This is a genomic window from Ramlibacter sp. (assembly GCF_029866045.1).
Lineage (GTDB): Bacteria > Pseudomonadota > Gammaproteobacteria > Burkholderiales > Burkholderiaceae_C > Ramlibacter.
In genome coordinates, this window is the sequence record NZ_JARXAB010000080.1 from 1 (window position 1) to 57671 (window position 57671).

The 57671-nt window shown below is 65.2% G+C and carries 48 protein-coding genes and 2 pseudogenes; 11 read left to right on the top strand and 39 right to left on the bottom strand.

Annotated elements, in window-relative coordinates:
* A pseudogene (ispH, locus tag QE494_RS18455) lies at positions 1-249 on the bottom strand (4-hydroxy-3-methylbut-2-enyl diphosphate reductase); the annotation flags it as partial.
* On the opposite strand from ispH, the pseudogene QE494_RS18460 reads away from it, so the two are divergent.
* Together QE494_RS18460 and QE494_RS09040 are read left to right on the top strand one after the other, a co-directional pair.
* A pseudogene (locus QE494_RS18460) lies at positions 226-330 on the top strand (hypothetical protein); the annotation flags it as partial. The pseudogenes ispH and QE494_RS18460 overlap by 24 nt on opposite strands.
* Positions 331-762: 432 nt before the next feature.
* Complete coding sequence (locus QE494_RS09040; protein ID WP_300042604.1) at positions 763-903, top strand: hypothetical protein; 141 nt, start codon at positions 763-765, stop codon at positions 901-903.
* A 360-nt stretch (positions 904-1263) separates the two neighbouring features.
* Here QE494_RS09040 and QE494_RS09045 read toward each other — a convergent pair whose 3' ends face one another.
* Positions 1264-1473 (bottom strand): hypothetical protein, encoded by a 210-nt coding sequence (locus QE494_RS09045; RefSeq protein WP_300042605.1) that lies wholly within the window; start codon positions 1471-1473, stop codon positions 1264-1266.
* 672 nt (positions 1474-2145) lie between these two features.
* Between QE494_RS09045 and QE494_RS09050 the strand changes: the two genes are divergently transcribed.
* A complete protein-coding gene (locus QE494_RS09050; protein WP_300042606.1) occupies positions 2146-3489 on the top strand; it encodes a hypothetical protein in 1344 nt (447 codons plus the stop codon).
* Here the strand turns inward: QE494_RS09050 and QE494_RS09055 are convergent.
* On the bottom strand, positions 3481-4158 hold the full coding sequence (locus tag QE494_RS09055; RefSeq protein ID WP_300042607.1) for an ABC transporter ATP-binding protein: 678 nt from the start codon (positions 4156-4158) through the stop codon (positions 3481-3483). The two genes, QE494_RS09050 and QE494_RS09055, sit on opposite strands and share 9 nt — an antisense overlap.
* Between QE494_RS09055 and QE494_RS09060 the strand changes: the two genes are divergently transcribed.
* Together QE494_RS09060 and mnmH are read left to right on the top strand one after the other, a co-directional pair.
* On the top strand, positions 4157-4873 hold the full coding sequence (locus tag QE494_RS09060) for an arylesterase (protein WP_300042608.1): 717 nt from the start codon (positions 4157-4159) through the stop codon (positions 4871-4873). The genes QE494_RS09055 and QE494_RS09060 overlap by 2 nt on opposite strands.
* A complete protein-coding gene (gene mnmH, locus QE494_RS09065) occupies positions 4870-5925 on the top strand; it encodes a tRNA 2-selenouridine(34) synthase MnmH (protein WP_300042609.1) in 1056 nt (351 codons plus the stop codon). The genes QE494_RS09060 and mnmH overlap by 4 nt, the downstream gene beginning before the upstream one ends.
* Here mnmH and QE494_RS09070 read toward each other — a convergent pair.
* From QE494_RS09070 to QE494_RS09175, 22 genes are all read right to left on the bottom strand, one after another.
* Positions 5912-6571, bottom strand: coding sequence for a hypothetical protein (locus tag QE494_RS09070; protein ID WP_300042610.1), 660 nt, complete (start codon positions 6569-6571; stop codon positions 5912-5914). The two genes, mnmH and QE494_RS09070, sit on opposite strands and share 14 nt — an antisense overlap.
* 100 nt (positions 6572-6671) lie before the next feature.
* Positions 6672-7874, bottom strand: a complete 1203-nt coding sequence (locus QE494_RS09075) for a PLP-dependent transferase (protein ID WP_300042611.1) — start codon at positions 7872-7874, stop codon at positions 6672-6674.
* Between the two features lies 1 nt (position 7875).
* The gene (locus tag QE494_RS09080; RefSeq protein WP_300042613.1) at positions 7876-8400 is read right to left on the bottom strand and encodes a phosphoribosyltransferase; all 525 of its coding nucleotides are present in this window, start codon (positions 8398-8400) and stop codon (positions 7876-7878) included.
* 112 nt (positions 8401-8512) lie between these two features.
* Positions 8513-9844: an adenylosuccinate synthase gene (locus QE494_RS09085; RefSeq protein ID WP_300042615.1), complete on the bottom strand. Its 1332-nt coding sequence runs from the start codon at positions 9842-9844 to the stop codon at positions 8513-8515.
* A 69-nt stretch (positions 9845-9913) separates the two neighbouring features.
* Positions 9914-11071 (bottom strand): ATP phosphoribosyltransferase regulatory subunit, encoded by a 1158-nt coding sequence (locus tag QE494_RS09090; RefSeq protein ID WP_300042617.1) that lies wholly within the window; start codon positions 11069-11071, stop codon positions 9914-9916.
* A 67-nt stretch (positions 11072-11138) separates the two neighbouring features.
* Positions 11139-11330: a DUF2065 domain-containing protein gene (locus QE494_RS09095; RefSeq protein WP_300042619.1), complete on the bottom strand. Its 192-nt coding sequence runs from the start codon at positions 11328-11330 to the stop codon at positions 11139-11141.
* A gap of 16 nt (positions 11331-11346) precedes the next feature.
* A complete protein-coding gene (gene hflC / locus QE494_RS09100) occupies positions 11347-12285 on the bottom strand; it encodes a protease modulator HflC (protein ID WP_300042621.1) in 939 nt (312 codons plus the stop codon).
* Positions 12286-12303: 18 nt separating this feature from the next.
* Positions 12304-13860 (bottom strand): FtsH protease activity modulator HflK, encoded by a 1557-nt coding sequence (gene hflK / locus QE494_RS09105; protein ID WP_300042623.1) that lies wholly within the window; start codon positions 13858-13860, stop codon positions 12304-12306.
* Between the two features lie 41 nt (positions 13861-13901).
* Positions 13902-15140 (bottom strand): GTPase HflX, encoded by a 1239-nt coding sequence (gene hflX / locus QE494_RS09110; RefSeq protein WP_300042625.1) that lies wholly within the window; start codon positions 15138-15140, stop codon positions 13902-13904.
* Between the two features lie 58 nt (positions 15141-15198).
* A complete protein-coding gene (hfq, locus tag QE494_RS09115) occupies positions 15199-15447 on the bottom strand; it encodes an RNA chaperone Hfq (protein WP_300042627.1) in 249 nt (82 codons plus the stop codon).
* 133 nt (positions 15448-15580) lie between these two features.
* Entirely contained in the window at positions 15581-16918 is a 1338-nt protein-coding gene (gene der, locus QE494_RS09120; protein WP_300042629.1) for a ribosome biogenesis GTPase Der, read from the bottom strand.
* Between the two features lie 40 nt (positions 16919-16958).
* Positions 16959-18113, bottom strand: a complete 1155-nt coding sequence (bamB, locus tag QE494_RS09125; RefSeq protein WP_300042631.1) for an outer membrane protein assembly factor BamB — start codon at positions 18111-18113, stop codon at positions 16959-16961.
* A 64-nt stretch (positions 18114-18177) separates the two neighbouring features.
* Positions 18178-18849: a tetratricopeptide repeat protein gene (locus tag QE494_RS09130; protein ID WP_300042633.1), complete on the bottom strand. Its 672-nt coding sequence runs from the start codon at positions 18847-18849 to the stop codon at positions 18178-18180.
* A gap of 57 nt (positions 18850-18906) precedes the next feature.
* The gene (gene hisS, locus QE494_RS09135) at positions 18907-20160 is read right to left on the bottom strand and encodes a histidine--tRNA ligase (protein WP_300042711.1); all 1254 of its coding nucleotides are present in this window, start codon (positions 20158-20160) and stop codon (positions 18907-18909) included.
* 130 nt (positions 20161-20290) lie between these two features.
* Positions 20291-21601, bottom strand: a complete 1311-nt coding sequence (ispG, locus tag QE494_RS09140; protein WP_300042635.1) for a flavodoxin-dependent (E)-4-hydroxy-3-methylbut-2-enyl-diphosphate synthase — start codon at positions 21599-21601, stop codon at positions 20291-20293.
* A complete protein-coding gene (locus QE494_RS09145) occupies positions 21598-22326 on the bottom strand; it encodes a RodZ family helix-turn-helix domain-containing protein (RefSeq protein WP_300042637.1) in 729 nt (242 codons plus the stop codon). Before QE494_RS09145 ends, ispG begins: the two co-directional genes overlap by 4 nt.
* Entirely contained in the window at positions 22301-23134 is an 834-nt protein-coding gene (pilW, locus tag QE494_RS09150) for a type IV pilus biogenesis/stability protein PilW (RefSeq protein ID WP_300042639.1), read from the bottom strand. The genes QE494_RS09145 and pilW overlap by 26 nt, the downstream gene beginning before the upstream one ends.
* Complete coding sequence (rlmN, locus tag QE494_RS09155; RefSeq protein WP_300042641.1) at positions 23131-24267, bottom strand: 23S rRNA (adenine(2503)-C(2))-methyltransferase RlmN; 1137 nt, start codon at positions 24265-24267, stop codon at positions 23131-23133. The genes pilW and rlmN overlap by 4 nt, the downstream gene beginning before the upstream one ends.
* Before the next feature lie 19 nt (positions 24268-24286).
* Positions 24287-24712 carry a nucleoside-diphosphate kinase gene (gene ndk, locus QE494_RS09160; protein WP_300042643.1) on the bottom strand — a complete coding sequence of 142 codons (426 nt, stop codon included), beginning with the start codon at positions 24710-24712 and terminating at the stop codon, positions 24287-24289.
* Between the two features lie 248 nt (positions 24713-24960).
* Complete coding sequence (locus QE494_RS09165) at positions 24961-26232, bottom strand: pseudouridine synthase (protein WP_300042645.1); 1272 nt, start codon at positions 26230-26232, stop codon at positions 24961-24963.
* Positions 26229-27014, bottom strand: a complete 786-nt coding sequence (gene scpB, locus QE494_RS09170; protein WP_300042647.1) for an SMC-Scp complex subunit ScpB — start codon at positions 27012-27014, stop codon at positions 26229-26231. Before scpB ends, QE494_RS09165 begins: the two co-directional genes overlap by 4 nt.
* 180 nt (positions 27015-27194) lie before the next feature.
* On the bottom strand, positions 27195-28238 hold the full coding sequence (locus QE494_RS09175; protein ID WP_300042649.1) for an RluA family pseudouridine synthase: 1044 nt from the start codon (positions 28236-28238) through the stop codon (positions 27195-27197).
* Between the two features lie 132 nt (positions 28239-28370).
* Between QE494_RS09175 and QE494_RS09180 the strand changes: the two genes are divergently transcribed.
* Positions 28371-29177, top strand: a complete 807-nt coding sequence (locus QE494_RS09180) for an outer membrane protein assembly factor BamD (protein WP_300042651.1) — start codon at positions 28371-28373, stop codon at positions 29175-29177.
* A 19-nt stretch (positions 29178-29196) separates the two neighbouring features.
* On the opposite strand, the gene QE494_RS09185 is transcribed toward QE494_RS09180, so the two are convergent.
* The 10 genes from QE494_RS09185 to QE494_RS09230 form a co-directional block, all read right to left on the bottom strand.
* Positions 29197-31311, bottom strand: a complete 2115-nt coding sequence (locus QE494_RS09185) for an ATP-dependent DNA helicase (protein ID WP_300042713.1) — start codon at positions 31309-31311, stop codon at positions 29197-29199.
* Positions 31312-31511: 200 nt separating this feature from the next.
* Positions 31512-31733: a YdcH family protein gene (locus QE494_RS09190; protein ID WP_300042654.1), complete on the bottom strand. Its 222-nt coding sequence runs from the start codon at positions 31731-31733 to the stop codon at positions 31512-31514.
* Positions 31734-31760: 27 nt separating this feature from the next.
* Positions 31761-32600, bottom strand: coding sequence for a hypothetical protein (locus QE494_RS09195; RefSeq protein WP_300042656.1), 840 nt, complete (start codon positions 32598-32600; stop codon positions 31761-31763).
* Positions 32597-33715, bottom strand: a complete 1119-nt coding sequence (gene zapE / locus QE494_RS09200; protein ID WP_300042658.1) for a cell division protein ZapE — start codon at positions 33713-33715, stop codon at positions 32597-32599. Before zapE ends, QE494_RS09195 begins: the two co-directional genes overlap by 4 nt.
* A gap of 28 nt (positions 33716-33743) precedes the next feature.
* Positions 33744-35171 (bottom strand): dihydrolipoyl dehydrogenase, encoded by a 1428-nt coding sequence (gene lpdA, locus QE494_RS09205; protein ID WP_300042660.1) that lies wholly within the window; start codon positions 35169-35171, stop codon positions 33744-33746.
* A gap of 139 nt (positions 35172-35310) precedes the next feature.
* Positions 35311-36567, bottom strand: coding sequence for a 2-oxoglutarate dehydrogenase complex dihydrolipoyllysine-residue succinyltransferase (gene odhB, locus QE494_RS09210; RefSeq protein WP_300042662.1), 1257 nt, complete (start codon positions 36565-36567; stop codon positions 35311-35313).
* A gap of 45 nt (positions 36568-36612) precedes the next feature.
* Positions 36613-39480 carry a 2-oxoglutarate dehydrogenase E1 component gene (locus QE494_RS09215; protein ID WP_300042664.1) on the bottom strand — a complete coding sequence of 956 codons (2868 nt, stop codon included), beginning with the start codon at positions 39478-39480 and terminating at the stop codon, positions 36613-36615.
* Between the two features lie 199 nt (positions 39481-39679).
* Entirely contained in the window at positions 39680-41578 is a 1899-nt protein-coding gene (locus tag QE494_RS09220; protein WP_300042666.1) for a propionate--CoA ligase, read from the bottom strand.
* Between the two features lie 66 nt (positions 41579-41644).
* On the bottom strand, positions 41645-42244 hold the full coding sequence (locus tag QE494_RS09225) for an isochorismatase family protein (protein WP_300042668.1): 600 nt from the start codon (positions 42242-42244) through the stop codon (positions 41645-41647).
* A complete protein-coding gene (locus QE494_RS09230) occupies positions 42235-43413 on the bottom strand; it encodes a PQQ-dependent sugar dehydrogenase (protein WP_300042715.1) in 1179 nt (392 codons plus the stop codon). Before QE494_RS09230 ends, QE494_RS09225 begins: the two co-directional genes overlap by 10 nt.
* A gap of 308 nt (positions 43414-43721) precedes the next feature.
* Here QE494_RS09230 and QE494_RS09235 point away from each other — a divergent pair, with 308 nt between their 5' ends.
* The gene (locus QE494_RS09235; RefSeq protein WP_300042670.1) at positions 43722-44336 is read left to right on the top strand and encodes a C40 family peptidase; all 615 of its coding nucleotides are present in this window, start codon (positions 43722-43724) and stop codon (positions 44334-44336) included.
* Between the two features lie 124 nt (positions 44337-44460).
* On the opposite strand, the gene lpdA (QE494_RS09240) is transcribed toward QE494_RS09235, so the two are convergent.
* Genes lpdA (QE494_RS09240) through aceE form a run of 4 tightly spaced genes read right to left on the bottom strand, consistent with a single transcriptional unit; the run spans position 44461 to position 51012 of the window.
* Positions 44461-46299 (bottom strand): dihydrolipoyl dehydrogenase, encoded by a 1839-nt coding sequence (gene lpdA, locus QE494_RS09240; RefSeq protein ID WP_300042672.1) that lies wholly within the window; start codon positions 46297-46299, stop codon positions 44461-44463.
* The gene (locus tag QE494_RS09245; protein ID WP_300042674.1) at positions 46296-46889 is read right to left on the bottom strand and encodes an MFS transporter; all 594 of its coding nucleotides are present in this window, start codon (positions 46887-46889) and stop codon (positions 46296-46298) included. The genes lpdA (QE494_RS09240) and QE494_RS09245 overlap by 4 nt, the downstream gene beginning before the upstream one ends.
* 23 nt (positions 46890-46912) lie before the next feature.
* Positions 46913-48268 carry a dihydrolipoyllysine-residue acetyltransferase gene (gene aceF / locus QE494_RS09250; protein WP_300042676.1) on the bottom strand — a complete coding sequence of 452 codons (1356 nt, stop codon included), beginning with the start codon at positions 48266-48268 and terminating at the stop codon, positions 46913-46915.
* Between the two features lie 38 nt (positions 48269-48306).
* Entirely contained in the window at positions 48307-51012 is a 2706-nt protein-coding gene (aceE, locus tag QE494_RS09255) for a pyruvate dehydrogenase (acetyl-transferring), homodimeric type (RefSeq protein ID WP_300042678.1), read from the bottom strand.
* Positions 51013-51242: 230 nt separating this feature from the next.
* Here aceE and QE494_RS09260 point away from each other — a divergent pair, with 230 nt between their 5' ends.
* The 4 genes from QE494_RS09260 (at position 51243) to QE494_RS09275 (ending at position 57517) form a co-directional block, all read left to right on the top strand.
* Positions 51243-53792, top strand: coding sequence for a PAS domain S-box protein (locus tag QE494_RS09260; RefSeq protein WP_300042680.1), 2550 nt, complete (start codon positions 51243-51245; stop codon positions 53790-53792).
* Complete coding sequence (locus tag QE494_RS09265) at positions 53789-54415, top strand: response regulator transcription factor (RefSeq protein ID WP_300042682.1); 627 nt, start codon at positions 53789-53791, stop codon at positions 54413-54415. Before QE494_RS09260 ends, QE494_RS09265 begins: the two co-directional genes overlap by 4 nt.
* Positions 54416-54518: 103 nt before the next feature.
* Positions 54519-55370 carry a bifunctional methylenetetrahydrofolate dehydrogenase/methenyltetrahydrofolate cyclohydrolase gene (locus tag QE494_RS09270; protein WP_300042684.1) on the top strand — a complete coding sequence of 284 codons (852 nt, stop codon included), beginning with the start codon at positions 54519-54521 and terminating at the stop codon, positions 55368-55370.
* A gap of 116 nt (positions 55371-55486) precedes the next feature.
* Positions 55487-57517, top strand: a complete 2031-nt coding sequence (locus QE494_RS09275; protein ID WP_300042686.1) for a M3 family metallopeptidase — start codon at positions 55487-55489, stop codon at positions 57515-57517.
* Positions 57518-57671 lie beyond the last annotated feature (154 nt).

The window sequence follows — 57671 nt, forward strand, 5'->3', positions numbered from 1 at the left end:
CGGGAATCGGCGGCGCAGCGCCTCGACGATGTCGCGCGTATCCTCGACGCTCAGCGTGGTCTGCGTGACATAGGCGAGCTTGCTCGCATCTTCCGGTACGAACGCGTCAGCATCCGCCACGGTCTCGATCAGCGTCATCGACCCGGGCTCGATCTGGCCCATGGTGCCGATCACTTCGGGATGGCCTTCATGTCCGATCAGCAGGGTGTGCAGTCCGTTGCGAGCATGCCGCTGCGCCTCGGCATGCACCTGGGTCCGGTCCGGGTGGTGAGCGATTTGAACAACCGGGTCAATGTGCTGGGCGATGGCGTCAATGTGGCCCAACGTGTGATGTGCTTCGCCCAAGCCAGGGAGCTTCTGGTCTCTGGCGCGCTGCATGACTGCGTGGCCCCGATCAGCGAGCAGCGCGCGGGACAGTTCCGCTATCTCGGGCAACGCCAGGACAAACATGGCCGGGTCCATGAGTTGTATGCAGTCCTCACCGAGGGGGAGGTCCGCAGCGGGCGACTTGGCAGCCCCGCAGACCCGCACATGCCCCGGACCCTGACACTCACCGCGCCACTCCAGGTGAGAGAAGGCGATAGACGGGGGTCTTTGCCAGCGCTCCGAACCGGATCTGAGAGGCCTCCGGGTCAAGCCGGCGCACCATCATCGGCCACGACAACACAGCCCTGGCCTTGGCACCATTCTGAGCCGAGTGGGTTCATTTCCCCCGAACTCCTCACCCAGCTCGAAGCGCTCCTCAGCCAACAACTCGGGCCGATGGCACGGGTACTCGTCCGCCAACAGTTGCGCAGGGCGCCCACTGCCACCGCCCTGGTGGAGGCCCTGGCGGGCCTCATTGACACCCCCCTCGGCCAATCGCGGTTCCGCAAGGCGGCAGGGCGCCTGCTCGCGGGCTGAGCGAGATGGTCGGACTGGGGCTGGCGTGGCCGGGGTGAGTGCCGTGGAACCGGTCGCCGCCCGGCAGTAACTCAGCAGCGACCGCCTTGAAATGTTCGCAAGGCCAGCCGGGGAGCCGACGTGGACCAATCCTTCACCAGTACCGACGGGGGCCGCCCTTCGAGCCGAAGAGGCAGCCTGTTACCTGAGGCCGCCCAATCTGGCGCTTCTGCCCCACCAGAAACGGCGAGGGTTCAGGTGCTGTCCTCCGATGCCCCGCAAGCGCAAGCACTTTTTGCAGCCCGGGCACAGGCACAGCCCGAGGGCAGTAGCCAGTCTGCAGAAGGTCGCTCGCCGGAAACCACATCGGAGGGGCTTAGCTCACGCCTTGATGTCCAGATGCTGTTTGAAAGCGGCATCCGTTCTGGCCAGGAACTGCTCAGGCGGGGCGCCACTGCGGATGCGATCGCGGCGATCGTGGTGCCGCAGGTCCAATCCGAGCTCAATACCCAACGCATTCAGGACACCCTTCCCTGCTGGATCTCGGGCCTGCTCCACGGCCTGGGCGGCCCCGAAGTCGCGCAGGGGCATGTCAAGGCGGTGATAAGCGCCTTGATGCGTGAGAGCCACCTCCCCTTTCACATTCAGCAGTCCTGCCTGCACGCGATTGCGCTGGCGCTCAGCGGCAAGAATACTGATGCTGGGGTTCGGGTTGCGTACACCGCCCAGGGAGTAGAGTCGCTGCGAGATCCGACAGGACCCAGCGGGGCAGAGGCGGTCTCAACCATCGCAGGCGGCTACAGCTCGGGCGATGCGGTGGCCGAACGATCCCGCCGCCCCGCCTGGGATACCCGCCTGCAGGAGCTGATGGGAGGACGACTCAAAACCAATGAGGGTCAATTGCTGGCGTGGAATCACGGGCTGCGAGGGCTGCATTTAGACCCACTGTGGCGGATGGACTCAGGAACCCGGGCACCCACCCCGCACGCCCCTTCCCGATCGCAGCTGAGCAGGGCGTCGGGGGACGCCAGCGCTCTGACCGTGTCCACGCGGCGGACTGTGCCGGCGGCGTCATCCGCAGTCACATTGCAATTCGTAACGACTGCGACGCCTGAGAAGCCAATCGAGACAGCGCCTTCAGGCAGACGAGCGAGTCCGGCGGACTCGACTACAGACGAGGCTGCACCGGCCGCTCCGCCACCCGCGTCACCCCCTGAAAGCGATGCCGTACCTCAGGCCGGAGCGCACACCGGAGGAGGTTCCATGCCTGCGGACTTACCGCCAGGGGAGTCGGCTGTGATTTCACAGGCTAGACAGGGCGATCCTCGAGGGATCGAAGGCCCAGTGCAGGTCCTGGCGCTGGCCAGAGACCTGCGCGATCGCCTGACGCGGATTCCCGACCTGATGACCGCTCAGCCGGGTCCGATCGAAGAATGCCTCAGGGGAGCAGAGGCGGCCCTGCCGGACACCATCCGCGTAGGACTGGCGCAGAACAACAAAATCATCAATTGGGGTGGCGTTACTTCCACGGGGAATCTGCGTCAAATTGAGGCGTTGATACAGCTTTGGCATCACGACCTGGCCGAGTTGGATGCCCTGGTGGATAGCTTAGAGAAGCCGCGTGCAGCGGACGCGCCGTCCTGGCTCGTTGACAATCACAACGTCGGTCTGGATTCCGAAAGTAAGTTTGCCGCTCTACGACAGCGCCTCGTAGTGACGGGTTCGTTCATACGGTGCCTGCTGGAAGACAGCTGCGCCACTCTCGAGATCGGGGACCTGAAGCTGACGGCGGTCGTTCAGCAGCCTTCGCTGAGGACTTGGCTGGAGGTCTGGGTTTGGAGTGCCTATGCCGCCATTCCCCGAGCTGCCCTGATTGAGCGACTGATCGAACGCACCTTGCCGACCTTGCCTGCGGCGCCTCAAGACGCTTCGGCGCAGCGCCCGCGACCCGCGGATATGGGAGATGACGGGGATGAATTGGTGAGTTGGTTCGTTGCGGAGGTCCAGCGCCGCCGGGAGCTTGCGGACCAAGCCATTGACGAGTCGGCTCGAGGCGTCGTTGGCGATGACACGAAGCCGGCGAGTCTGGGGGAGAAAGCCAGTCCGGTGAGTGCGACCAGAGAACGCGAACTCCAGGCCCTGACTCAGCGCTACACCGAGCGCGAGCGTCTCACGCGAATTCAGAAAGAATTCAATGAGCAGGTGACGCTGCTCACGGGTGACGCCAGCGATGAGCATGCAATGGCGCTGGCTCTGATCACCCCATCTGATCAGGATCAACCGAGAGTTGTCGACGGTGGGGGAAACAAGGGTTCCTTCACTTTCATACACCTGGCAGATATGGTGGACACGATCCAGCAGTACCGAGAGAGGAGCGCGAAGCCGCGGCAGCAGCCGGAGCATTCAGGACCTTCGATGTCGCCCCTGGCATCAGCGCAGGCGGCTTCGGACGGCTCTCCGCGATCACGAGCTGCATCAAGGTCCTCAGAGGGTTCAGAAAGCTCAGAGGAATTCGAAGCGAGTGCCATCCACTCTTTAGTGGACGTGGACGACCCAGAGGACCTCGCCCTCCCAAGCAACTCCGGTCCCCGATCCGACTCAGACTGAAGCCACCACCTGCCCGGCCTCGATGGTGATCCGCCGGTCGCAGCGCGCCGCAATCGCGCGGTCGTGGGTCACCAGCACCAGGGTGGTCCCCAGCTCCTGGTTGAGGTCCAGCATGAGCTGCATCACGCTCTCGCCGGTGGCGAAGTCCAGGCTGCCGGTCGGCTCATCGGCCAGCAGCAAGGCCGGCCGTACAACGAAGGCCCGCGCCAGTGCCACCCGCTGTTGCTCGCCGCCCGACATCAGCCGGGGGTAGTGCCCCAGCCGCGCCGACAATCCCACGCGCGCCAGCATTTCAGTCGCGGCTTGGCGTGCGTCACGTCGGCCCGCCAATTCCAGCGGCAGCATCACGTTTTCCAGTGCTGTGAGATTGCCCAGGAGCTGAAAGCTCTGGAAGACGAAGCCCACCTTCTCGGCCCTCAGCGCGGCGCGGGCGTCTTCATCGAGAGCGAAAATGTCTTGGCCGGCGATGCGCACCGTGCCCTGGGTCGGCGTGTCCAGTCCGGCAATCAGGGTCAGCAGCGTGCTCTTGCCCGAGCCGGAGGCGCCCACAAGCGCAGCGGTTTCCCCTGCGGCCAGCTGGAAGTCGATATCACGGAGAATCGCCAGCGTGCCGGTCGAGTCGGTGACCGACTTCCACACATGGTCCACAACGACAATGGGTTCTGACATGCAAGCGTCCATCCAGAAGGGGCAGCTCCAAGGCGGGCCCGGCAACAAGGGTCGCAGGCGGCTGGCAAGGGCATCCGCCCTGGCGCTGCTCGCGGCCCTGGCTGGCTACCTCCCCCTGCCCCTGCTTGCCGCCGGACCGGCGCCCGCCGGTGAGGCGGTGCTGCTGGTGGTCGGCGATTCGATCAGTGCCGAGTATGGCCTCAAACGCGGGACCGGCTGGGTCGCCCTGCTCGAAGCCCGGCTGGCGAAAGAGAGTATGCCGGTCAAGGTGGTCAATGCCAGCATCAGCGGTGAGACCACCGCCGGCGGGCGCTCGCGCCTGCCCGCCCTGCTGGCAGCGCACAAGCCTAGCCATGTGGTGATCGAGCTGGGCGGCAACGACGCCCTGCGCGGGCTGCCGCTGGAGATGACCGAGGCCCACCTGACCGCCATGGTCGAGGCCGCTCGTGGCAGCGGTGCGCGGGTGCTGCTGGCGGGCATTCAGGTGCCACCCAATTACGGCCGTGCCTACACCGAGCGTTTTGCCGGCCTGTTCGAGAAGGTCGCCCGGGCCCAGAAGGTGGCGGTGCTGCCCTTCATCCTGGCGGGCGTGGCCGACGGACCGCAGGCCGTTCGTCTGATGCAGGCCGACCGCATCCACCCCAATGAGGAAGCCCAGCCGCGCCTGCTCGACAATATGTGGCCCTCCCTAAAGAAATTGCTCGCCAAGCCGTGACCGTCCAGATCCTTCCCGCCCACGAAGCCATCGCCCGCTTGGCTGAATTCGACACCGTCATCGACGCCCGCAGCGAGGACGAGTTTGCCGAAGACCGTATGCCAGCCGCGGTGAACTGGCCGTCCCTCCACAACGCCGAGCGGGCCGAGATCGGCACTCTGTACAAGCAGGTCAGCCCCTTCGAGGCCAGGAAGCGCGGCGCGGCTCTGGTGGCGGCCAACATCGCCCGGCATATTTCCCGAGAGGTGCTGGACAAGCCCAAGGGCTGGAAGCCCCTGGTGTATTGCTGGCGCGGCGGCAAGCGCAGTGGGTCGCTGTCCCTGATTCTCGACCAGATCGGGTTTCGGGTTCATCTGCTGGATGGCGGCTACAAGGCCTATCGCGGCGAGGTGCTGGCGCAACTGCCCGCCTTGGCTGCTCGCTTTCAGTACCGTGTGGTGTGCGGTCCCACCGGCTCGGGCAAGACCCGCTTACTGCAGGCACTGGCTGCCGAGGGCGCCCAGGTCCTCGACCTCGAGGCCCTGGCCCACCACCGCAGCTCGGTGCTGGGGCTGGTGCCGGGCCAGACCCAACCCAGCCAGAAAGAGTTCGACAACCGCGTCTGGCAGGCGCTGCGCGGCTTCGACCCGGCACGCCCGGTGTTTGTCGAGAGCGAGAGCAAGAAGGTCGGCAACGTGGCGGTGCCCGAAGCGCTGATTCTGGCGATGCGGGCCAGCGCCTGTATTCACCTGCAACTCGCCGACGAGGAGCGGGTGGCCTTGCTGCTGGAAGACTACGACTGGTTCGTCCAGCAGCCCGAGTTTTTCTGCGATCGCCTATCCGCCCTCACCGAACTGCGCGGGCGCGAGGTCGTGGGCGGCTGGCAGGCGCAGGTGCGGGCGGGACACACGCCCGAGGTGGTGCGTGAGCTGCTGGTGCAGCACTATGACCCGATGTACGCGGCCTCGATTCGCCGCAACTTCGCCCACTGGCCACAGGCGCAGACCGTTTGCGCCCAGGACCGCTCGCCCGAGGCCATGGCAGCGGTGGCCCGAACGCTCACAAGCGCCTGAGCGCTCTGGCGCGGTCGCCTTCTAGCCGGGCTTCCTGGCGCATGCGGTCTTGCGAGTTGCGGTCCGCGAGATCCGCGAGGCCCGTGCGGCCTGGGCGATCCGGTCTTTCCGTGCGGTCCGTGCGGCCCAAGGTCGCACCATGGGGGGTGCGTGGCAGGCGGGGCTGCAAGCGCCCTTCGAGGTCATGCGGCTCGCAGTAGCCTTTGAAGCTCAAGGGCCGATGCCCCGGGTCATCGCTGGCCCAGCGGGCGAGCCAGCCGCCCCGGGCCTCGACCGTGTTGTAACTGGCCAGGACCAGGCCACCGCCCTCGCCCAACACCCACCAGGGTTGCACCGACACCCCCAGACCCAGGCTGTCGACCGGCTCGGGCCGCAGGCGCATGCGCTGCGATTGCGGGCCCAGGCCCGCCGGCGCATGAACCGTCAGCTGGGCGCGCTCGCTGCACAGGGCGGCAAAGGCGGGACGGGCAAGGAGTTCGTCGGCCAGTGGCAGCGGAAGCAAGACGGCAAACACCAGCAATTCGACCACCATCCGCCAGGCCCGGTCGGGCAAGACATTACCCAGAAGACTCACCAGATGGTCACTGGCCCAAGCGCTGGCCACCAACCAGGCACCGACCACCAGCGGCAACAGCAAATGGAGCATGGCCTTCCCCCGCGGCCCGCGTGCAGGGCCCTGTTGAGACCGCGCGATGGTGGCGGCCCGTTGGGGTGGCGGGCCGACGGGAGACTGACTGGGGCCGCCCTTAACGCAGGGCGTCGAAGGCCTGGGCGAGGTCGGCCTGCAGATCGGCCACGGCTTCGAGCCCGATGGCCAGACGCACCAGCGGGCCCGCCTCCTGCCAATGTCCGAAAGCGGCACTGCGCATGGCGCTCAGGTCGTAGGGCAAGGCCAGGCTGATCGGACCGCCCCAGGAGTAGCCCAGTTTGAAGAGGCCGAGTCGATCGCAGAAGGCGTCGGCCTGGGTCGCGGTATAGCGACGGTCAAGGACGAAGGAGAACAGACCCGCCGCCAGGTCGCGCCCCGAACACATGCCCTGCCAGTTCGCATGCCCGGGTGCGCCAGGCAAGGCGGGGTGCAGGACTTGGGCGACCTCGGGCCGACCCTGAAGCCAGTGGGCGAGTTGCCTCGCGGCTTGGTCCTGCGCCTGGTAGCGCAGCGCGATCGAGGGCAGGCCCCGCAGCACAGCCTCGGCGTCATTGGCCGCCACGCCCAAGCCCATGCGGACATGGGCCAGCTTGATCCGCAGGTGCAACTCCTCGTCGCGCGTGACGATGCTGCCCATCAGCACGTCGGCCCCTCCGCTGGGGTACTTGGTCAGCGCCTGGATCACGATGTCGGCGCCGCCCCCCGCGCCGGGTGGACCAGCGAAATCAAACCCGTTGAACGCCAGGCCAGCGCTCCAGGTGTTGTCTAGGGCTGTCATGACGCCCTGCGCGCGGCACGCCGCCACCAGGGCCGCCAGCGGCGGGAAATCCATCGTCACCGAGCCGGGCGCCTCCAGCCAGACCAGGCGCGTGCGTTCGGACAGCCGCGACACCAGGTCCTGCGGGTCCATCGGGTCATAGAACTGGTGGGTGATGCCCCAGTGCGCCAGTTCGCCTAGCGCCAAGGCCTTGCTGGGGCCGTAGGCGTTGTCCGGAATCAGAACCTCGTCACCTTGCTTCAGCAGCGCCATGTCCACCAAGGCAATCGCCGCCAGTCCGCTGGGGACCAGCAGGCACTGGTGCCCGCCCTCGAGCGAGGCGATGCGGGCTTCGAGGGTGTAGGTGGTCGGGGTACCCAGGAGCCCGTAGCTGTAGCCTGCCCTGCTTCGCCAATCACGCGCGCGGAGGGTCGCGACGTCTGGGAAGATGACGGTAGAGGCCTTGTAGACCCCCGGCTGTGGCGCCGCAAAGCCCTCAGGGGGCTGGTAGGGGTGGTGGATCAGGCCTGTGATCGGGTCCACATCAGACCTTCCACTTCTCCAGCAGCTTGTCCGGGCCCAGGCTGTCGTAGCTCTCGAAGGGCTGATGGATCCAGGGGTTGGTCGGGAGGAACTCGACCGAATAGTCGGACTGGAAGTTCGACAGGGCCTTGGTCCAGATGACGGCTGTGCGAAGTTCGGTGATCGGCTTGTAGTTGTTGCGCAGCATGTCCACCACCCGGTGCAGGGTGTGGCCGGAATCTGCCAGGTCGTCGACCAGCAGCACCCGGCCAGCGATCTCGCCCTTGGGGGTGGTGATGTAGCGGGCGATGTCCAGGTGCCCCTGCACCGTACCGGCTTCTGCCCGGTAGGAGCTGGTGGACATGATGGCCAGCGGCTTGTCGAAGATGCGCGAGAGGATGTCACCCGGACGCATGCCGCCACGGGCCAGGCACAGGATGGTGTCGAACTCCCAGCCCGACTGGTGGACCCGGATCGCGAGCTTCTCGATCAGGTTGTGGTACTCGTCGTAACTCACATAAAGGTGCTTGCCGTCTTCAGTCAACATGGGGCGTGTCTCCTCGGGTGCTGTCGTTCGGGTTCATGGTGTGCGGTGAAAGGGTGCGTGCGTCGGCGCGTTTCTGGCCTACTGGCTTTGGGATATGGGACAGTTCACGCGGTCAGGCGGCCAGATAGGGGTGACGCATCATGATCGTGTGGTCGCGGTCGGGGCTGGTCGAAATGATGTCGACCGGCACACCGGTCACCTGCTCGATGCGCTGCAAGTACAGGCGCGCATTGACTGGCAAGCGGTCGTAGTCGGTCACGCCGACGGTGCTGTCGGTCCAGCCCTCCAGCATCTCGTAGATGGGCTTGCAGCGAGCAATTTCGTCGGCGCCCAGAGGCAGGATGTCGATTTGCTCGCCGTCGAGCTCATAGCCTGTGCACAACTGAAGCGTTTCGATGCCGTCCAGTACGTCCAGTTTGGTGATGCAAAGGCCCGACAAGCCGTTGACCTGGGCCGAGCGCTTGAGAAGGGCTGCATCGAACCAGCCGCAGCGCCGGGCGCGTCCGGTGGTGGTGCCTCTTTCGGCGCCGACCGTCGCCAGGTGGTAGCCCACGGTACCCGGGGTCTCCCAGTCGAGCTCGGTCGGGAAAGGGCCACCGCCCACTCGGGTGCAGTAGGCCTTGGTGATGCCCAAGATGTAGTGCAGCATGCCAGGGCCCACGCCTGCGCCTGCAGAAGCGTTGCCAGCCACGCAGTTGCTGGAGGTGACATAGGGGTAGGTGCCATGGTCAACGTCGAGGAGCGTGCCCTGGGCACCCTCGAACAGCAGGTTGGCGCCATTGCGGTGGGCCTCGTTGAGCTCGCGGGAAACGTCGGCCATCATCGGCCTGAGTCGCTCGCCCAGACGCAGGGCTTCGTCCAAGGTCTGCTGAAAATCCACCGCCGGCGCGTGCAGGTAGGTGGTGAGCACATGGTTGTGCAGGGCCAGGACATCCCTCAGCTTATCGGCAAAGCGCTCCGGGTGCTTAAGGTCCTGCACCCGCAGGGCGCGGCGTGCGACCTTGTCTTCGTAGGCCGGGCCGATGCCACGGCCGGTGGTGCCGATCTTCTCGGTACCGCCCTTTTCGCGCAGGGCCTCGCGGGCCACATCCAGCGCAGCGTGGAAGGGCAGGATCAGCGGGCAGGCCTCCGAGATGCGCAGACGCGAGCGCACCTCGACCCCGGCTTTTTCCAGGCCCTCGATCTCTTCAAAAAGTTTGGCGGCCGACAGCACCACGCCGTTGCCGATGTAGCACTTGACGCCCGGGCGCATGATGCCCGACGGAATCAGGTGCAGCGCAGTTTTCACGCCGTTGATCACCAGCGTATGGCCGGCGTTGTGGCCGCCTTGGAAGCGCACCACCCCTTGGGCGGACTCGGTCAGCCAGTCGACCAGCTTGCCCTTGCCTTCGTCGCCCCACTGGGTACCGACGACGACTACGTTGCGACCTGTTGTCTTGTTCATCCGGGAAACTCGTTAGAAATTCGGGGGCCCGCCGTGGCGCCACGCGAAGGTGGCACCCAAGCGGAAGGTTCATCGGGGGCGGACCACCCAATCAGCGCCCTGACGCGCCAGTTCGCGGTCGCAATGGAACTCGTCGACCTCACTCTCGTGGCCAGGCAGGATGCAGACCACGGTTTCACCCTGGCGGCGCAGGTCCGCGATGGCCTGGCGCAAAGCCTGCTCCTGGCCCCAGGGGGCGCGGACGGCGGCCTTGAGCGCCGGACGCGGAGCCACTGCGACCAATTCCCGAAGGTCCAGGCTGAAACCGACCGCCGGTCGGTTACGTCCGAAGACGGCGCCAACCTCATCGTAGCGACCGCCGCGCACCAGTGCATCGCTGGAGCCCGGGACGTAGAGCCCGAAGCGCGTACCGCTGTAGTAAGCATAGCCGCGCAGGTCGGCCAGGTCGAAGCTCACCTGGACCCCCTCATGACCCGCGACCTCACCGGCAAGCCAGCGGAGTTGGTCCAGCGCCTGGCGAACGGCTGCGGTGTCGGGCAGGTGCCGGCTTGCCTCGGTGAGCACAGTAATGTCCCCGTAGAGTTCGACGAGCGCAGCCAGACCTTGCCGGGAAGGAGCCGGAAAATCACGGGTCAACTTGGCCAGGGTGCTGGCGTCCTTGGCCGCCAGTGCGGCATGCACACGAGCCAGGGCGGCACCGTCAACCGGCAAGCCGGCAAGCAGAGCCCGTACCAAGCGCACGTCGGCCAAGTCGACCGTGACCGGTCCAACCTGCGTCGCGCGCAGGCAGTCCAGGGCCAAGGTAAGCGCCTCGAGATCGGCCTCCTGCCCGGCATGGCCGTAGATCTCGGCGCCAAATTGCAGCGGCTCGCGGGTGGCATGGGGACGGTCGGGTCTCGTGTGCAACACCGGGCCGCAATAGCAAAGACGGGTCACACCCTGCCGGTTGAGTAGGTGGGCATCGATGCGCGCGACCTGGGGCGTGGTGTCAGCGCGCAGGCCCATCATCCGGCCAGAGAGTTGGTCTACCAGCTTGAAGGTGAGCAGATCCAGCGCCTCGCCAGTGCCACTCAGCAGGGACTCCAGGTGCTCGAGCAGCGGCGGCATGACCAGCTCAAAGCCGTAGCCCCGGGCCGAGTCGAGCAGCAGACGGCGAAGTTCTTCGATGTGCCGGGCCTCAGAGGGCAGAACATCGGCGATGTGATCCGGCAGGACCCAGGCGGACATGAGCAGGTGGTGTGTGAAAACCCGAATTTTACCTGCCGGGCAAGGCCCAACTCGCTGAAAGTACCGCTCAGTTCGACAGCCAGGCGACGATCAAGAGCCCCAGGGTCACACTCAGCAGGCCGAAAAAGCGCAGCTGCCCCTCGCGAAGCTCGACCATTCGAAGGAAAGTGCGGCGCCAAGCGCGCGGAGCGAGCAGCGGAAACAAGCCCTCGAACACCAGGACCAGACCGACGGCCGTCCAAAGCAGGTCGCCGTCCACGGGCCCGGCTCCGGTGTCAGCGGCGCGGTGGACTGGCGGGCGGATTGGCAGGCTGAGCGCTAGCACCACCGCCAGTGGTGCCGCTACCCCGGAAGGCGCGGAAGAAGTCGCTGCTGCCGGGGTCGAGCACCATCACGTCGCTCTTTTTGTTGAAGCTCGATTTGTAGGCCTCTAGGCTTCGGTAGAACTGCGCGAACTGCGGGTCCCGGCCAAAGGCCTCGTTGTAGACGCGCGCGGCAAGAGCATCGCCCTCACCCTTGATCTTTTGCGCGTCGCGGTAGGCGTCGGCAATGGTGACCTCGCGCTGGCGATCGGCGTCGGCGCGGATCTTCTCGCCTTCAGCGCCGCCGGTCGAACGAAGCTCGTTGGCGACCCGCTTGCGCTCGGCTTCCATGCGGCGGTAGACCGATTCAGTGATGGCCTCGACATAGTCGGCCCGGGTGATGCGCACGTCAACGACATCAACGCCCCAGGGCTTGGCGCCCTTGACCACTTCCTGCACCTCGCGCTTGACATCGGCCATCAGCTGCTCACGGCTGGTAGACAAGAGCTCGCGCACTGTGCGCCGGTTGATCTCTTCTTGGAAGGCGTTACGGACCACCCGATTGAGCTGATTGGCGCCGGCCTGCTCGTCCAGTCCCACGTTACGGATGTACTGGGACGGGTCGGAAATGCGCCAGCGCACAAACCAGTCGATCACCACACGCTGCTTTTCGGCGGTAAGCATGGGCTCGGCATCAGCACTGTCCAGCGTGAGGAGGCGCTTGTCGATGTAGGAGACGTTCTGGAAGGGGGGTGGCAGCTTGAAGTGCAGCCCAGGCTCGGTGATGACGGCCTTGATCTGGCCGAGGGCGTAGACCACACCAAACTGGCGCTGGTCGACGACGAAAAGCGTGGAGCTAAGTATGGCAATTGCCACCAGCACCGACGAGATGATGAGTCCGATTTTGTTCATGTTTTTTTACTCCCCGGTTCAACGCGAGTCACGGTCACGGCCGCGAGCGGCGCCGCTGTCTCGCGAACGGGGGTCGGCCGCAGCACCGCCGCCGACGCTACCGGAAGGGCCGGGTGCGGCCGGTCCGCCGGTAGCCGGCAGACTGACCGCCGCCCCAGCGCCTGCCTGGGCGGTGGCTTCAACCGATGCCTGACTGACCTGCTGCATGATCTTGTCCAGAGGCAGGTACAGCAGGTTGGAGCCTTGACGGGAGTCAACCAGAACCTTGGTCACATTGGTGTAGATCTGCTGCATGGCGTCCAGGTACATGCGGTCACGCATCACCTGGGGGGCGCGTTGGTACTCTGCCAGCACCGAGCGGAAGCGCTGTGCATCGCCCTCTGCCTGGGCCAGGATACGTGCCTTGTAGCCATCCGCTTCCTGCTTGAGGCGCGATGCGGAGCCCACCGCACGCGGCACCACGTCGTTGGCGTAGGCCTGGGCTTCGTTCTTGGACCGCTCGCGTTCCTGGCCGGCTTTGAGCACATCGTCAAAGGCAGCCTGGACCTGCTCGGGCGGACGCACACCGCCCTGCTGCAGGTTCACCGCCACCACCTCAATGCCCAGGTTGTAGCGGTCGAGAATGGTTTGCATGAGGGTGCGAACGCGTGGGGCGATCTGGTCGCGCTCCTCTGACAGGGCCGAGTCCATGCGCATAGCGCCCACCACCTCGCGCACCGCGGTCTCGGCCGCGTGCACCACGGACTCTGCCGGGTTCTTGCTCTCGAACAACCAGGCGCGGGCGTCCTTGAGACGGTACTGGACGGCAAACTTGATCTCGACGATGTTTTCGTCTTGCGTCAGCATGGCCGAGTCGCGCAAGCCGGTGGCCCGCACGACATTGTCGCGGCCGATGTCGACCGAGCGGATCTGGGTGACCGTCACCATCTCGTGACGCTGAATCGGATAAGGCAGGCGCCAGTTGAAGCCGGCACCCACCGTTGACTGGTAGCGGCCAAACTGGGTGATGACCGCCTGCTGGCCTTCGTTGACGATGAAAAAGCCGGTGCCCAGCCAGATCAGGATGGCCACCGCTCCGACGAGGCCGGCGCCCAAGCCGGCGCTTCGCATGTCAGGCTGAAAACCGCCGCCACCACCGCTGCCCCCGCCGTTGCCACCGTTACCACCTTGGTTGCGAGGGCGGCCGCCGCCGCTGCCACCCCGGCCACCGAGCAGACCGCCAAGCTTGCGGTTGAAGTCTCGCCAAAGCTCGTCGAGGTCAGGCGGACCCGATTGGGGGCCTCGGCCATTGCCGCCCGGTCCGCCGTTCTGACCGCCACCCGTGCCATTGCCGGGACCTGAGGAGCCGCCAGACCCACCCTGGCCTCCCGCGGGACGGCCCTCGCTGCCACCGTTGGAGCCAGCGGTGCCACCGTTGGAGCCCCCGCTGGCGCTTGGGCGCTCGCCTGCGCGGGCGCCGCCCTCAGCGCTGCCGTCGTCATCACCCCGGCCCCAGCGGGAGTCGTTCAGATTGAACATGCCCCTGATACGTTGACCCAGGGCATGGGCTCGGAAGGCGGGAAGTGGTAGTTTCATTCGCCGGGTTCTCATTTTTGTATCTATGCGATTGTGCCCAATCAGGCAGCGGCCTCGTGCGAATGAGGGAATCCCCCATCCGGATCTGAGTCCAAGTCTTCCGTGGATTCAATGATTGGCAGTTCTGGGGCGGGCTCGGCGGCTTGGGCGGCAGCTTCAGCCAGAACCTGGCGCAGCTCGCCAAGGCCCTCACCCGTGTGCGCGCTGACAAAAAGACGCCGAACGGGCCGGCCTTCCAGCTCGAACAGGTCTTGCCGCTGAAGGGGCTGGGCACCCGGCGTCAGTGCGTCAATCTTGTTGAAAACCAGCACCTGCCGCACTTCGGAGGCGCCGATCTCTTGAAGCACACGCTGGACTTCCTCGATCTGCTCTGGATGGCCCGGATTGGCGGCGTCCACTACATGCAGCAGGAGGTCTGCGTCAGCCGCCTCCTGAAGCGTGGCCTGGAAGGCGTCTATCAACCCATGCGGGAGGTCGCGGATGAAGCCCACGGTATCGGAGAGGGAGACGGTACGCCCGCCCCAAGCGGACCCAGCAGCCTCGGCGGGCCCGAGGTACAGCTGCCGTGTGGTGGTATCCAGGGTGGCAAAGAGTTGATCCGCCGCATAGGCCCGGGCTTTGACCAGGGCGTTGAACAGCGATGACTTGCCAGCGTTGGTGTAGCCAACCAGCGAGATGGTGAAAGCATCCCGCCGGTCACGCTGGCGACGCTGGGTGCGGCGCTGCTTCTTGACTTTGTCTAGCCGTTCGCGGGTGCGCTTGATCGCCTCACCGATCATCCGGCGGTCGAGCTCGATCTGTTTCTCGCCAGGACCGCCACGCACGCCGGCACCGCCCGTTTGCCGCTCCAGGTGAGACCAGCGGCGGACGAGTCGGGTGCTGACATACTGCAACCGTGCGAGTTCCACCTGCAGCTTGCCCTCATGGCTTCGGGCACGCTGGGCAAAGATCTGCAAAATGAGAAGGGTCCGGTCATTCACCGCGATCCCCAGATGCCGCTCGAGGTTGCGCTGCTGGGCCGGACTGAGCGACTGGTCGAACAAGACCTCGGTGGCGCCGGTCTCAGCCGCCAGGGCTTTGATCTCGTCGGCCTTGCCACTGCCAATGAACAAGGCGGCATCTGGCGCCCGACGCTTGCAGCAAACCCGGGCGACTGGCTCAAGCCCAGCAGTCTGGGCGAGCAAGCCGAGCTCCTCGAGTCCAGCATCGAAATGGGGGGCGCCTAAATCGACCCCGACCAAAATGGCCGAGGCGGTGGCAGGGGGTGAGGTATCTTGCAATTCGAGAAGGGGGTCCCAGAGCTTGGATGCTCCGGGCAGGAGATTCTTGCCTGCGGCCTCAGGCCGCGGGCGGCTCCTGGACGTCACTGGCGGCGAAATTGACCGCGCGACCCGGGACGATTGTGGAGATGGCGTGCTTGTAGACCATCTGGGTCACGGTGTTTCGAAGCAAGACCACATACTGATCGAAGGACTCGATCTGCCCTTGCAACTTGATGCCGTTGACCAAGTAAATGGAGACTGGGACATGTTCTCGACGCAGCGTGTTGAGAAACGGGTCTTGTAGAAGCTGCCCTTTGTTGCTCACGATATTCTCCGTGTTGGTGTGGATGGAGCGAGTTGTCACATTACCACAGCAAATCGTGAGCGCAAGTAGTCGGCATCCGACAGACCCTGCCCTCTCTGGGGACGTGGGGGAAATCGGCCTGGATCAGTAGCCCTTATTCTTTGTCGGCATAGGGGTTCTTCGAGGTCTTCATTTCGACACGGAGGGGGGTTCCTATCAGGTTGAACTCCTTGCGGAAGCGACCTTCAAGAAAGCGCTTGTAGGCGTCGGTCACATGTTCGAGTGAGTTGCCATGGACCACGATGACCGGCGGGTTCATACCGCCCTGGTGGGCGTACCGCAACTTCGGACGGAACATGCCGGCGCGCTTGGGGGCCTGGAACTGCACCGCCTCGAGCAGCAGGCGGGTGAGCGCAGGCGTAGGCATCTTGGTCATGGCGGCCCGGTGCGCCTGGATGATGGACTCCCAGACCGGACCCAGGCCCTGACGCTTCTTGGCAGAGATCAGGTGCAGGGAGGCAAAGCGCATGAAGGCGAGACGCTGCTCGATTTGGCGCTGCAGCATTTCGCGCTGGTAGGCATCGATCGCGTCCCATTTGTTCACCGCGAGGACCACGCCCCGGCCGCTCTCGAGGATGTAGCCAGCGATATGCGCGTCCTGGTCGGTGACGCCCTGCGTAGCGTCAAGCAGCAACAAGACCACGTTGGCCGATTCGATCGCCTGAAGCGTTTTGACAACTGAAAACTTCTCGATGGCCTCAAAGACCTTGCCCTTGCGGCGTAGGCCGGCGGTGTCGATCAGCTCGAACTTCTGACCGTCCCGCTCGAAGGGCACGGTGATCGCGTCACGGGTGGTGCCAGGCATGTCGAAGGCGACCAGACGCTCCTCCCCCAGCCAGGTGTTGATCAGCGTGGACTTGCCCACGTTGGGCCGCCCGGCAACAGCCAGACGGATGATGCTCGTGTCGGGCTCGCCCTCTTCCTCGTCTTCCTCGGGCAGACCCAATTGGTCCAGGGCGAACTCGACCATGCTGCGCACGCCCTGACCGTGGGCGGCGGAGACGGGAATCACCTCGCCCAGGCCCAGCTCATAGAACTCGGCCAGTTGGTGCCCCTCGGTCATGCCTTCGGCCTTGTTGGCCACCAGCACAGTGGGCTTACCCAACTTGCGCAGGTAATTGGCAATGTCGTGATCCTGTGCCGAGAGGCCGGCGCGGGCGTCGACCACGAAAACCACCACATCGGCCTCGGCAACCGCTTGCCGGGTCTGCTTGGCCATCTCGACGTAGATGCCGGATTCTGCGGTGGGCTCGAAGCCACCGGTGTCTATCGCGATGAACTCGCGCCGGCCCAGGCGGGCGTTACCGTAATGCCGGTCGCGGGTGAGACCGGCAAAGTCCGCAACGATGGCGTCGCGCGACTTGGTCAGGCGGTTGAACAGGGTGGACTTGCCGACGTTAGGTCGGCCCACCAGGGCGAGGACGGGTTTCATGCGCGTTCGTGACAGGCCGACTGGTCGGCGGTGAAGCTTCTTACTCGGGGGTGAAGCCGAAGACACCGCCAGAGCGGGTCACGACGACCAGGGTGTTGCCCACCAGCGTGGGCGTGGCCACGATGGCCGAGCCGTCGGTGGAAAGGCGCGCCAGCAGGCTGCCGTTCTCACGGGATAGCAGGTGAACAAAGCCGGTGGCGTCGCCTAAAGCGACCGATCGGCCCAGAAGTACAGGAGCGCTCAGACCGCGCAAGCGTAGGCTATCCACCGCCCACTGCCTCTCGCCATCGCTGCGGCGCCAGGCGATCACCCGGCCATCGGACTCTGCGCCGAAAATCTGTCGGTCATCCCCACCCAAGCCCTGAGCGCCATCGGCGCTGCGGGTCCAGAGCAGCGCGCCTCGGCCCGCATCGACACAGCCGACCGCCGCCTGGAAAGCGCGCACACAGACGCTGTCGCCCACCCGGCTGACCCGGCCGACCAGATCGACCAGACGCTCCACATCGTTGGTCCCACGAGAGGTGGCAATGGCTGCATCCCAGCGCAGGCTGCCGTTATCCGGGTTGAATCCGGTGAGCCGGCCGCCCTGCCCTGCCAGCAGGGTGTTGCCCACCGCCAACATAACGCCGGACTGGCGCAAGGTGAGTGGCTCGCCCGGACGCTGCTGCGTCCAAAGGCGCAGGCCGTTCTGTGCGTCGAAAGCGCTGACCGAACGATCGGCCCCGAGCACAAAGACCCGACCGCCCGCCACAAAGGGCGCGGTGTAGACCTGGTGACTCAGCTTCTGGCGCCAGAGGGCTTGGCCCTTTGAAAGGGCCACCAGCTCGTTGTTTGCGGTCGCGACAACAGCCAGATCAGCATCACCGCCGACACCCGCCGCGAGCGGGCCCAGTGGCTTGCTGCGCCATTGGACTGCGCCAGTCGCCGCGTCCAGCCGCACGACAGTACCGTCGCCTGCGGCTACCAGAACGGAGTTACCTACGGCCTGGGTCGAAACAGGGAAGTTGACCGGTGCCAGCCGAGTCGTCCAGGCCAATCGCACTGCCAGTTGACGCGGGTCGGGGGCGAGAGCGGCGGGCTTGGCGGTGTCAGTGCCCATGGGGTCGCTGACCCAGGACGGCAGCGACGAACAGGCGGTCAAGAGGCAAGCCAGCGTCGCCGCCAGCAGGACCGGGGGAATCAGGCGGTGGGTCATGTGGGAAGTGTGTCCAGATTTTTGTCGAGCTGGAGGGCCGCTACAGATGCTGTGGGTTCACCCATCAGCGGGCGGCCGCAACAGCCGCAGAGGGCGGCGCATCTCCCCCCAATGCGGCAAGTTTGACTTCCACGAGGCGGCGGTAGTCGGCTCGGTCGTCCAGGCCGGTGAGCGCCTGACGGTACGCGGCCATGGCCTCGGGCTTCTTGCCCTGTAGCAGGAGAATGTCGCCGCGTCGGTCGGCTGCCAAACCAGAAAACTCGGTCGGCAGCTTGCCAGCCAGCAAGGCCAGCGCTTCGTCGTATTTCTTGGCGTCGGCCATCAGACTGGCCAGGCGCAGCCGGGCAACCGCTTGGTAGCCAGCGTCATCGCCTTTGTCCAGCACCCACTGCAGCGCAGCCTGGGCTTCATCGGACTTGCCCGCCTGAGCCAGGGTCTGGGCAGCCAGCAAGCCACCCTGCTGGGCATAAGTCGTGCTGCCGAACTGCTCGCGCAGGTCTTTCAGTGCACGCTGCACCCGGTCCACTTCACCGGCCTGGGCCGCGCGCTCAAGCTCACCATGCAAAACAGAGGCCTGCGCCCCCTGGCGACTCTGCCACCAGGTCCAGCCGTTCCATGCGCCAATGCTGCCGAAGACGACGATGGCCACCCAGGAGATGAGGTTGCCGTATTTGCTCCAGAAATGCTTGAGCGAGGCAAGCTGTTCCTGTTCTTCGAGATCGAGATTGGATGCCATGGGGTGTCCGGGGAAAGAGACGGTGGATTGTAAGAAGGGGGCAGCGGATCCCGGCGCTCAAGCGCGCAACATCGGTGCCCAGGCAGCGGCGTCGGCCAGGGGCTGGCGCTGCTGCGCGCCGCTACCGTCGCGCAGTGCCTTCACGGTGAGCTCGCCGGCAGCCAGTTCGTCGCCGCCAAAGATGAGCCCCCAGCGAGCCCCGCTGGCATCGGCCTTCTTGAATTGGGACTTCATGCTGCCCAGGCCCTCGGGCCCGGCGGCGTGCATCTGCACGGAGACACCGGCCGCCCGCAGCTCCTGCAGGACGCGCAGTACCTGAGGCATGGCGGCGGCTTCGGGCACGATGGCGTAGGCATCCGGGGCCGGTGCCTGCGGCGCCACGCCCTGCTCCTTGAGCAACTCCAGCACCCGCTCGACGCCTAGGGCCCAGCCGACCGCTGGCGCAGGCTTGCCGCCGATTTGGGCGATCAGGTAGTCGTAGCGCCCCCCCGCGCAGATGGTGCCCTGCGAGCCGAGGCGGTCGGTGACGAACTCGAACACGGTGAGGTTGTAGTAGTCCATGCCGCGGACCAGACGCGGGTTGACCTGGTAGGCAATACCGTTGGCCTCGAGCATGGCCTTCACGCTGTCAAGGTGGGCCAGCGACTCTGGCCCCAGGAAGTCGAGCAGGCGCGGTGCGCCGTCGACCACCGACTGCAGGGCTGGGTTTTTGGTGTCCAGAATGCGAAGCGGATTGCTGTGCAGACGCCGGCGAGCGTCCTCATCGAGCAGGTCGGCGTGCTGCTCAAGGTAGGTAATCAGCTCGGCCCGGTGCTGGCGACGCTCCTCGGGCTGACCCAGGCTGTTGATCTCCAGCCGCCAGTCGAACAAGCCCAGCTCGCGCCACAGGGCGCAAGCCAGCAAGATGATCTCTGCGTCCACGTCGGGGCCGGCAAAGCCAAGAGCTTCGGCACCGATCTGGTGAAACTGCCGGTAGCGCCCCCGCTGCGGACGCTCATGGCGGAACATGGGCCCCAGGTAGTACAGGCGCTTGCCGCCGTCATAGAGCATCGAGTGCTCGACCGCCGCCCGCACCACGCTGGCGGTCGCCTCCGGGCGCAAGGTGAGTTGCTCGCCATTGAGCCGGTCCTCGAAGGAGTACATCTCCTTCTCGACGATGTCGGTCACCTCGCCTAGCCCGCGCACAAACAGCGGCGTGGGCTCGACGATGGGGGTGCGGATGTTGCGGTAGGCGTAACGCGCCATCAGACCGCGCACCCGGTCCTCAAGCCACTCCCACTGGGCAGAGGCCGGAGGCAGGATGTCGTTCATGCCCTTGAGGGCCGTCAGGGGCTGCGCCTTGGGCGTCTTTTCCGCCTGCGGCGTGCCAGGGACGTTCGGGCGCTTGGTGTTCGGGTCAGTCATGGAAAAAGTCGGGGCAATCACTCACGCAGGGCAGGCATCAGGCGGCGGCCTGGTGGCTCCCGTGGGCGCCAAAGCGCTTCTCGATATAGGTCTCGACGATCTGCTGGAATTCGGTGGCGATGCCAGCGCCGCGCAGGGTCAAGGCCTTCTCGCCATCAATGAACACTGGGGCGGCTGGCGCCTCACCGGTGCCTGGCAGGCTGATGCCGATGTCGGCATGCTTGCTCTCGCCGGGGCCGTTGACGATGCAGCCCATGACCGCCACCTTCAGGTGCTCGACCCCAGGGTAGCGCTTACGCCACACCGGCATCTGCATCCGCAGGAAATCGTCGATCTGCTTGGCCAGTTCCTGGAAGGTGGTGCTGGTGGTGCGACCACAGCCCGGGCAGGCGGTGACGCTGGGCACGAAAACCCGCAGGCCCAGGGACTGCAGGATTTCGGAGGCCACCACCACCTCCTGGGTGCGCGCCTCGCCGGGCTGAGGGGTGAGTGAGACGCGGATGGTGTCGCCGATGCCCTCTTGCAGCAAAATACCCAGAGCAACGCTGGAGGCCACCGTGCCCTTGGCACCCATGCCTGCCTCGGTCAGCCCCAGGTGCAGGGGGTGGTCGCAGCGGCGGGCGAGCTCCCGGTAGACCGCGATCAGGTCCTGTACGCCGCTCACCTTGCATGAGAGCAAAACCTGGGCCGGATCCATGCCTAACTCGACCGCTCGGCGGGCAGAGTCCACAGCAGATGTGACGAGCGCCTCGTACATCACCGACTTGGCCTGCCAGGGCTCGGGGCGTTGGCTGTTCTCGTCCATCATCCGGGCGAGCAGTTCCTGATCCAGGCTGCCCCAGTTCACGCCAATGCGAACCGGCTTGTCCCAGCGAAGTGCGGCCTCGACCATCTGAGAGAACTGCTTGTCGTGCTTGTCGCCCTTGCCCACGTTGCCGGGGTTGATGCGGTACTTGGAGAGGGCCTCGGCACAGCCGGGATACTCGGTCAGCAGTCGGTGACCGTTGTAGTGAAAGTCGCCAATCAGGGGCACATCAATCCCCATGCGGTCCAACTGCTCACGGATGTACGGCACCTGCTTTGCGGCCTCTGGCGTGTTGACCGTGATGCGCACCACCTCTGAGCCGGCCTGCGCCAACTCCTTGACCTGGATGGCGGTGGCAACCGCATCCTCCGTGTCGGTATTGGTCATGGACTGCACGCGGACCGGTGCATCACCGCCGACGGTGACCACCCGCGGGCCCCAGACCACCCGCGCCTGCCGGGAGCGCCGCGGGCGTGGGGCTACCGGCAAAATGGCGTTGCCTGAGGCACAGGGATAAGTGGGAATTTCGCGGGTGTTGCTCATGGCATTCTCCCAGGGGAAGCGGTAGAGGTCTCAGGCGCGCGCAGAGCGGCAGACGGTCCTGACACAGGCAAGGCGGGCTGAACCTGCTCGACGACCAGGCCACTCGTCCCTCCCTGCCCGCCCGGACCGGGGGCCACCGCGCTGGCAGGCGGCAGAACCTCCGGAGCGGCCGCAGCCGGGGTGGCCTGAGGGGCCGACGCCGCGCTTGCAGGATCCGAACTCGCCGCCAGTCGCGTCAGGCCGGGCTGCAGCAGGAGAGCGAGCGCCGCAACCGCCAGGCCGATGGCGATGAGGATGGACGGTTTCAGCTTCAGTGCCAGCCGGGCCAGTCCGGTGCTGTTCGGCATGCCTGGCCGAAGAAAGGGGGCATTGATGCCCTCACCGACCCGGGGTGCCAGGGCGGATGCCTGCGGCAGTGCGGCAAGGACGGGCTTCGGATCAATACGCAACTGGCGGGAGATGCTCGAGGCCAGCGCCCGGGTGAAGATGGGGTCAGGCAGCCTGTCAAACTGACCCTCCTCCAGCGCCTCGATCTGCCGCACCGGCACCTTCAGCGACACGGCTAACGCCGCAATGTGCAGGCCAGCCGACTCGCGCGCCCGGCGCAACATTGCACCACCATGCGCGGGCGGCGGGGCTTGGGTCACCCCAGTGGAGGCAGCGGAATCGGGCTGGGCAGCGTCGGGGAGAGTCGCCTCGTCACTCATCAAATGCACCTCGTTCATATGCCGCCCACTCCCTCGATTGCGGGAAGCGACGGCGGAGTTGGTCAGCCAACTGGCCCATCGCGGCGGAATCAGCCAGACGCCGCTCGACCCGAATGCCCAACCAGAGGGACTCGGCATTGGCCAGTTCGCTGTTGTTGAGCCTACGAATATAAAACTGGGATCGGACCAGTTCGCCGCGCTGCAGCATCAGAACCGCCAAGTTGTACGCGGTCACCGGGTTGCCGGCGTCGAGCTCATACGACCGGGCCAGGCTGCGCTCGGCCTCCTCGGGACGCCCCGCACGAGCCTGACAAAGGCCCATTGCCATCAAGGTCTTGGCCGCGGCGCCGTAGCCGGGCAGGGTCAGGGCCTGCTGAAAACTCTGCTGAGCCTCGGCAAAACGGTTCTGCTGACACTGCATCCAGCCGAGGTTATGAAGGGTATCGCCGTCGCGGGGGGCGATCGCGAGCGCACGACGGAAACTGTCTTCCGCGCTCCGGGACTCACCCAGACGCATCAGCACCAGGCCGCGCAGATTGAAGGCGGCCGCGTACTGAGGGTCAATCACCAGGGCCTGCTTGATCTCGTCGAGCGCGATTTCGGTACGTCCTTCGGCGAAGTAGTTCACCGCCAGTTCCATGCGCAGCCGGGCACGCTTGCGCTGGGGGGTCTCGTCCGAATCAGTCACTGGGTCTCCACGCAGACTGCCGCCTTGAGGCGGCGTGGCGCAGCCAGAGAGATGGGCGACGGCAAGAAGCGCAAACGCGAGAGTCAGTAAAAGCAACAGCCTAGGCGCCTGCCTGGCCGCTCCGGCCTTGGCCCTCATGCCGCACCTCCGACAGACGCGGGAAGCACCACGACGCTGCGCTGACGGGCGATACGGACTTCCACCCGTGTTCGGTCGCGAACATCCCCTGCCAGTTGGCCACAGGCGGCATCGATGTCGTCACCCCGCGTTTTGCGAACCGTGGTCACGATGCCGGCGTCACTGAGCAATTTGGCAAAGGCCTGCACCTGAGCCTGGGACGACCGGCGCAAACCGGATTGAGGGAAAGGGTTGAAGGGAATCAGATTGAACTTACAAGGCACGCCACTGCCGCCGTGTCGACGGACCAGATCGATCAGCAAGGCAGCGTGTTCAGGCTGATCGTTCACTCCTTCAAGCATGCAGTACTCGAAGGTGATGAAGTCTCGCGGCGCATGCTCAAGGTACCGGTTGCAGGCGTCGAGCAGCTCAGACAGCGGGTACTTGCGATTGATCGGGACGAGGTTGTCGCGCAGCGCGTCGGCTGGTGCGTGCAGAGACACCGCCAGGGCCACCGGACAGTCAAGCCCGAGGCGGTCCATCATGGGCACGACGCCGGAGGTCGAGACCGTGACCCGGCGCCGGGACAGACCATAGCCATGGTCATCGAGCATCGTGCGCAGTGCGGGCACCAAGGCGGCGTAGTTCTGCAGCGGCTCACCCATGCCCATCATGACGACGTTGGAGATGACCCGATCCTGAGTCTGGAGGTGCCGGCGCAGGAAATGCTCAGCAAACCACAGCTGCGCGACGATTTCACCCGTGCTGAGATTTCGCGCAAAGCCCTGGTGCCCAGTGGAGCAGAAGCGACAGCCGACGGCACAACCTGCCTGCGAAGAGACGCACAGGGTGCCGCGGTCGTCCTCGGGAATGAACACCGCCTCCACAGCATTGCCCTGGCCGACGTCGAACAGCCACTTGATGGTGCCGTCGGCCGATTCATGCTGGGAAATAACCGGCAGACCCTCGATGCGGGCGACGGCATGGAGCTTGGCGCGAAGCGACTTCGCCAGATCGCTCATCTCGTCGAAGTTGCAAGCGCCTCGCTGGTGAATCCAGCGATAAAGCTGGGTAGCGCGGAAGCGCTTCTCACCCAGCGTTTCACAAAAGGCGGCCAGACCGTCGAGGTCGAAGTCCAGGAGGTTGGCCGTCATGGAGCTTCGTACACTCCTTTCAGCGGGAGTAGACGTTCATGCCGGGGAAAAAGAAGGCCACTTCCACAGCTGCGGTCTCGGGCGCGTCAGAGCCGTGAACCGCATTGGCGTCGATGCTATCGGCGAAGTCAGCGCGGATGGTGCCCTTTTCGGCTTTTTTCGGGTCGGTCGCGCCCATCAGCTCACGGTTCTTGGAGATGGCGCTCTCACCTTCGAGTGCCTGGATCATGACCGGGCCAGAAACCATGAAGTCCACCAGGTCCTTGAAGAAGGGGCGGGCCTTGTGCACTGCGTAGAACTGCTCAGCTTCACCGCGGGACAGATGGACCATCTTGGCGGCGATGACCTTCAGGCCGGCGCCTTCGAAGCGGGCGTAGATCTGGCCGATGACGTTCTTGGCGACGGCGTCGGGCTTGATGATGGAGAGAGTGCGTTCGATGGCCATGACGTATTTCTTCCTGATTCTGATGTCTTGATCGGATTTCGTGAACCCCCTTTGGCGGCTGGTGCAGGCGCCCCGCGCAGGGCGCCGAACGCACAGCAGGCAAACCGGACCCCTGTCCTGGCGCTGCGGCGCGACCCGACCGTCAAACCGAAGTTCAGCAAAGCCACTGATTGTAACCCGCGCGTCAGAGCGCCATGGCAGCCACGCCGACCCGGGGGACGGGCCGAAGCCAAGCGTCCAGGCCGCGTTCAGCGCCCGCTGCGCCGCCCGCCGCCGCGCCGGCTTCCGCCGCCATTGCCACCCGGGCCGCCGAGACCACCCGGACCGCCCTGCCGCTGGCGGTTGAAGCTGTCGCTGCCGATATAGCCAAGTGAGGTTTTCATGGGGTCAGGTTGTCCGGAAGCGCCCTTGCCACCCGCCTGGCCACCCGCCTTGCCAGCGCCCTGCCCCGGTCCCTTGCCTCGGCCCGGACTACCGGCACTTCGCGACGGGGGCTGGCCTCCGCTGGGGCGAGGGCCACGCCCCGTCGGCCGACCACCTCGGCGCCCGCCCTTGCCGGCACCCTCCCCGCCTTGAACGGACTCGCCTCCCTCTTGGAGGCCCACGGCCTTCATCAGGTCGCGGATGTCGCGGTCATCGAGCTCCATCCAGGCACCCCGCTTGAGGCCCCGGGGCAACATCATGGCGCCGTAGCGGATGCGAATGAGCCGGCTGACCGCATGGCCCACCGCCTCGATGAGCCGGCGTACCTCGCGGTTGCGCCCCTCGGAAATCGTCACGCGGTACCAGGAGTTCGCACCCTCGCCACCGCCATCCTCGATGCCACCGAACTGGGCCAGACCGTCGTCCAATTGAACGCCGGAAAGCAGACGCTGCTTCTCCTCGTTGCTGAGCGCTCCCAGGACACGCACCGCGTACTCTCGCTCCAGGCCAAAGCGGGGGTGCATCAGCTTGTTGGCCAGTTCGCCGGAATTGGTAAACAGCAGCAGCCCCTCGGTGTTGAGGTCCAGGCGACCGACGGACTGCCACTTGCCGTGCTGAACACGCGGCAGCTTGCGAAACACGGTGGGTCGGTTCTGCGGGTCGTCATGAGTAACGACCTCACCGACAGGCTTGTGGTACGCAATGACCCGTGGTGGGGGTGGCGCGATCCGTACGCGGATTGGCTTGCCATTGACCCGAATCTGATCCCCATACTGAATGCGCTGGCCAATGTGGGCCGGCTCGTTGTTGACCGAAATTCGGCCCTCCACGATGAGCTGTTCCATTTCAAGCCTGGAGCCCAGGCCCGCCTGCGCCAGGACCTTGTGCAACTTGGGAGTGTCGGCCTGCGGACGTAGCACCCGCTTGGCCGGGGCGCCATTTGCCGCTTCATCCCCCACGGCGTCGAACTCTCCGGAGACAACGTCCTCGAACCGCAGAGGCTCCACCGGCGGAGCCGCCGCCGCAGGCGAGGCCAGATCTTCACCGAAGTCCTCGTCCTCATCCTCGTCGGGCAGGTCAGGATGGTTCGAGCTCATGGGGTGGATCCAGGTTCAGGTTCAGGTTCAGGGTCGGAATCGGGATCGGCGCCTGCGACGAAATCGCCACCGGTCACAAACTCGCCTACGACCTCCTTGCCCGCCGCTTCATCAAGTACGGCCTCATCAGGGACGGCATCGGCCATGACCGTCTCTTGGGTCATCGGCTCGACCCCATCGGCCTGACCGGCGACCTCATCGCCCTCGAGCGCCAGGGACGGCTGAAGGACCTCGTCGCCTGCCAGGGCAGCAGCCAACTGGGCCTGGAGCGTCGGATGGTCAAGCGTAGGCAACTGGTCGAGGGAAGACAGGCCCAGGTCGTCGAGAAACTGCCGGGTGGTCGCGAAAAGCGCGGGCCTGCCCGGTGCTTCGCGGTGGCCAATCACCTCGACCCAGCCGCGATCCTCCAACTGCTTGAGGATGAGGCTGTTGATAGTGACGCCACGGATGTCCTCCATGTCGCCACGGGTGACGGGCTGGCGGTAGGCGATGATGGCCAAGGTCTCCAGTGCGGCGCGAGTGTACTTGGGCGGCTTCTCGGGATGGAGTCTGTCTAGAAACTCCCGCATTTCGGGTCGGCTCTGAAAGCGCCAGCCGGTGGCGACACTCACCAGCTCTGCGCCGCGCTGCGCCCAATCGTCCTGCAGATCCTGGAGCAAGCTGCGAAGCGTATCGGCACCCAATTCGTCATTGAACAGCACGCGCATCTCGCGCAGCGTCAGTGGCTGGGCCGAACAGATCAGGGCCGTTTCCAGGACGCGCTTGGCATCCGAGGTGTTCATCTTGTCGTGTTGAAGGAAAAGCCTGAGGAGGGCAAGGGTCGCAAAGGACCGGAGCGGGGACAGCCCGCGCTACCCGCGGCGCAGCCCCGATGCCGCAGCGGGTCGTCCCGCAGGCACAGCCGGGCGCGAGCTCCGTCCCGATACAGGAGTCGGGCCAGATTGTAGCCGAGCCCCCTCCCCTCAAACCTCGCCGCCCAACCCCCATGCGGTCAGCGCCGAAGCCAGGTCTGGCGGTGTCGCTGAGGCAAAGACCATGGGCGTCCCGGTCACCGGGTGGATGAACGCCAAACGGTATGCATGCAGGGCCTGACGCACCATGCCTGCCGCAGGCGCACCACCGTAGAGGGCGTCGCCTACCAGAGGGTGACCCAGATGGGCCATGTGCACCCGGATCTGGTGGGTGCGGCCAGTCCGCAAAGTGGCTCGGACGAGACAGCCCGCCTCGGTCCGTTCCCCCGGCCGACCGCCGGAGGCTTGGCCTGTGCCCTCGCCGGCTGGACGGCCTCCATGACCCAGGCAGTCAAACAGGGTGGAGGCCGCCTTGCCGCTCGCACGCGTCAGGTCGACCACCGCCATGCGCAGGCGGTTGACCGGGTCGCGGCCAACGGGCGCCTCCACCTCGCGCTGGGCTGGCCCTTGCCAGTGCCGATGAGCCAGGGCCAGGTACTGGCGCGAGACCTCACGCGCGGCAATGAGCCTGACCAGGGCGTCCATCGTCGTCCTGTCTCGGGCCACCACCATCAAGCCGCTGGTGTCCTTGTCAAGCCGGTGCACGATCCCGGCGCGCGGCAGCAGCGCCGCCCGAGGGTCGCGGGCCAAGAGACCATTGAGAAGGGTGCCACTCCAGTGACCTGGCGCCGGGTGGACGACCAAACCGGCGGGTTTGTCGATCACCAGCAAGTTCGGGTCCTCATGGACCACCACCAGGTCCATCGGCTCGGGCACGAAGGCCTGGCTCTGGGGTGTGGCCCGGAGCTCCACCTCCCCGGCCTGCCCGACGGTCACCTTCTGCGCGTTGCGGCTCGCCGGCTGGCCATTCAAACGCACCGCACCCTCGTCTACCAACTGTTGTAGATAGCTCCGGGAAAACTCGGGAACCAGAGCCACCAGGGCCCGGTCCAGGCGCTGACCGTGGAGTTCAGCCGGGATCACGAAGGCCCTCCATTCGCTGGCCGCTGACTGGTCTACACCCTCGCCCGCCTCATCGGCTCCTTCATCAGGCATGCTGCCTAGGGCAGCCCCGGCGGCGCCTTGGCGATCTCCGCCGAGGCGGCCGCCCGGTCTAGCTTCAAGGTCGGGACCAGAGGGGGTGGCCTCTATAATGGTTTGGTTCTTTTTCAAGAGTGAGCCTGCGCAATGCTGCGTGCGAAATTATCGACCCTTCGGCTGGCATGCGCGGTGGGTACCTTGGCCCTGGTCGCAGGCTGCAGCACCCTCAAGGACGATCCTACGACCCAGTGGAGCAACGAGAAGCTCTACGCGGAGGCGCGTGATGAAGCCAGCAACAACGCCTTCGACAAGGCCATCAGCTATTTCGAAAAACTCGAAGGACGCGCTGCTGGCACCCCTTTGGCCCAGCAAGCCCAGCTCGAAAAGGCCTTTACCCAGTTCAAGTCAAACGAACCAGCCCAGGCTCTGGCCACGCTCGACCGCTTCATGCGACTGCACCCGGCCAGTCCTGCGTATGACTATGCGCTCTACCTCAAGAGCCTGGTGAACTTCAATGAGAACGTGGGCTTGCTGGCACTGGTCGGACGCCAGGATTTATCCGAGCGCGACCAGAAGGCCGCCAAGGAGTCCTTTGAGGCCCTCAAGGAACTGGTAGACCGCTTTCCGAACTCGAAGTACGCGCCGGATGCCAAGGCCCGGATGGCCTACATCGTGAACTCGCTGGCCCAATACGAAATCCATGTGGCCCGCTACTATTTCTCTCGCGGCGCCCATGTCGCCGCCATCAGCCGGGCCCAGCAGGCTTTGGTTGACTACGAAGGCTCACCGGCCCAGGAAGAGGCGCTCTACATCCTCTACCGCGCCTACGATGCATTGGGCATGAAAGATCTGGCGAGCGACTCGCGCCGAATCCTCCAGAAGAACTACCCCAACTCGGACTTGATGCGGAGCGGTTTCCAGAAGGAAGGCTCTCCGTGGTGGAAGCTCTGGTAAGTCACCCTTCGGCGGCCTACTAGGCACCGGAGTCCGGGGTTCCTTGCGCCATCAGGTCCGTCAGGGCTGCCGCGTAGTCAGCCGGCGTCGCCAAGCGCCGCATCGGCGGCAAAGCCGCCAGCAGCCGGCGGCCATAGCCCATGGTCAGCAGGCGGTTGTCGCACACCACCAGTACCCCGCGGTCCTGCTCGCTGCGTATCAGGCGACCAGCGCCCTGCTTGAGAGCGACCGCGGCTTCGGGCAGGCTGTAATCGCCAAAGGCACTGCGGCCCTGCTGCTCGAGCCGACGAGAGCGCGCATCCACTAGCGGATCGCCCGGCGGAGGGAAGGGAAGCTTGTCAATCACCACGAGTTGCAGTGCGTCACCTGGTACGTCGACCCCCTCCCAGAACGAGGCCGAGGCCACCAGCACGCAACCGGGCTGGCCGTGGGCCTGTCCCTCGCGGAAGCGCTCCATCAACCGGCGCTTGGGCCACTGCCCCTGCACCAGGACTTCCACCGAAGGGTTCCCTTCAAAGTGCACTTGTAGGGCCTCGCCAATCGCCCGCAGGGCACGCAGGGTGGTGGTCAGCACCAGGGTGCGTCCTCCCAACCGCTGGGCACCCTGCGCTGCAATATCCGCGACGCGGTTGCTGTGCGTGGGGTCGCTTGGACGGGGAAGCCCCGGCGGCAGGTAGAGGCCCGCCTGCCGCCCGTAATTGAAAGGACTGCCGACACGCAGCACTTGCGCATCTTCCAGCCCGCAAGGCTCGGTGAACCAGCGCAGGCGCGGATCGTCGCCCAAGGTGGCGGAGGTGAAGATCCAGGCGCGGCGGGAGGGTTCGGGTTCGTAGCTCTCGTGGTCTGGCCGATCAGCCTGCACGACCTCGGGTGATTTGGAATGTGCGGGCGTGCTCTGGTCGTCATCAGACCAAGGCAGCCCGTCATCGGCGCCAGACTCTTGCGCACTGAGCCAGTCATCCAGGCCGGCATCGAGGTTGCCGGACGCAGTTCTGCGGCCGGGAGCACTGTCTGAAACATCGGATCGACCTGCACGGCCCAGCATCTTGCTGCGCACCGCGTCGGCGATGTCCAGCGGAGACTCCACCATGCGAAGCTGCTGGCCCAGATCGATCCACCGCACCGAGCCCGTCTCGCAGGGTCCGGCAAAGCGCCCCGCACGCTGGGCCAGGGCGGCCGCACGCTCATGGAGGCGCTGGAAGTCTGGCGCGATCTCGCTCACCGTGTCGAGCGCGTCCATCGCCGCCAGACACGCCTCGGCCACGTCGCGCAAGCCGTCGTCCCATGCCTGCGTATCGGTGCCCTCGGGGGTGGCGGTATTCCACGCCAGGCGGCCACCGCCTGCTCCCCTCCCCGCGGCAAGGCGCAGGTCGCGAGCGGCGCGCTCGACCTGCGACGCGACCTGCTGCCAGTCGACGAGCCCGCGCGCCAGTTGCAAGCCGGCACCGAGCAGGTCACGGCAGAAATCGAGCAGCTGGCTGGTGGCCAATTGCACCCCCAAGAACTGGACGCCGGTTTCGTTCAGCTGATGGGCCTCGTCGAAGATGGCCACCCGCACAGTGGGCAGCAGTTCAGCCATGCCAGACTCCCGCACTGCCAAATCGGCGAAGAACAGGTGGTGGTTCACCACCACCACATCGGCAGCCAGTGCCTCACGGCGCGCTGCATGCACATGGCAGCCCTTGAAGCCCGGGCACTGGGAGCCCAGGCAGTTCTCGCGGGTTGAGGTGACCAGTGGAATGACGGGAGATCGCTCGTCAAGGCCCGAAATTTCGGCCAGGTCGCCGGTGCGGGTGGACTGCGCCCAGGTCTCGATCCGGGCCAGGGTCTGCACGGCCCGCCGATCCGGCAGGTGGGCGTCCTCGCGGGCCAGCGCCAGACGGTGACTGCACAAATAGCTTGCCCGCCCTTTGAGCAGCGCAATCCGCAGGGCCAGGCCCAAGGCGTCGACCAGACGGGGTAGATCACGACCAAAGAGTTGGTCCTGCAGGGTCTTGGTCGCGGTGGACAGCAGCACCCGCTCGCCAGAAAGGAGCGCCGGCACCAGATAGGCAAAGGTCTTGCCCACGCCGGTACCGGCCTCGACGACCAGAGCGCCCCCGGTCTCAATCGTCTGCGCCACAGCCAGGGCCATCTCGGTCTGGGCCGCACGGGGCTGGAACTGTTCGGTCGTCCGGGACAGCACGCCACCCTCGGCAAAGACGGCGTCCACCCAGGCCTCTAGGCTATCGCGGGCGCTCCCGGCGTCCGTGCCAGCAGACCCGTCATCCGCAGCCAAGCGGCTCCGCGGCACCGGGGCCTGCGGACCGCCGGGTAAGCCGGCGGCTTGCTCGGTCATGCAGGTTCTTTCGGATCCAGGGCCAGCTCTAGCCTGGCGATCTGGTCGCGCAAGGCCAGGCGGCGTTTCTTGAGCCGGCGCAGGGTCAGGTCATCTCCGCCGCCCTGCGCCAGCGCGTGGTCGATCAGGGCGTCCAGATCGCCATGCTCCATGCGCAGCTCAATCAGCCGGCGCTGCGGCGAGTGCAGGTCAAAGGCAATGTCGGGCGGCAGGGCCATAGTCAGACTGTAGCGCGAGGCTGCCGCTTAACGGGGCGGCGGCAGGTCGCTCGCAGGTGGCTTGCTTCGGCCAGCCTGGCGCTGGCGAACCTCCGCCTTGTGTGCCTCCGCCTGGCGGACGCGCTCCTGGTGGGCAGCCGCGTTGGCACGCGCCTGCTCCGCACTGATACGGGCCGAAGCGGGCTTGGCCCGGGCTTGCTCCGTTTTGCCGGATGGGGCAGCTTTGGTCCGGGATTGCTCCGGGCTGCTGGAGGGAGCCGCTTTCGCACGGGCTTGCTCCGGGCCGTTGCTGGACGGGGCGGCCTGGCGAGCCTGGGACGGCCGCGCCCTGGGCGCCACCGCCATTGCGTCAGGAGCTGAAGCTCCAGGCTCCGCCGATCGGGCCTGCCGGGGGGTACCGCTCGGGCGCGGCCCGCTCGCCTTCGCGGCGGCGCGGGCCTCGCGGTTTTCCTGCTCCGAGGCGGCACGCGCTCGCCGTTCGGCGGCATCGGCCTCAGCATCAGAGGCCTTGCGCTCGAGCCGCAACATCTGCTCGCTGCTGCGATTCCGACGGTCCAGATCGTTCAGGACCCGCTCTTGGCGGTCCAACTCGGCCAATTGCACCTGCCATCGCCTGCGCACACCCTCCACACAGCCAGTGACTACGAACCGGGTCCGGCACTCGTCTTCTTCTTGGCTGAGAGCCTGAGTCACGCGATCACGTTCGGCCTTGAGCCGTACTCGCTCAGCGGTCAGATCCAGCCCGCTGACAACTTGGCCCGAGGCTCCGACCACAGAGAGGACAGCCAAGCTGGCGAACAGCACGTGACGCAGCGGGCGCATCAAGTGCAAGGGCCTGGGACGACTCAACGCAAACACGGCACTCATGTGAGCCGAGTGTCGACCACCCGCCGCTCCTCGGCCATGAATTCGGCCGACTGCATTTCGTTCAGACGGGACGCGGTGCGCGGAAACTCATGCGACATCGGCCCCTGGGTATAAAGCTGCTCGGGCGGTACCGCAGCGGACATGATCAGCTTGACCCGTCGGTCGTAGAGCACATCCACCAGCCAGGTGAAGCGCCGGGCCTCCGAGGCCATGCTCACTGGCATCTGCGGTACGTTGGACAACAGCACTGTGTGGAACTGGCTCGCGATCTCGAGGTAGTCGTTCTGTGAGCGCGGCCCTCCGCACAGAGCGCGAAAATCAAACCACACCAGGCCGCCGGCTTTGCGCAAGGACTGGATCTGGCGGCCTTCGATGTGCAGCACCGGGGACTCGTCCCGGGCCTCGGCCAGCTGGCTGAAAGCGGCGTTCATTGCAGCGTCTGCGTGCGGCCCCAGGGGGGTGTGATAGAGCTGAACGCGTTCGAGGGTGCGGCGTCGGTAATCGGTGCCGTTGTCGACGTTCAGGACTTCGAGCCGCTCGTTCAGGAGCGCAATCGCCGGCAGGATGCGGTCTCGGTGGAGGCCGTTGGGGTAGAGGTCGTCGGGCCGGAAGTTGGAGGTGGTGACAAAGCCCACACCGTTTGCGAACAGCGAATCCAGCAGCCGGTGCAAGATCATTGCGTCGGTGATGTCGGCCACATGAAATTCGTCAAAGCAGATGAGGCGGTAACGCTTGGAGATGCGTTCGCCCAGGACCTGCAAGGGATTTTGTGTGCCCTGCATCTCGGCAAGCTCGCGGTGCACCTCACGCATGAACTCGTGGAAGTGCAGCCGGGTCTTGCGCTTCAACGGGACCGCGTTGAAGAAGCAGTCCATGAGGAAGCTCTTGCCGCGCCCCACCCCGCCGAACATGTAGACCCCGCGGGGGATAGCAGGCCGGTTGATCAACTTCTTGAGTGCATTGGAGCGAGCGCTCTTGAAATGCGCCCAATCCTGGGCGCAGCGCTCCAGCGCGGCCACCGCGCGCAACTGCGCGGGGTCGCTCTGATAGCCCCGCGTGCTCAGCTCGGCCTCGTAGGCCGCCCGTACGCCGGTGACAGGGGGAACTGCACTCACCTTGCGGCCGCGGCGATGCTGCGCGCGCTCAGAAGTTGAGCGTGCGCTTGTCCACCGCCAGCGCGGCCTCTTTGGTGGCCTCCGAAAGCGACGGGTGGGCGTGGCAGATGCGGGCGATGTCCTCGCTAGACGCACGGAACTCCATGGCGACCACCGCCTCGGCGATCAGCTCGGAGGCCATGGGACCCACGATGTGAACGCCCAGGATCTCGTCGCTGGCGGCATCGGCCAGGAACTTGACCATGCCGGTGGTGTCGCCCAGTGCGCGGGCGCGGCCGTTGGCCAGGAAGGGAAAGGTGCCGGCCTTGTACTTGACGCCGTCGGCCTTAAGCTGCTGCTCGGTGCGGCCGACCCAGGCGATCTCGGGGCTGGTGTAGATCACCCAGGGAATGGTGTTGAAGTTGACATGGCCATGCTGTCCGGCAATGCGCTCGGCCACCGCCACACCCTCTTCTTCGGCCTTGTGCGCCAGCATCGGGCCCCGCACCACATCGCCCACCGCCCAGACGCCGGGCAGGTTGGTGCGGCAGTCGGCGTCGACAACGATGGCGCCGCGCTCGTCAAGCTGCAGGCCTACGCTTTCGGCATTGAGGCCGATGGTGTTGGGCACGCGGCCGATGGACACGATCAGCTTGTCGGCCTCAATCGCCTGCGCCTCGCCCTTGGCGTTGGTGTAGGCCACCGACACGCCCTTGGCGCCGTTCTTGATTTCGCCGACCTTCACGCCCAGCTCAATCTTCAGGCCCTGCTTGTCAAAGGCCTTTTTGGCCTCTTTAGCGATTTGCTCGTCGACTGCGCCCAGGAAAGTGGGCAGGCCTTCGAGGATGGTGACCTCGGCGCCCAGGCGGCGCCAGACCGAGCCCATTTCGAGGCCGATCACGCCAGAGCCGATCAGGACCAGCTTCTTGGGGACTGCTTCGATGCGAAGCGCGCCGTCATTGGACAGCACATTCTTCTCGTCGAAAGGCACGCCCGGCAGCGCGCGGGCGTTCGAGCCGGTGGCCAAAATGACCTGCGTGGCGACCAAGGTCTCTTCAGCGGCACCTGCGACTTTAATCTCGTAGCCGCCCTCGGCAGCCTTCACGAAGCTGCCGCGACCATGGAAGAAGGACACCTTGTTCTTTTTGAGCAGATACAGGATGCCGTCGTTGTTCTGCTTCACGACGGCGTCCTTGCGGGCCAGCATCTTGGCCACGTCTATCTTCACATCCTTGGCGGTGATGCCATGGTCTGCGAAATGGTGGTTGGCGTGGTCAAAGTGCTCGGACGATTGCAGCAGCGCCTTGGACGGAATGCAGCCCACGTTGGTGCAGGTGCCGCCGGGGGCCGGGCCGCCCTTGTCGTTTTTCCACTCGTCGATGCAGGCCACGTTCATGCCCAATTGGGCCGCGCGGATGGCCGCGATGTAGCCACCTGGGCCACCGCCGATGACGATGACGTCGAATTGCTTGCTCATTTGAATTCCTTATTTGTCATGAAGTCATGAAGATTGCGTAGCGAGCGGCGCGAGGTCGGGTCGAGCAGCGGAGCCGTACTCCCGTACGGCGAGCAGCGCAGGCTCGAGATCGCGTCGCGCAGTAGCAAGATTCCTGGCTTCAGATGTCGAACAGGAGACGGGCCGGGTCTTCCAGCGCTTCCTTCATCGCCACCAGGCCCAGCACGGCTTCGCGGCCGTCGATGATGCGGTGGTCGTAGGACATGGCGAGGTAGTTGATCGGACGCACCACCACCTGCCCGTTCTCGACGACGGCGCGGTCCTTGGTGGCGTGCACGCCCAGGATGGCCGACTGCGGCGGGTTGATGATGGGGGTGGACAGCATCGAGCCAAACACGCCGCCATTGGAGATGGAGAACGTGCCGCCGGTCATTTCTTCGATGCCCAGCTTGCCGTCGCGCGCCTTGTTGCCGTACTCAGCGATCTTCTTCTCGATGTCGGCAAAAGACATTTGGTCGGCATTGCGCAGGATGGGCACCACCAGACCACGGGGCGAACCCACGGCGATACCGATGTCGAAGTAGCCGTGGTAGACGATGTCATTGCCGTCGACGCTGGCGTTGAGCACCGGGTACTTTTTCAGGGCGTGGACGGCGGCCTTCACGAAGAAGGACATGAAGCCAATCTTCACCCCGTGCTCCTTCTCGAACTTGTCCTGGAAGCGCTTACGCATCTCCATCACCGGCGCCATGTTGACCTCGTTGAAGGTGGTCAGGATGGCATTGCTCGATTGGGATTGCAGCAGGCGCTCGGCGACGCGGGCGCGCAGTCGGCTCATGGGCACGCGCTGTTCGGGGCGGCTGCCTAGGTCGGGCGTGGCGGGGCCGGCCACCTGGGGCAAGGCCGCCTTGGGCGCCACCGAGACAGGAACCGACGGCGCCACGGCCTTGGCAGGGCCAGCGGCCACGGCCGACAGGACGTCGCCCTTGGTCACCCGGCCGTCCTTGCCGGAGCCGGCAACCGAGCCGGCAGCCAGCTGGTTGTCGGCCATCAGCTTGGCTGCGGCAGGCATGGCCACGCCAGCCATCGATCCGCCGGCGGCGGGTGCCGCTGCGGCAGCAGCAGGGGCAGCAGCGGGCGCTACAACTGCGGCGGGAGCCGCCGCGCCGGCCTTGCCTTCGCTGTCGATCCGGGCGATGACCTGCTCGGCCACCACGGTGCCGCCGTCGGCGATCAGGATCTCGGCCATCACGCCGGCACTGGGCGCGGGTACTTCGAGGACGACCTTATCGGTCTCGATCTCAATCAGGATCTCGTCCTGGGCCACGGCCTCACCGGGCTTTTTCTTCCAGGACAGCAGGGTCGCTTCGGCGACAGATTCGGACAGTTGCGGAACCTTTACTTCAACGATAGCCATTTTTTTATTCCTTGAATCTGGGCGCACTTGGATGCGCAAACAGGGTTATTTGGTCAGAACAAAGCCCTTGAGCTTGGCAAACGCGGCGTCGATCAACGCCTTCTGCTGGTCCTGGTGCAGGTGCGCGTAGCCCACTGCCGGCGAGGCGGAGGCGGCGCGGCCGGCATAACCCAGCTTCTGTCCCTCGTGCATGTTCTCGTGGATGTTGTGCTGAATGAAGAACCAGGCGCCCTGGTTCTGCGGCTCGTCCTGGCACCAGACCACGTCGGTGGCATTGGGGTACTTCTTGAGCTCGGCGGCGAAGGCCTTGTGCGGGAAGGGATAGAGCTGCTCCACGCGGACGACAGCCACGTCGTCGCTGCCCTTTTCCTCGCGCCGCTTGACCAGGTCGTAGTAGACCTTGCCCGAGCAGGCGATGACGCGCTTGACTTTGTCGGCCTTGAGCTCCTTGACCTCGCCAATCACCGTCTGGAAGCCGCCCTTGGTGAACTCGGACAGGGGCGAGGTTGCCTCCTTGTTGCGAAGCAGCGACTTGGGGGTGAAGATGACCAGCGGTTTGCGCAGATCACGCACCATCTGCCGACGGATCACGTGGAAGATCTGGCTGGCGGTGGTGGGCTGGACGATGCCCATATTGGTGTCTGCCGCCAGTTGCATGAAGCGCTCGACGCGCGCCGAACTGTGCTCCGGGCCCTGGCCCTCATAGCCATGGGGCAGCATCAGGGTGATGCCGTTGACGCGGCCCCACTTGACCTCTCCCGAGGCAATGAACTGGTCGATCACCACTTGGGCACCGTTGGCGAAATCGCCGAACTGCGCCTCCCAGATCACCAGGGTGTTGGGTTCAGCGGAGGCGTAGCCGTACTCAAAGCCCAGCACCGCCTCCTCGGACAGGATGGAGTCGATGACTTCAAACGGCGCCTGATTGTCGGCTACGTTCTGCAGCGGCACATAGGTGCCGGTGTCCCAGCGCTCACGGTTCTGGTCGTGAATGACAGCGTGGCGGTGGGTGAAGGTGCCTCGGCCACTGTCCTCACCGGACAGGCGCACCGGGTAGCCCGAGGCCACCAGGGAGGCGAATGCCATGTGCTCGCCCATGCCCCAGTCGACATTGGTCTCGCCGCGCCCCATGGCGGCCCGATCTTCCAGCACCTTCTTGACGAGGTTGTGCGGCGTGACATGGGCTGGAATGGTGGTGATCTTCTGGCCCAGCCGCTTCCACTCGGCCAGGGGCAGCGCAGTGTCGGCGCTGTCGGTCCACTTCTTGCCCACGAAGGGCGCCCAGTCGACTGCGTGCTTGCTCTTGAAGTTGGTGAGGACGGGGTCAATCGTGTGCTTGCCCGCGTCCATGGCGGCGCGGTAGGTCTTGACCATGCCATCCGGGCCATCCGCCTGCAGCACGCCCTGGGCGACCAGCTTGTCGCCATAGAGCTTGCGAGTGCCGGGGTGCGCGCTGATTTTCTTGTACATCAGCGGCTGGGTGAGCGCGGGGGTGTCCTGCTCGTTGTGGCCGAGCTTGCGGAAACAGATGATGTCGACCACCACGTCCTTGCGGAACTCCATGCGGTACTCGAGCGCGAGCTGCGTGGCCAGCACCACCGCCTCAGGGTCGTCGCCGTTGACGTGCAGCACCGGCGACTCCACGCCCTTGACGATGTCGGTGCAATACAGCGTGGAGCGCAGGTCACGCGGGTCCGAGGTAGTAAAGCCGATCTGGTTGTTGATGATCAGGTGCACCGTGCCGCCGGTGGTGTAGCCACGGGTGGCTGCCAGGGCCAGAGTTTCTTGGTTGACGCCCTGCCCTGCGAAGGCAGCATCGCCGTGGACCAGCACCGGGAGCACTTCCTTGCCGAGCGGGTCGCCACGGCGGTCCATGCGGGCGCGTACGCTGCCCTCGACCACCGGGTTGACGATCTCGAGGTGCGAAGGGTTGAAGGCCAGTGACAGATGGACCGGACCGCCGCGTGTAGAGATGTCCGAGCTGAAGCCCTGGTGGTACTTCACGTCACCGGCGGGCAAATCCTCGGGGGCGGTGTGGTCGAACTCGGCAAACAGGTCGCCGGGCATCTTGCCCAAGGTGTTGACCAGCACGTTCAGCCGGCCGCGATGGGCCATGCCGATCACGATCTCTTGCACGCCTTTTTCGCCCGCGAGCTGAATGAGCTCATCCATCGAGGCGATGAAGGACTCGCCGCCTTCGAGCGAAAAGCGCTTCTGGCCGACGTACTTGGTGTGCAGGTAGCGCTCCAGGCCCTCGGCCGCAGTGAGGCGGTCGAGAATCTGCTTCTTACGCTCAGTTGTAAAAACAGGCTTGCTGCGGATGGACTCGAGCTTTTGCTGCCACCAGCGCTTCTCGGTCTGGTCGGTGATGTACATGTACTCGGCGCCCACCGTGCCGCAGTAGGTCTCGCGCAGTGCGTTGAGCAGCTCGCGCAGGCTCATCGTGTTTTTGCCGAAGAAGGTGTTCGAGGTGTCGAACACGGTCTCCTGGTCGGCGTCGGCGAAACCGTAGAAGGAGGGCTCCAGCTCGGGAATCGCGGGCCGCTCGGTGCGCTTCAAGGGGTCGAGGTCGGCCCAGCGCTGGCCCACGTTGCGGTAGGCGGCAATGAGCTGCTGCGCGGCGGTGCGCTTGCGGCCCATTTCAGCATCGGCGCTGGCCATGACGACCCGGGTACCGCCTTGTTTGGCGCGCTCAGCAAAGGCGTTGACAACAGGGAGGTGGGGGACGTCCTTGGTGTCCGTGCCGTCGACGGCCGGGACATGCTGCAGGGCGTCGAAGTACTCGCGCCAGTTGTCCGGCACGCTACCCGGATTGGCAAGGTAATTTTCGTACATCTCCTCGACATACGGGGCGTTGCCCCCGAAGAGGTACGTGCTGCCCTGGTAGGCAGCGTAGACGTTCGTCTCGCTCATATCTCGCTACTTTCTGCCCCCCTTTAGGGAGCATCTGCTGGTTGCAAAAACCTTCCGCGGCACGGCTGAACCGGTTGGCGGATGCGACTGTGGCTGGAAGGACCAAAGTGTCAGCGCGATTGTGCCACTGAAGTGTGACAGGGCGCGGCGCTTTCCGCGTACCTGCACCCAGGGTGGCTCGCCATGTACTCCTAAAGAATCAACCGGCCAGAACCAGGTCCTTGATCTGCTGGAGCGTACCGGGGTCCTCGATGGTGGTCAGGTCTCCGGGGTCGCGGCCTTCGCAAACCGCCTGGATAGCGCGGCGCAGCAACTTGCCGCTGCGGGTCTTGGGCAGCAGGCTCACGAAGCGCACCCGCGAAGGGCGGGCGACCGCGCCAAGCTGGCCGTCGACCACCTTCATGATCTCCCCTTCGAGCTTCATACGGGCAAGCTCATCGGGTACTGCCGCCGGGTCGCGCAGAACAACGAAGGCCATCGCCACCTGCCCCTTGACCGTATCGGCGACGCCGACGACGGCGACCTCGGCCACCGCCGGATGGCTGGAGATGCTCTCCTCGATTTCACGGGTGCCCAGTCGGTGGCCTGCCACATTGATGACGTCGTCAGTGCGGCCCAGAATGAAGAAGTAGCCGTCGGCGTCGCGAATGCCCCAGTCGAAGGTGTTGTAGACCATCTTGCCGGGGATGGACTCCCAATACGTCTTTTTGTAGCGGGCATCGTCACGCCAGATGGTCTGCATGAAGCCCGGTGGCGTGGGCGATTCGATCACCACCACGCCTTTTTCGTTGGGTTGCGTGAGCTCTTCGCCGGTCGTCTCGTGAACAACCTTGGCGCGCCAGCCATACATGGGCACGCCCGGGCTGCCAAACCGGGAGGCCTTCTTCTCGACCCCGTTGGCAATCGTGAGAATGGGCCAGCCGGTCTCAGTTTGCCAATAGTTGTCGATGATCGGCACGCCCAGGGCGTCGTTGATCCAGCGTGCGGTCGGCTCGTCGAGCGGCTCGCCAGCCAGGAAAAGTGCCTTGAGGGTGGACAGGTCGTACTTCTTGAGGAAGGCGGGGTCATGCTTCTTCAACACGCGGACCGCAGTGGGCGCGCTGAACATCACGCTGACCTTGTACTTCTCGACCAGGCTCCACCAGACACCCGCATCCGGGCGGATCGGCAAGCCCTCGTAGAGGATGGTGGCCATGCCGCCGATCAGCGGGCCGTAGACGATGTAGCTGTGGCCCACGACCCAGCCGATGTCGCTGGTGCAAAAGTAGGTGCCGCCAGGCTCGCCCATCATGACGTGCTGCATGCTGGCCGCCAGGGCCACCGCATAACCGCCCACGTCGCGCTGCACACCCTTGGGCCTGCCGGTGGTCCCACTGGTGTACATCGTGTAGCTGATGTCGGTGGCATCCACCCACTCGCAGGGCACCTGCACGCCCGCGCATTCCTGGGCCATCTGGCTCCAGTGATGGTCACGGCCGGCGACAGACGCAAACTTCTCCAGTCCGCGGTCGACCATCAACACCGACTCGGGCTTGTGCGCAGACAGGCGAATCGCTTCATCGAGCAAAGGTTTGTAGGGCACCACCTTGCCACTGCGGGAGCCAGCGTCAGCGCTCACGATGACCTTGGGCGATGCGTCCTCGATGCGCGTGGCAAGAGACACCGAAGCGAAGCCGCCGAACACCACCGAGTGGATGGCGCCAAGGCGGGCGCAGGCCAACATGGCGAACACCGCTTCGGGAATCATGGGCATATAGATCAGGACCCGGTCGCCCTTGACCACTCCCAGCGTCTTGAGCATCGCGGCGGCAAGCTGTACCCGCTCGTGGAGTTGCGCAAAGGTATAGGTTTCCTCGACGCCGGTCTCGGTCGAGACGTGAATCAGGGCGGCCTGACTGGCACGGTCCTTTAGGTGACGGTCCACTGCGTTGTGGCACAGGTTGGTCTTGCCACCAACAAACCAGCGCGTGAAGGGGGCTTGGTCGTTGTCCAGAATGCGCTGGGGCGGGGTTTGCCAATCGATGAGCCGGGCCTGCTCGGCCCAGAAGGCCTCGGGCTGGTCCACCGACTGCCGGTAGAAGTCCTCGTACTTGCTCATATTGCTCTCCTCGGGTCCTTGTTGTCTCTCTCCCCCCGCGCCCTGTATCTAGGCATGGGGCGGGCACTACTTGATCAGGGCGAGCGCCTCCTTGAAGCGCGGGTGGCGGCTGTCGCCCAGCCACTCAAAAGCCACCATCTCGGTGGTGACCAGCTCGCAGCCGGCGCCGGCCAGGCGGTCGAAGGCGGCGTCGCGGTTGCGTTCGGTGCGCGAGCCACAGGCGTCGGTGACCACCCAGACCTCGAACTCCTCCTCCAGCAGCTGCAGGGCGGTCTGCAGCACGCAGACATGGGCCTCGCAGCCAGCAAGTACCACGCTGCCCCGCTCGGGCGCAGCCTCCACCGGCTTTTGCAGGTGGCGCGGCAGGCTACGAGAGTTGCCGCGCGGCGCTGCGGCGGGAGGCCGTAGACGGGGCATCAGCTCAGCGCCGGCACCAAACGCGAACTTGGGAAGGACGGTGGCAAGCAAGCTGCGAAGCGGCTGCGTGGTCGGCCCCAGACCCACAGGGTTTTGCTCGGTGGCCAGCACGGGCACCTCGAGCAAGGCTGCCAGCCGGGCGAGCCGCTGCGCATTGAGAAGAACCGCGGGCGCGTCGGCGATCGCGGGCATGAGCCGTTGCTGGTAATCAACCAGCACCAGGGTGGAGTCAGAAGCGTCTAGGAGCATCGGGCCGGATTGGAGCCGCCCGCGCTGTCTCCGAACTGACACGGCCCGTCAGAAGGAGACAGACGCCGGCCGTAGGAGAGCCGTTCGCCGGCAGGCAAGACCCGCAGCAAGCGCCCCCGTGGGTTGTCTGTCAGCAGGTAGATCCAGCCGTCGGGCCCCTGGCGAACGTCCCGGATGCGGTCCCCCTCGGCCAGATCGTCGCGAGCCTCGCTGCGCACACGGCCGCCCTCCAGTTGCAGGCGGACCAGACGCCCGAACTTGAGTGAGCCGATGAAGAGTTGCCCCTTCATCGCTGCCCCGTAGCGGTCGCTGGTGAGAAAGGCCATGCCCGAGGGCGCAATGGAGGGAACCCAGAAGTGCAGCGGCGGCTCCATCCCGGCCTGCGCGGTCAGGCCCTGGCCGATTTTTCCGCCGCCGTACTGCTCGCCATGGGTGATGACCGGCCAACCGTAGTTGCGACCGGGTTGGGGCAGGTTGACCTCGTCGCCGCCCTGCGGCCCGTGCTCACTGGTCCACAGGCGTCCATCCACCCCGAGCGTGGCGCCCTGGGGATTGCGATGCCCCAGGCTCCAGATCTCCGGACGGGCACCGGCCTGCCCCATGAAGGGGTTACCGGGCGCAGGCGCTCCGTCCCGGGTGAGCCGGACCACCTTGCCCAGGTGGTTGTCGAGGCGTTGGGCGTCGTCGGCCCGCAGGTACCGCTCGCCCATAGCCAAAAACAGCATTCCCTCGCGGTCCTGAACGATACGGCAGCCAAAGTGCAGCCGGCTGGCCACTTTGGGTTGCTGGCGGAAAATCACGGTCAGCGCCTCCAGCCGCTGGCCGTCGCCAGATAGCCGGGCACGGGCCAGGGCTGTCCCGTTGACCGCGCCCGCCTGCTCGGCAAAACACAAGTAGAGCGTCCTCTCCCACCGGCTGCCTGGCTGCGAGAAGTCGGCATCCAAGGCCAGGTCGAGCAAGCCGCCCTGCCCTTGCGCGAGGACGGCTGGCAGGCCCTGGATCGGCGGACCGACCCTGCCGTCGGCCTCTATCAGACGCAGCCGGCCGGGGCGCTCGGTGACCAGAAACCGCCCCTCCGGCAGAAAAGCCAAGGCCCAAGGGTATTCAAGTCCCTGTGCAACAGTCTGGGCGCGCAGCGGTGACACGCTCGATGGCGTGCCAGTCGCCACCTGCGCGTGCGCGAGTCCCGTGCCGGTCGCGTGGAGGAGGAAGAGCGCCAGAGCCAGTTGAACCACGGCACCGAGTGCCCGTCTGAGAAAGCGGGACTGGCTCGAGTGCTCAGGCAGCCCAAAACTGCAAGCCCGGTCACTTGGCTGGCAAGGTGCGACTGCAGCGGCAAGACATAGCATGGGCACGATTATGAACATCGTATGCGCCTCGACCATCACGCCCCCGCACGAAAAACCACTGGCAGATCAAGCAGTTACCCCTTCCCGGCTGAAATGACCGGACGCCGGACAGTGGTAAGCTCATGCCCATGAAGAGACCCTCCGACCACTTGGCTGCGCTCGGGCTGGCCCTGGGCTTGGCGCTGGCCCTGTCGGCCGCGCCTGCCTTGGCTGCGCCCACTGTCCAGCCGGGTTCGGCGGGCGCGGCGTCCGAGGACGACTTGGGGCGGCTTCTGGCCGAGCGCGGCCTGATCGGTACCCTGGGGCAGGCCGGCCTGGCCGTCCGCAACCAGACCTCCGAGCTGGTCCTCAATGCCATGGGGTTTTTGGGGGTCCCGTACAAGCGGGGGGGCACCACGGTCGAGACCGGCTTTGACTGCAGTGGTTTTGTTCGTGCCATCTTTGAGCAGACCGCGGGCATGGTCCTGCCACGGCGCGCCAAAGAGCAGGCGGCGGCCACCGAGGTGATCGACAAGCGGGACCTCAAGCCCGGCGACCTGGTGTTCTTCAACACCATGAAAAAAGCCTTCAGCCATGTGGGCATCTATGTCGGTGACGGCAAGTTCATCCATGCCCCCAAGCCTGGGGCCGAAGTTCGGGTGGAAGACATGGCCGGCAGCTACTGGGTGCGCCGCTTTGACGGCGCACGCCGGGTGCTCACCTCCGCCCCGGCAGCCGATGCCGCACCGTCTGTCGCACGCTAAGGCCGCAGGTCACGGGCGGGTCCGCTCGGTATGGCTGTGACGCGCGGATCCCATGCAGACGCCCGCAGAGGCCGCGGGGGCCGTCTGAGGGTCCTCGATTCTTGAGGCCTAACCGTGGGGCTTGTTATTTTCGCGGTGGCGGAAGATCGGTGCAGGTGCCGTGGGCAGCCTCTGCCGCCATGCCAATGCTCTCGCCCAGGGTCGGGTGCGGGTGAATGGTCTTGCCGATATCCACCTCGTCCGCGCCCATCTCGATGGCCAGGGCCACCTCACCAATCATGTCGCCAGCATGCATACCAACGATGCCGCCACCCAGGATGCGGCCACTGGTCGCGTCGAACAACAGCTTGGTGAAGCCCTCATCACGGCCATTGGCAATGGCCCGGCCGGAGGCGCTCCAGGGGAACAAGCCCTTCTTGATCGCAACGCCTTGGGCCTTGGCCTGATCCTCAGTGAGACCCACCCAGGCCACCTCGGGGTCGGTATAGGCCACGCTGGGGATCACTCGGGCGTCAAAAGCGACCTTCTCGCCGGCAGCGGCCTCGGCCGCCACATGGCCCTCATGCACCGCCTTGTGCGCTAGCATCGGCTGGCCGACCACGTCGCCTATGGCGAAGATGTGCGGGACATTGGTGCGCATCTGCAGGTCTACCGGAATGAAGCCCCGATCACTGACTGCCACGCCGGCCTTGTCGGCACCGATCTTGAGACCGTTGGGTGAGCGCCCCACCGCTTGCAGCACCAAGTCATAGACCTGCGGCTCCTTGGGCGCGCCCTCGCCTTCAAAACGGACCAGGATGCCGTCCTTCGTGACCTCGGCGCCCACTGTCTTCGTTTTCAACATGATGTTGTCAAAGCGCGGCGCGTTCATCTTCTGCCAGACCTTGACCAGATCGCGGTCTGCGCCCTGCATCAGGCCATCCATCATCTCGACCACATCCAGACGCGCGCCGAGGCTGGAGTACACGGTTCCCATCTCCAGGCCGATGATGCCGCCACCGAGGACCAGCATGCGTTTGGGAACGCTGGCCAGCCCCAGGGCGCCCGTCGAGTCGACCACCCGCGGGTCCTTCGGCATGAAGGGCAGGCGCACCGCCTGCGAGCCGGCGGCGATGATGGCCTGCTTGAACTGGAGGGTCTGGGTTTTGCCGGTCTTTTCCTGGCCGTCGCCGGTGGTCTCTTCCACGCTCAGGTGGAAGGGATCGAGGAAGGTCCCGTAGCCGCGCACTACTGTCACCTTGCGCATCTTGGCCATCGCGGCCAGACCACCGGTGAGCTTGCCCACCACCTTGCCCTTGTGGGCGCGCAGCTTGTTCAGGTCGACCTGCGGCTTGCCAAAGCTCACGCCCAGGGACTCAAAGTGGGACACCTCGTCCATCACCGCCGCCACGTGCAGCAAGGCCTTGGAGGGAATACAGCCCACGTTGAGGCAGACGCCACCCAGGGTGGCGTAACGCTCGACCAGCACCACCTTCATGCCGAGGTCGGCGGCGCGGAAGGCGGCCGAATAGCCACCGGGGCCACCGCCCAGGACCAACATGTCACACACCAGATCGGCGCCGCCTGCATAGCTGGCGGCTGGGCCGGCGACAGCCACCGATGCTGCGGAGGCGACGGTCACGGCGGGTGACGACACAGAAGGCGACGCAGGGGCGGAGGCACTGGCGGGCGCATGGCTGATGGGGGCGTTGCCAGCGGCAGGGCCTGCCACCGCGGAGGACCCTTCAGCCACTTCCATCAGCACCAGCACCGAGCCCTCGGCGACCTTGTCTCCGAGCTTGACCCGCAGTTCCTTGACCACGCCAGCATGGGTGGAGGGAATCTCCATCGAGGCCTTGTCGGACTCCACGGTGACCAGGGACTGCTCGAGCTTGACCGAGTCGCCGGGCTGCACCAGCAACTCGATGACGGCGACTTCACTGAAGTCGCCGATGTCCGGCACTTTCACTTCGACCAGGCTCATGATTGTTTTTCCTTGGATTTAAGTGTGAACACGTCCCACGGCCCCGCCGAGTTGCGGTCGAACTCGCAGCCGGCGGCCAGGCCAGCGACGGCCACTTCGCGTGCTGACTTGGCTTTGCCATGGACAGCGTGCATCGCGCCCAGGGCAAAGCTGCGGCCGGAGCCGATACTCCAGTACTCTTTGAACTCAAACACCTCGCGGTAGCTGTAGAGGCCGTAGATGCCCGAGGCATTGGCGATCAGCACGCTGAACTGGCTGGATTCGTAGGGGTCATGGTCTTCCTCCTTGGTCTGAAGGAAGAAGTTGTCCTTGAGGTAAGGGTGCAGCTTGGTGAAGGTGTCAAACACCTCCGACTTGCTCCCGAATTGCAGCGTCTCCTGGGGCAGCGTCGCCAAGGCCTTGCGCAGCACCGGAAAGTGCGCCACGGTCCCTGCCATACCGATATAGCTGGGGCCGGCCTCGGTATCGACGCGGAAGATCTTGCTGTTGTCCTCGAGCCTGTGGCTCAGACGCGTGTCGCCGAAGGTCACCAGGGTGTCGGCAGCAATCGCGACCTGGCCATTCTTGCGGACGACGACGACAGTGGTCATGGCTCAGTCTCGGTGGGTGAGGCTCAGAGCAGCACCCGGCGGAAGTCCGCCAGCACCTGGCCTAGGAAGGCGTTAAAGCGCGCCGCAGACGCGCCGTCGATCACCCGGTGGTCCCACGACAGCGACAGCGGCAGCATGAGGCGAGGCTGGAACTGCTTGCCGTCCCAGACCGGCTCGGTCTGGCTCTTGCAGACACCCAAAATCGCCACCTCGGGGGCATTGATGATGGGCGTGAAGTAACGCCCGCCAATCCCACCCAGCGAGGAGATGGTGAAGCCCGCGCCCTGCATGTCAGCGGGACCGAGCTTTCCCTCCCGGGCCTTCTTGGCCATGTCGGACATCTCCTGGCTGATCTGCAAGATGCCCTTTTTGTCGGCGTCTTTGATGACTGGTACCACCAGGCCATTGGGCGTATCCGCCGCGAAGCCGATATGGAAGTACTGCTTGAAGACCAGCTGCTCCCCGTCCAAGCTGCTGTTGAACTCGGGGAACTTCTTGAGCGCGGCCACACAGGCCTTGATCAGGAAGGCCAGCATGGTGATCTTGATGCCGGACTTCTCGTTCTCCTTGTTCATCTGAACGCGGAAGGCCTCTAGCTCGGTGATGTCGGCGTCATCGTGGTTGGTGACATGGGGAATCATCACCCAGTTGCGGTGCAGGTTGGCGCCACTGATCTTCCTGATGCGCCCGAGGTCCTTGCGCTCCACGGGCCCGAACTTGGCGAAGTCGACCTTCGGCCAGGGCAGCAGGCCCAAGGCCTCGCCGCCGCCGGCACCGCCCTTGGCCGTGGCCGCCTTCGTGCTGGCCGCACCGCTCATCACGGCCTTGGTGAAGGCCTGAACATCTTCCTGGGTGATACGGCTCTTGGGCCCAGAGCCCTTGACCTCGTCCAGCGGCACGCCGAGTTCGCGCGCAAACTTGCGCACCGACGGAGAGGCATGAGGCAATGCACCGGTAGGCGCGCCGGGCTGATGCTGCGGCAGGGACGCGGTAGGTGCCAGGCGCTCGGGGGCCGGCGCGGGCGTTGCCGCTGGCGGTGGTGTGGCAGCTACTGGGCTCGCGGCTGCAGGCATGGACGGCGTAGCTGTCGGTGCCGCCGGAGGCGCCGAAGGTACCGTGGCCGCCGGGGCAGCCGGGGCGGCCGCGCCTTCGAGCAGCAAGACCAGGTCTCCGATGTTGAGCTTGTCACCCAGCTTGACCTTGAGCTCCTTGACCACGCCGGCAGCCGCCGACGGGATTTCCATCGAGGCCTTGTCGGACTCGACGGTGATCAGGGATTGTTCGACCTTGACGGTATCACCGGGTTTGACGAGCAGTTCTATCACCGCCACGTCCTTGAAATCCCCGATATCGGGGACCTTTACTTCGATCAGCGCCATTTGCGTGTTCTCCGTTCTTGTTCAGGCTCGCCGCGCGCTCAGGCGTACAGCGGGTTCACCCGGTCGGTCTTGATGCCGTACTTCTGGATCGCCTCGGCCACCTTGGTCGCTGGCACCACGCCCTCGTCACAAAGGGACTTGAGGGTGGCGACCACGATGTAGTGGCGGTTGATCTCGAAGTGCTCGCGCAGCTTGCTGCGGAAGTCGCTGCGGCCAAAACCATCGGTACCCAGCACCTTGTAGCTGCGGCCCTTGGGCATGTAGGGGCGAATCTGCTCGGTGTACGCCTTGATGTAGTCGGTCGAGGCGATCACCGGCCCGGCGCTCTTTTCCAGCTGCTGGGTGACAAAGGGCACACGGGCCTTCTCCGTCGGGTGCAACAGGTTCCAGCGCTCGCAGTCCTGGCCCTCGCGTGCGAGTTCGTTGAAGCTAGGGCAACTCCAGACGCTGGCCGAAACGCCCCAGTCCTTCTCGAGGATTTCTTGGGCCGCCAGGGACTCACGCAAGATCGAGCCAGAGCCCAGAAGTTGCACCTGCTGCTTGCCCTTACCACCTGCCTTGAACAGGTACATCCCCTTGATGATCTGCTCCTCGGTGCCCGCCACCAGGCCAGGCATCGGGTAGTTCTCATTGAGCAAGGTCAGGTAGTAGAAGACGTTCTCTTGCTTCTCCACCATGCGTTGCAGGCCATGCTGCATGATCACCGCCACTTCGTGGGCGAAGGTGGGGTCGTAGGAGATGCAGTTGGGAATGGTGGCCGCCAGGATGTGGCTGTGGCCGTCCTCGTGCTGCAGGCCTTCACCGTTCAAGGTGGTGCGCCCGGAGGTGCCCCCCAGCAGGAAGCCACGGGCCTGCATGTCGCCGGCCGCCCAGCACAGGTCGCCCACGCGCTGCAGGCCAAACATCGAGTAGTAGATGTAGAACGGCACCATGATGCGGTTGTTCGTCGAATATGACGTTGCCGCAGCGATCCAACTGGCCATGCCGCCGGCCTCGTTGATGCCCTCCTGCAGGATCTGGCCGTTAACCTCCTCCTTGTAGTAGGAGACTTGGTCACGGTCCTGCGGGGTGTACTTTTGGCCCTCGGGGTTGTAGATGCCGATCTGGCGGAACAAGCCCTCCATGCCAAAGGTACGGGCCTCATCGACCAGAATGGGAACCGCACGCGGGCCCATTTCCTTGTCACGCAGCAGCGCCGTCAAAAAGCGCACATAGGCCTGCGTCGTGGAGATCTCGCGGCCTTCGGCGGTGGGCTCGATCACCGCCTTGAAGGCATCGAGACCGGGCACCTTGAGCTGCTCGTCGGCCTTGGTGCGACGGGCGGGCAGGTAACCGCCCAGGGCCTTGCGGCGCTCGTGCAGGTATTGCATCTCGGGCGTGTTGTCGGCTGGCTTGTAAAAAGGAATCTCGGCCAGCTTCTCGTCGGGGATCGGAATGTTGAAGCGGTCGCGGAAGACCTTGATGTCCTCGTCGGTGAGCTTCTTGGCCTGGTGGGCGATGTTCTTGCCCTCGGCTGCCTTGCCCATGCCGAAGCCCTTGACGGTCTTGATCAGGAGCACCGTCGGCTCGCCCTGGTGCTTCACCGCCGCGTCATAGGCTGCATAGACCTTTTGCGGATCGTGGCCGCCGCGGTTGAGGCGCCAGATGTCATCGTCGGACATGTGGGCCACCATCTCCAGCAGCTTGGGATGCCGCCCAAAAAAGTTCTTGCGCACGAAGGCGCCGTCGTTGGCCTTCATCGCCTGGTAGTCACCGTCCAGGGTGTCCATCATCACCTGGCGCAAGATGCCGTCCTTGTCGCGGGCCAAGAGCGGGTCCCAATAAGAGCCCCAGATCAGTTTGATCACGTTCCAGCCAGCACCTCGGAACTCGCCCTCGAGCTCCTGGATGATCTTGCCGTTGCCACGTACCGGGCCGTCAAGCCGCTGCAGGTTGCAGTTGACGACGAAGATCAGGTTGTCGAGCTTTTCTCGCGCGGCCACGCCAATGGCACCCAGGCTCTCAACCTCGTCCATCTCGCCGTCACCCAGGAAGGCCCATACTTTGCGACCGGAGGTGTCGGCAATTCCGCGGGCGTGCAGATACTTAAGAAAACGCGCCTGGTAGATCGCCATGAGCGGTCCCAGCCCCATGGACACAGTAGGGAATTGCCAGAACTCCGGCATCAACTTCGGGTGCGGGTAGGACGACAGACCCTTGCCCTCGACCTCTTGCCGGAAGTTGAGCAGTTGGTCTTCCGAGATCCGCCCCTCCAGGAACGCACGGGCATAGACGCCGGGCGCGCTGTGGCCCTGGATGTAGAGGCAGTCGCCCCCCTTATCGCCCTGCTCGGCTTTCCAGAAATGGTTGAAGCCGGCGCCAAACATCGTCGCCAGTGATGCGAAGGAGCTGATGTGCCCCCCCAGGTCGCCACCGTCGGCGGGGTCGAGGCGGTTGGCCTTGACCACCATTGCCATCGCGTTCCAGCGCATGAAGGCGCGCAGGCGCTCCTCCATCTCCAGGTTACCGGTGGCGCGGGTCTCATCCTCGGGCTCGATGGTGTTCACATAGGCGGTGTTGGCCGAGAAAGGCAGGTCGATGCCTTGTTGGCGCGCCTGCTCAAGCAGCTGCTCCAGAAGAAAATGGCCGCGCTCACGCCCCTCGGTGGCGATGACCGCCGACAGCGCGTCGATCCACTCCCGGGTTTCCTGGGAATCAGGGTCATTGGAAGCGGAGCCGAACAGGTGGTCTGGCTGAGCTGACATTGGCTTGTCTCCTTGTTGGCAGCTGGGTTGTAACGGAACGGGATCGCCGTTCGTCCAGAAGTTTGACACAAAACACACTGATTTCGAATAGCGCCACCCTATTTCATATAGCAATATATTCATGTGGCATTGCAGCAATGGCGCGGCCTGCGAGCCAACGCGAAGGCCGGCTTCACCGGACGAACTGAAGTAGAAGTACCTGGGCCTGCCCGCCTACACTCAGCACCGGCATGCCACTCACTCCGAACGCCCCCACCCCAGACCCACAGGACATCGAGCCGCCGGTGCCTGGGCTGCGCCGTTGGTGGCGCAAGCAATCTGCTGCGCGACAGGACCGCTTTGCCATGCTCGCGCCCCTGATCGCGGTCGTGTTGTTCCTCGCGGCCATCGTCACTGCCTTTTCCTACCTGCGCCTCGAGGAACAAGAGCGCGAGACCGAAGCGATCAAGCGCGATGTCGAATACGCGCAGCAGCGGATGCGACTTCGACTCCTCGAGCGGCAGGAGCAACTCATGCGCCTGGCGCATGACATGAACAACCTCGAGGTGGCCCCCTCCGAATTCCCCAAACGCGCCGAAGTACTCGCGCTGCAGTTTCCCGAGCTGCAAACCCTGAGCTGGGTGGACGAGCGCCGACGGGTGCGCTCAAGCCACGCTGCGCCGACCCCGCTTGCACTGACGCCACGGGTTCCGGGCGAGCCTCTCCGGGGCACCGAGGCCGAGGCGATGTTCGGAGTGGCGCGCGAACTGATGCAACCGGTCTACTCACAACCGGCGGCGGGAACGGAAAATGGCGGACTGCTGCAACTGCACATCCCCCTGGGCGACCGCAACCGCTTCATCGGTGTGCTGCTGGCCGAATACTCCATCGAGAGTGTGCTGCGCTACGCGGTCCCGCCCGAAGTCTCCGCCAAATACGCGGTCGCCCTGCTGGACGCCCACAACCAACTCCTCGCGGGCTCATCGGTGGCACCCCGGCTAGCGGCCCGACTGCCTTGGATCGACGAGGGCATCAACGCCTACGAAGTGCCCATCTCGCCCGTCGGCAATGGCCTCGTTCTGCGGGCGCAGGCGTGGCGAACTTCGCAGGGCCTGATCGGCACCGGCCTCTTTTGGCTGGTTCTGGCGCTCAGCGGGCTGACCGCCTGGACACTGATTGGCAACTGGCGTCATACCCGCCGCCGGCTCCAGGCCCAGCGCGCGCTGCTGGCGGAGACCACCTTCCGCCGGGCCATGGAAAACTCCATGCTCACCGGCATGCGGGCCCTGGACCTGCATGGCCGCATCACCTACGTGAACCCGGCGTTCTGCCAGATGACCGGTTGGGGCGAGAAGGAGCTGATCGGGCTCATGCCTCCCTTCCCCTACTGGCCAGACGCGGACCGCGAAGTACTGGCTGCGCGCCTCGAAGACGAGCTCAGAGGGCGGACCATCCCGGGCGGCTTCCAAGTTCGAGTCAAGCGCAAGGACGGCAGCCTGTTCGACGCCCGCATGTATGTCTCGCCTCTCGTAGACGCCAAGGGCAATCAAACCGGATGGATGACCTCGGTCACCGACATCACAGAGCCCAATCGAACTCGCGCGCAACTCGAAGCCGCCCACCAGCGCTTCACAGCGGTGATGGAGGCGCTGGACGCCTCGGTCTCGGTGGCCCCTCTGGGTAGCGAGGAACTTGTCTTTGCCAACAAGTTGTACCGGCAATGGTTTGGCGGCTTGAGCCAGGGCCACCTGGCCCTAGTGGCCGATGCCGGCCGCCCGGCGCCATCGGCCAGCGAGGCAGAGCGCGAGGCCACCAGCGATGAGGTCGATGCCCTGGCCGGCCTTCCCGCCGACGCAATCGAGAGCGTTCAGTCGGAGAGCGCAGAGATCTTTGTCGTGGGCCTCGACAAGTGGCTCGAGGTCCGAACCCGCTACCTCACCTGGGTGGACGGCCGGCTGGCGCAGATGGTCATTGCCACCGACATCACCGCCCGTCGCAGGGCCGAGGCGCTGGCGGCGCAACAGGCCGAACGTGCCCAAACTGCCAGCCGCCTGATCACCATGGGCGAAATGGCCTCCAGCGTGGCGCACGAACTCAATCAGCCGCTCAGCGCTATCAGCAACTATTGCAACGGCATGGTGTCGCGAATCAAGGGCCGCCAGATCGAGGAGGCCGACCTGCTCGCGGCGCTGGACAAGACCGCCCGCCAGGCCCAGCGCGCCGGCCAGATCATCCAGCGTATTCGCAGCTTCGTGAAACGCAGTGAACCCAATCGCACCGAATCCGAGGTCGACAACATGGTCGGCGAGGCTGTCGAACTGGCTGAAATCGAGCTGCGCCGGCACAACGTCCGGCTGTCGCACTACGTAGCAGCGCGCCTGCCCAAGCTGCTGGTTGACCCGATCCTGATCGAGCAGGTGCTGGTCAACCTGCTCAAGAATGCCGCCGAGTCCATCAACGCGGCCAACCGGCCAGCGCCCCTTCGCAACGTCGAGTTGCGGGTGGTGAGGCAGGCGATCGAAGGGCTTGCGGGCGTGGAGTTCACGGTGCGCGACTCTGGCCGCGGCCTTGCGCCGGAGGTGATGGAGCGCCTGTTCGAGGCCTTCTTTTCGACCAAGGCCGAGGGCATGGGCATTGGCCTGAACCTGTGCCGCTCGATCGTCGAGTCCCACCAGGGAAGGATGGACGCGAAGAACATCTACAATGGCGCCGAAGTTGCCGGATGCGTGTTTTCCTTCTGGATTCCCGAGCCTGGCGCCACGCGAGACATGACCGACAAGAGTACCGGGGTGACTGCATGAGTCTGATTCCAAAGCGGGGCACCGTTTACGTCGTGGACGACGACGAGGCCGTGCGCGACTCCGTCCAATGGTTGCTGGAAGGCAAGGACTACCGGGTGCGTTGCTTCGAGTCAGCGGAGGCCTTTCTCTCGCGCTATGACCCGCGAGAGGTCGCCTGCCTGATTGTCGACATCCGCATGGGCGGAATGACCGGTTTGGAACTTCAGGACAAACTGATCGAACGCCGTTCACCCCTGCCCGTCGTGTTCGTCACCGGCCACGGCGACGTGCCCATGGCGGTGGGCACGATGAAAAAGGGGGCCATGGATTTCATCCAGAAGCCCTTCAAGGAGAGCGAACTCCTGGGTCTGGTCGAGCGAATGCTCGATCACGCCAAGTCAACCTTCGCCGACCACCAGAGTGCGGCCAGCCGAGACGCCCTGCTGGCCAAGCTCACCTCGCGCGAGGGTCAGGTACTCGAACGTATCGTTGCCGGACGCCTGAACAAGCAAATCGCCGACGACCTGGGAATCAGCATCAAGACGGTGGAGGCGCATCGCGCCAACATCATGGAAAAGCTCAACGCGAACACCGTGGCCGATTTGCTCAAGATTGCCCTGGGCCAGGCGGCAGTCAAGGCTTGAGTAACCAAACCCCCGAGCGACCAAACACCCGCTTCCCCGGACCCCCGCCCATTCCATGAAGTCCGCCCGCTTTTGCGGGCGGCTTTCTTTTCAAGGCCACTCCATGACCGCCCACCTGATAGACGGCAACGACCTTTCCCGAAAAATCCGCGCCGAGGTGGCACACCGCACTGCGGCACTCAAGGCACGTGGCGTGGAGCCCAAGCTCCACATTATTTTGGTAGGTGAAGACCCGGCCAGTCAGGTCTACACCAAGCACAAGGTCAAAGACAGCACTGAAACCGGCCTGCAGGCCACCCTCGAAACCTGTCCGGCGGATCTGTCTGAAGGCGCCCTGCTCGATCGAATCCGCGCGCTCAACGCCGACCCTCTGGTGCACGGCATCCTGGTGCAATTGCCCCTGCCCAAGCACATGGACACCCAAAAGGTCATCGAGACCATTTCCCCGGCCAAGGATGTAGATGGCTTTCACGTGGCCAGCGCCGGTGCGCTCATGGTGGGGCAACCTGGCTTTTGGCCCTGCACGCCCTATGGCTGTATGAAGATGCTCGAGTCGATTGGCTACGACCTGCGCGGCAAACACGCGGTCGTCATTGGCCGAAGCAATATCGTGGGCAAGCCGATGGCCCTGATGCTTCTGCAGAAAAATGCCACCGTGACCATTTGCCACAGCGCCACGGCCGATTTGGCCGCCCTCACCCGCCAGGCGGACGTGATCGTCGCTGCGGTAGGCAAGCGCAACGTGCTGACCGCCGACATGGTCAAGCCCGGGGCGGTGGTGATTGACGTCGGCATGAACCGCAACGACGAAGGTAAGCTCTGCGGCGATGTCGATTTCGATGGTGTGCGCCAGGTAGCCGGCTGGATCACCCCCGTGCCAGGAGGCGTTGGCCCAATGACCCGGGCGATGCTCTTGGTAAACACCTTGGAGGCGGCCGAGCGGGCCAACGCCTGAGCCGTGTCTGTGTCGCTCAGCGCCCAGTCCGCTGGATGCACCCGATGGAGCGTCGATCACCGGCTGCAAAGCCCTCTCGCTCTTGAAGCCCCGCGCCTTGCCGCAAAATATGCGGCATGAGCAATCCACTCCTCGACTTCACCGATCTCCCCCTCTTTGACCGGATCCGCCCGGAGCATGTCGCGGAGGCGGTCGACACCCTCCTGGTCGACTGCGAACAAGCTCTCGAGCGGGTCACCGCAGCGGACTTCCCTGCCGACTGGCACGCGCTGGCCCTGACCCTCGATGTCGCCACCGAACGCCTCGGCAGGGCCTGGGGTACGGTCAGCCATCTCAACGGCGTGGCCGACACGCCTGAACTGCGGGCCGCCTACAACGCGGCCCTGCCCCGCGTGACCGACTTCTGGACGCGCCTGAGCAGCGACGAACGGCTCTACGCCAAGTACAAGGCGATCGACACTGCCACGCTGGACTCCGAGCAGCACCAGGCCCACAAGAACGCGATGCGCAACTTCATCCTGGGCGGCGCAGAGCTCACCGGTGAGGCCAAGTTGCGATTTGCGCAAATCCAGGAGCGCCAGGCCGAGCTCGGGCAGAAGTTCAGCGAGAACGCGCTCGACGCTACCGATGCCTGGGCGTACTACGCTCAGGAGGACGAATTGGCTGGCGTGCCTGCCGATGTGGTCCATGCGGCACGCGCCGCCGCGCAGGCCGAAGGGAAAGACGGTCACAAGCTCACGCTGAAGATGCCCTGCTACCTGCCGGTGATGCAGTTTGGTCACGACAGCAAGCTCCGCGAGCGCCTGTACCGGGCCTATGTCACCCGAGCCAGCGACCAGGCCGACGGCGACCTCGCCCGCTTTGACAATGACGCCATCATCCGCGAGTTGCTCGCGCTTCGGCGCGAAGAGGCGCGCCTGCTCGGCTACGACAACTTCGCCGAGGTGTCACTGGTCCCCAAGATGGCAAAGTCTCCTGCCGAGGTAGCTACCTTCCTGCGCGAGCTGGCGAGCAAGGCCCGGCCCCACGCCGAGCGCGATCTGGCCGATATGCGCGCCTTTGCCGCCCGCAGTCTCGGCTTGGCCGAGCCACAGGCATGGGACTGGCCCTACCTGGCCGAAAAGCTCAAGGAAGACCGGTACGCCTTCAGCGAGCAGGAGGTCAAGCAGTACTTCACCGCCCCCAAGGTGCTGGCGGGGCTGTTCAAGATCGTCGAGACGCTCTTTGAGGTTGAGATTCGCAGGGACCAAGCCGCGACCTGGAACCCTGGTGTCGAGTTCTTCCGACTCGAGCGCAGCGGCAGAACCATTGGTCAGTTTTACCTCGACCCCGCCGCCCGCGCAGGCAAGCGAGGCGGCGCCTGGATGGACGATGTCCGAGCCCGCTGGCTGCGCCCCGACGACGGCCGGCTCCAGCTGCCAGTCGCGCACCTGGTGTGCAACTTCGCCGAGGGCGTGAATGGCCAACCCCCGCTGCTCACGCACGACGACGTCATCACCCTCTTTCACGAGTTCGGCCATGGGCTCCACCACCTGCTCACGCAGGTCAAGGAGCATGACGTCTCGGGCATCAGCGGCGTTGAATGGGACGCTGTGGAACTGCCCAGCCAGTTCATGGAGAACTTCTGTTGGGAGTGGAGCGTTCTGCGCCATATGACAGCCCATGTGGAGACGGGGCAACCCCTGCCCAGAGCGCTGTTTGACAAGATGCTCGCCGCGCGTAATTTCCAAAGCGGCCTGCAGACCTTGCGCCAGATCGAGTTTTCGCTGTTCGACATGCGGCTGCACGCCGAGCATGACCCGGCGCAAGACTTCATGCCGCTACTCAAGCAAGTGCGTGACGAGGTGGCTGTGATTCAACCCCCCGCCTTCAGCCGAAGCGCCAACACCTTCAGCCATATCTTTGCCGGTGGCTACGCGGCGGGCTACTACAGCTACAAGTGGGCGGAGGTGCTCTCGGCCGACGCCTATGCCGCCTTCGAGGAGAGCATGGACGCCGAAGGCAACCCCAGCCGGGAGACCGGCCGCCGCTACCGCGAGGCGATTTTGGAGGTGGGCGGTAGCCGCCCGGCGATGGAGTCGTTCCGAGCCTTCCGCGGGCGCGAGCCGCAACTCGACGCCCTGCTGCGGCACCAGGGAATGGCCTGAGCCTCGCGCCGGCCACCGGGTGACTCTAAGCCCGGGAACACCACGAGACCCTGCGTTACTGAAAGGTCGGCTGGCCTCTGCCGGCTGCATCACAGGAAACGGAGGAGCCTCATGCACAAGCCGGCGCACACGCCGCGACAGACCCCACGGCATC

What these genes read in the sequence shown, in the direction of transcription:
- QE494_RS09040 (WP_300042604.1), top strand. Translation starts at nt 763, where the DNA reads ATGGCACGGGTACTCGTCCGCCAACAGTTGCGCAGGGCGCCCACTGCC.
- QE494_RS09045 (WP_300042605.1), bottom strand. Translation starts at nt 1,473, where the DNA reads ATGCCCCTGCGCGACTTCGGGGCCGCCCAGGCCGTGGAGCAGGCCCGA.
- QE494_RS09050 (WP_300042606.1), top strand. Translation starts at nt 2,146, where the DNA reads ATGCCTGCGGACTTACCGCCAGGGGAGTCGGCTGTGATTTCACAGGCT.
- QE494_RS09060 (WP_300042608.1), top strand. Translation starts at nt 4,157, where the DNA reads ATGCAAGCGTCCATCCAGAAGGGGCAGCTCCAAGGCGGGCCCGGCAAC.
- QE494_RS09055 (WP_300042607.1), bottom strand. Translation starts at nt 4,158, where the DNA reads ATGTCAGAACCCATTGTCGTTGTGGACCATGTGTGGAAGTCGGTCACC.
- QE494_RS09070 (WP_300042610.1), bottom strand. Translation starts at nt 6,571, where the DNA reads ATGCTCCATTTGCTGTTGCCGCTGGTGGTCGGTGCCTGGTTGGTGGCC.
- QE494_RS09080 (WP_300042613.1), bottom strand. Translation starts at nt 8,400, where the DNA reads ATGTTGACTGAAGACGGCAAGCACCTTTATGTGAGTTACGACGAGTAC.
- QE494_RS09085 (WP_300042615.1), bottom strand. Translation starts at nt 9,844, where the DNA reads ATGAACAAGACAACAGGTCGCAACGTAGTCGTCGTCGGTACCCAGTGG.
- QE494_RS09090 (WP_300042617.1), bottom strand. Translation starts at nt 11,071, where the DNA reads ATGTCCGCCTGGGTCCTGCCGGATCACATCGCCGATGTTCTGCCCTCT.
- hflC (WP_300042621.1), bottom strand. Translation starts at nt 12,285, where the DNA reads ATGAACAAAATCGGACTCATCATCTCGTCGGTGCTGGTGGCAATTGCC.
- hflK (WP_300042623.1), bottom strand. Translation starts at nt 13,860, where the DNA reads ATGAAACTACCACTTCCCGCCTTCCGAGCCCATGCCCTGGGTCAACGT.
- der (WP_300042629.1), bottom strand. Translation starts at nt 16,918, where the DNA reads ATGAAACCCGTCCTCGCCCTGGTGGGCCGACCTAACGTCGGCAAGTCC.
- bamB (WP_300042631.1), bottom strand. Translation starts at nt 18,113, where the DNA reads ATGACCCACCGCCTGATTCCCCCGGTCCTGCTGGCGGCGACGCTGGCT.
- QE494_RS09130 (WP_300042633.1), bottom strand. Translation starts at nt 18,849, where the DNA reads ATGGCATCCAATCTCGATCTCGAAGAACAGGAACAGCTTGCCTCGCTC.
- hisS (WP_300042711.1), bottom strand. Translation starts at nt 20,160, where the DNA reads ATGAACGACATCCTGCCTCCGGCCTCTGCCCAGTGGGAGTGGCTTGAG.
- ispG (WP_300042635.1), bottom strand. Translation starts at nt 21,601, where the DNA reads ATGAGCAACACCCGCGAAATTCCCACTTATCCCTGTGCCTCAGGCAAC.
- QE494_RS09145 (WP_300042637.1), bottom strand. Translation starts at nt 22,326, where the DNA reads ATGAACGAGGTGCATTTGATGAGTGACGAGGCGACTCTCCCCGACGCT.
- pilW (WP_300042639.1), bottom strand. Translation starts at nt 23,134, where the DNA reads ATGAGGGCCAAGGCCGGAGCGGCCAGGCAGGCGCCTAGGCTGTTGCTT.
- rlmN (WP_300042641.1), bottom strand. Translation starts at nt 24,267, where the DNA reads ATGACGGCCAACCTCCTGGACTTCGACCTCGACGGTCTGGCCGCCTTT.
- ndk (WP_300042643.1), bottom strand. Translation starts at nt 24,712, where the DNA reads ATGGCCATCGAACGCACTCTCTCCATCATCAAGCCCGACGCCGTCGCC.
- QE494_RS09165 (WP_300042645.1), bottom strand. Translation starts at nt 26,232, where the DNA reads ATGAGCTCGAACCATCCTGACCTGCCCGACGAGGATGAGGACGAGGAC.
- scpB (WP_300042647.1), bottom strand. Translation starts at nt 27,014, where the DNA reads ATGAACACCTCGGATGCCAAGCGCGTCCTGGAAACGGCCCTGATCTGT.
- QE494_RS09175 (WP_300042649.1), bottom strand. Translation starts at nt 28,238, where the DNA reads ATGCCTGATGAAGGAGCCGATGAGGCGGGCGAGGGTGTAGACCAGTCA.
- QE494_RS09180 (WP_300042651.1), top strand. Translation starts at nt 28,371, where the DNA reads ATGCTGCGTGCGAAATTATCGACCCTTCGGCTGGCATGCGCGGTGGGT.
- QE494_RS09185 (WP_300042713.1), bottom strand. Translation starts at nt 31,311, where the DNA reads ATGGCCCTGGCTGTGGCGCAGACGATTGAGACCGGGGGCGCTCTGGTC.
- QE494_RS09190 (WP_300042654.1), bottom strand. Translation starts at nt 31,733, where the DNA reads ATGGCCCTGCCGCCCGACATTGCCTTTGACCTGCACTCGCCGCAGCGC.
- QE494_RS09195 (WP_300042656.1), bottom strand. Translation starts at nt 32,600, where the DNA reads ATGAGTGCCGTGTTTGCGTTGAGTCGTCCCAGGCCCTTGCACTTGATG.
- lpdA (WP_300042660.1), bottom strand. Translation starts at nt 35,171, where the DNA reads ATGAGCAAGCAATTCGACGTCATCGTCATCGGCGGTGGCCCAGGTGGC.
- odhB (WP_300042662.1), bottom strand. Translation starts at nt 36,567, where the DNA reads ATGGCTATCGTTGAAGTAAAGGTTCCGCAACTGTCCGAATCTGTCGCC.
- QE494_RS09215 (WP_300042664.1), bottom strand. Translation starts at nt 39,480, where the DNA reads ATGAGCGAGACGAACGTCTACGCTGCCTACCAGGGCAGCACGTACCTC.
- QE494_RS09220 (WP_300042666.1), bottom strand. Translation starts at nt 41,578, where the DNA reads ATGAGCAAGTACGAGGACTTCTACCGGCAGTCGGTGGACCAGCCCGAG.
- QE494_RS09225 (WP_300042668.1), bottom strand. Translation starts at nt 42,244, where the DNA reads ATGCTCCTAGACGCTTCTGACTCCACCCTGGTGCTGGTTGATTACCAG.
- QE494_RS09235 (WP_300042670.1), top strand. Translation starts at nt 43,722, where the DNA reads ATGAAGAGACCCTCCGACCACTTGGCTGCGCTCGGGCTGGCCCTGGGC.
- lpdA (WP_300042672.1), bottom strand. Translation starts at nt 46,299, where the DNA reads ATGAGCCTGGTCGAAGTGAAAGTGCCGGACATCGGCGACTTCAGTGAA.
- QE494_RS09245 (WP_300042674.1), bottom strand. Translation starts at nt 46,889, where the DNA reads ATGACCACTGTCGTCGTCGTCCGCAAGAATGGCCAGGTCGCGATTGCT.
- aceF (WP_300042676.1), bottom strand. Translation starts at nt 48,268, where the DNA reads ATGGCGCTGATCGAAGTAAAGGTCCCCGATATCGGGGATTTCAAGGAC.
- aceE (WP_300042678.1), bottom strand. Translation starts at nt 51,012, where the DNA reads ATGTCAGCTCAGCCAGACCACCTGTTCGGCTCCGCTTCCAATGACCCT.
- QE494_RS09260 (WP_300042680.1), top strand. Translation starts at nt 51,243, where the DNA reads ATGCCACTCACTCCGAACGCCCCCACCCCAGACCCACAGGACATCGAG.
- QE494_RS09265 (WP_300042682.1), top strand. Translation starts at nt 53,789, where the DNA reads ATGAGTCTGATTCCAAAGCGGGGCACCGTTTACGTCGTGGACGACGAC.
- QE494_RS09270 (WP_300042684.1), top strand. Translation starts at nt 54,519, where the DNA reads ATGACCGCCCACCTGATAGACGGCAACGACCTTTCCCGAAAAATCCGC.
- QE494_RS09275 (WP_300042686.1), top strand. Translation starts at nt 55,487, where the DNA reads ATGAGCAATCCACTCCTCGACTTCACCGATCTCCCCCTCTTTGACCGG.